Raw genomic sequence first — 56,671 nt, 5'->3', positions numbered from 1 at the left:
AGAGCCCGCGTACTGGTGGTCGACGATGACCCCGCGCTCGCCGAGATGCTCGGCATCGTGCTGCGCAGTGAGGGTTTCCTGCCCTCGTTCGTGGCGGACGGAGAGCGGGCGTTGGCCGCCTTTCGCGACAGTCGTCCCGATATCGTGCTGCTTGACCTGATGCTTCCCGGTATGAGCGGTATAGACGTCGCGCGGTCCATCCGGGCGGAGTCCGGCGTGCCCATCGTCATGCTGACCGCCAAGAGCGACACCGTGGACGTCGTGCTCGGCCTGGAGTCCGGCGCCGACGACTACGTGGTCAAGCCGTTCAAGCCCAAGGAGCTGGTGGCCCGGATGCGGGCCCGACTGCGCCGAGGCGAGGACGTGGCCCCGGAGATGCTCACCATCGGGCCGCCGGACAACCAGATCACCATCGACGTTCCGGCGCACACGGTGAGCCGCAACGACGAGGAGGTGAAGCTGACTCCGCTGGAGTTCGACCTGCTGGTCGCGCTCGCCCGCAAGCCACGTCAGGTCTTCACCCGCGAGGTGCTGCTCGAGCAGGTCTGGGGCTACCGGCACGCGGCCGACACCCGCCTGGTCAACGTGCACGTCCAGCGGTTGCGGGCCAAGATCGAGCCGGACCCGGAGCGACCGGAAATCATCCTCACCGTGCGGGGCGTGGGCTACAAGGCAGGGACCGGATAGCCTGGTCGCACTGTGTCGACCTCGCCGCCCCCACCCTCCCCGAGTACGGCTGCCCGCCGGCCCAGCGCCGGCGGGGAGCTCTGGCGTGCGGTGAGCGGTCGGGTCGCTCGTGCGGTGGGTCGGGCCCATCAGACCTGGCGCCGCTCGCTCCAGGTCCGGGTCGTGACCATCACGCTGGTCGCGTCCAGCCTGCTGGTCGGCGGGTTCGCGTTCCTGATCGCTGACAAGATCACCACCATCCTGCTCGACAGCGCTCGCAGCGATGTCCGACAGCGGGTGACCAGCGGTGCCAGCTACGCGGCCAAGCAGGTCTCCTTCTACCGGCAGCCGCAGGAGGCGCAACTCCAGGAGACCATCGACGGCACTGTCAACTACCTGGCCGGCGGCGACCCCCAGCAGACCAGCGGGGTGGTGGTGGCGATCACCGCCGACGACTACCCCAACGACATCCAGACCCGCACCTCCCCGTCTGCCAACGTCCAGTCGCTGATCAGCCCCGAGCTGCGCGCCGCGATCGCCGACGGCAAGGTGGCCAGCCAGATCCGCACCGGGCGACTCACCGGCGAGACCACCAAATACCTGGTCTACGGCTCGCCGGTGCCCACCAGCTTCGGCCAGATCGAGCTCTACTACCTGGTGCCGCTGGGCCGGCAGGACGTGACCGCCGCCGACGCCCGAGCCACGGTCGTGGCCACCGGAGTCGCGCTGGTGATCCTGCTCGGGTTGCTCGCGGCGTTGGTGACCCGGCTGGTGGTCAACCCGGTCCGGGTCGCCGCGCGGACCGCCCAGCGGCTCTCCGCGGGCCTGCTCGACCAGCGGATGGTGGTCAACGGCGAGGACGACCTGGCCCTGCTCGCCGCGTCGTTCAACCAGATGGCCACCAACCTGCAACGGCAGATCCTGCGGCTGGAGGAGATGTCCCGGTTGCAGCGCCGCTTCACCTCCGACGTCTCACATGAGCTGCGTACCCCGTTGACCACGGTTCGGATGGCCGCTGACCTGATCTTCGCCGAGCGCGACGAGTTCGACCCGGCGGTCGCCCGCAGCGCGGAGCTGCTCCAGGCCGAGTTGGACCGATTCGAGGAACTGCTGACCGACCTGCTGGAGATCAGCCGGTTCGACGCGGGCTTCGCCATGCTGGATTCCGAACCGACCGACCTGGTGCCGGTGGTGCACCGGGTGGTCGACCGGCTGGCTGGCCTGGCCGAGCGGGTGGGCGTACCCATCGAACTCGACCTGCCGGGCACGCCGGTGATCGCCGAGGTCGACCCGCGCCGGGTCGAGCGGGTGTTGCGCAACCTGGTCGGCAACGCCGTCGAGCACGGCGAGGCCCGCCCGGTGCTGATCACCCTCGGCATCGACGAGACCGCCGTGGCGATCACCGTCCGCGACCACGGTGTGGGGCTGAAGGTGGGCGAGGAGAAGTTGGTGTTCAACCGGTTCTGGCGGGCGGACCCGTCCCGGGCTCGGCAGACCGGGGGCACCGGCCTGGGCCTGTCGATCAGCCTGGAGGACGCTCGGCTGCACGGCGGCTGGCTGGAGGCGTGGGGTGCTCCAGGGCAGGGCGCGCAGTTCCGGCTCACCCTGCCGGCCCGTGCGGGCGATCGGCTGACCACCTCGCCGCTGCGGCTGGTGCCGGCCGACGCCGCCCTGCCGTTCGGCGGCCCCCGCGACGGTGGGCCACTGGCCATCGGGCCCGGCACCGGCGGGGCGTTGGCGATCGGCCCGGCTCCGGTTGGGGACGGCCAGCGGACGGAGGTGCGCTCGTGAGACGGCCGACTCTGCTCGGGGCGTTCGGCGTGATGGTGCTGCTGGGGGCCGGCTGTGGCATCCCGGCGGCGTCCGACGTGCGGGTGGACGGCAAGGGCGGCGCCGCGACCGAGGCCGGCGTGATCAGTCGGGGCAGTGAGCCACCGACGCGGACGGCCAGTGGCAGCGTCAACGAGGCGTTCGTCCGCAACTTCCTGTCCGCCGCCGCCGGCGAGCCGGATCGGGCGTACGAGCGGGTCAAGGCGTACATCGCCCCGGAGGACAAGAGCCGCCTACAGGACAAGAAGGGCAGCGAGGTCGCTCTGAACGTGGTCCGGCTGCGCGAGGCGGTCTACACCCTCAACAGAGACTCGACCACGACCGTGAAGATCGCCGTGCAGCAGATCGGCGTGCTGCGGGCCAACGGCACCCTGGCCCCACCGGTGTCGACCGAGACGGAGTACGAGTTCGGCCTGCGCAGCGCGTCCTTCAACGGCGGCGTCAACGACGAACGGGCCGGCTTGTACGTGATCAACCCGCCCAACGTGCTGCTGCTCAGCGACACCGCCCTTCAGCAGTACTACCAGAGCGAGACGATCTACTTCTGGAGTTCGGACCGCAGCCGCCTGGTGCCCGATCAGCGCTACCGGCCGCAGGCGGTGCCGGTCGAGCGGCAGGTCAACGAGGTGGTGAAGTGGCTGGTCGGCGGTCCCTCCGACTGGTTGCGCCCGGGAGTCGTCGGGCTTCCGGACCGCACCGAGCTGATCAACAACGCCACCGGCGGCAACGGTCGGTGGGAGGTCAACCTGGACATGTCCGGTGACGACCAGAGCGGGATCGATCAGTTGATCACGCAGATCGCCTGGTCGTTGGGCGACCTCACCGGTCAGCTGGAGTTGAAGGTCCGCAACAACGCGCAGCCCGTGGTGGACCTGGGCGAGCGACGAGACTCCCAGGTGCTCTATCCGTATGCCGCCAGCCCGCAGCGGTTCGGTGTGTACGACGGGGCGATCCACCCACTCGACTTCGACGGCGAGCCCAGCGGCACTGTGCCGTTGACACCCGAGGCCAACCGTAACGTCGTCTCCGCCGGCCTCGGGCTGGCCAAGGACCGCCGGATCCTCGCCGCGATGGTGGTCGCCGGCAGCGGCAAGAACCGGTACCGACTCGCCGTGGGCACCGGCGTCGACCCGGTCTCCGTGATCAGCCGCAGCGGCACCGAGTACTCCTCGATCGGCCGACCGGTCTGGCTGCGTACCGTCGACAACCGTCCCAGCCGCGGCCTGGTGGTGGCCGACGGGCAGCTCTACCGGTTCGACGAGGCGGCCCGGATGTATCCGGTGCCGCTCAACCTGCCGTCCGCCGCGGTCACCGCGGTGGCCGCCGCGCTGGACGGCCAGCGGGTGGCACTGATCGCTGGCGGCCGTCTCTACGTCGCCGCGGTCAACCTCGACGGCGGCGGGGCCTCCGTCGGCCCGCCCCGAGAGTTGGTCACCTCGCTGACCAACCCCACGGCGGTTGACTGGGGCGGGGAGGACCAGCTGGTGGTGGCGGGGTCGGTCGGCCAACCGGCGATCTACGAGATCAGTGTCGACGGCGCCCTGGAGACGCCGTTGAAGACCGACCTCGGTGCCAAGGTCAACCATCTGACCGCGTATCCGACCAACCGCAGTGTGCGGGCGTCCAGCGGGGCGTACATGTACGAGGCGAACGGGGTGGCCTACCGCAGCAGCCCGTTCGAACGGATCGAGCCCGACCGGGTACGCGACATCGCCCCGGTGCCGACCGGCGTGCGCCCGAGCAGCCCGTCCGCCCCGTTCTTCCTCTACTGACCCGGTGAGCGGGCTCTGGGCGGACCTCGCCGACCTGGTGCTGCCCGCCGACTGCGCCGGTTGTCGGGAGCGCCGACCCGGCCTGCGGCACGGGGTCTGCCCAGCCTGTGTCGCGGTGCTCGGCGAGCTGCGGCCCCGGGCGGTCCGCCCCACACCCGCCCCGCCGGGCCTGCCGTCCTGCGTCGCACTCGGCCCGTACGCGGGTCCGCTGCGTGAGGCTCTGCTGGCGTACAAGGAACACGGCCGACACGGGCTGGCTCGCCCGCTCGGCGCTCTGCTCGCCGAGGTCGTCGCGACGGCCGTTGGCGGGGCCCGTCCGCTGGCGTTGGTTCCGGTCCCGGACACCGCGGCGGCGGCCCGGTCCCGCTACGGGGACCACCTCGACCGGCTTGCCCGGCACTGCGCGGCCCGGCTGAACCGGAGCGGTTGGGCGGTGCGGGTGCACCGTCCGCTGCGGGCGTCGCCCCGGCCCGACTCGGTCACCCTTGACAGCGCCGGGCGCGCGGCGGCGGCCGAGGCGGCCTTCCAGCCCCGCTCGATCGGGCCGGGCCGGGGTCGTACCGGGGGCGCGACGCCGGTGGTGGTGCTGCTCGACGACATCGTCACCACCGGCGTGACCCTCGCCGCCGCGAGCCGGGTGCTGACCGCCACAGGATGGGCACCGAGTGTGGCGGCGGTGCTCGCGGCGACGGAGAAAAGACACCAGTCGTAACCGATAGTGTTTCCGTTTCACCCGTTGGTGTATGAGCTGCGAAAAATCCTGGGCCGTCTCGGCAACATGGGGTGACTGCCGGGCAAACAGGAGTTAGCGTTTCGCTGTCGGGGGTAGGAGGTCGTTCCAACCGCCCCTGGCGGTGAGAGGAGGCGTAGCCGTACCAACCGGTCGACGCCAGCGGGTCTCCCCACGGCGCGCGGCCGGGCAACCGGATCGAAGACCGTCCGAACAAGGGAGGTCACGTGGACATCGTGGTCAAGGGCCGAAACGTCGAAGTGCCGGACCATTACCGGGTACACGTAGCCGAGAAACTCGCGAAGATCGAACGCTACGACCACAAACTTATTCGCGTTGATGTCGAGCTGTTTCACGAGCGCAATCCGCGCCAGGCCGACCACTGCCAGCGGGTGGAGATCACCTGCGTTTCCCGAGGTCCGGTGATTCGGGCCGAAGCCTGCACGAACGACTTCTACAGCGCGCTTGACGCGGCCATCGCGAAGCTCGACACCCGGCTACGCCGCGCGGCCGACCGCCGCCGCGTACACCGTGGTCGGCACGCGCCGATCTCCGTCGCCGAGGCCACAGCGGGCCTTCCGGTCGCGGACCTGGTGCCCAGCGCGCTGAGCGCGCCGAGCGACGGCGCCCGCGCCGGCACCGCTGTCGCGGAGCGGGTCGAAGAGGAGCAGGACGACCAGCCGTGGCACATCGCCCGGGAGAAGGTGCACCCGGCCGAGCCGATGACCATCGACGACGCCTTGTTCGAGATGGAGCTGGTCGGCCACGACTTCTACCTCTTCCAGGACAAGGAGTCCGGCCGCCCCAGCGTCGTCTACCGGCGCCACGCGTATGACTACGGCATCATCTCCCTCGCCACCTGACCGGTAACCGATCCGTGTCGATCATGGAGTTGTGGTGGGGAACGCCCACCACAACTCCATGATCTGTCAACGCAGGTCGGCCGGGAGTAGCGCGAAGGTCAGGTCGTCCAGACGGGTGCCGGCCAGCCCGGGCAGCCGGCCACGCTGAAGGCCCTCGCGCTGAAAACCGACCCGCTCCAGCACCCGGTGCGACGCGGTGTTGTCCGGCACCGTGCCCGCCGACAGTCGGGCGATACCGGCCGGACCGAACGCCCAGTCCGCGAGCAGCCGGACCGCCCTCGTCGCGTACCCCCGGCCGCGCCAGTCCGGCAGCAACGCGTAGCCGACCGACGCCTCGCCGGCGGCCACGTCCGTGTACGACAAGCCGCAACTGCCCACGGGCTCGCCGCTCGCCACATCCAGAATCAGCAGCCGGGCGATCTCGCCGGTCAGCCAGCCGCTCTGCGCGAGACGACAACGCCGCTCGATCGCCTCGCGGGTCGGTGGCACCGGTGGCGCCTGGTTCGCCACCACCTCGGGTCGGCTGTGCAGTCGGTACATCAGCGCCGCGTCGTCCGGCCCGAGTGGGCGCAGCCCCACCACCTGGTCGGTGAGCACCCCGCCGGGCAGGTCGGGCAGCAGCCGGGTGGCCGGGCCGGACGGATCACCGGCGACGCGTACCCAGGCCAGCAGATCGTGCCGACCCGCGTCGCCGGACGCACCGGCGGACCGGCGCAGACCCTCGTAGCGGAAGCCGGCGGCCAGCGCGACCCGCTGGCTCGGACCGTTCTCCGGTTCGGTCAGCAGCTCCAGTCTGGCCGCCCCGGCGGCGAACGCGTGCTCGCTCAGCGCGCGGGTCGCCGCGGTCGCCAGCCCGCGACCGCGCGCCGCCGGTCGCATCCAGTAACCGATCTCCAGCTGACCCCGGGCGGGCACCGGGTTGTTCAGCCCCACCGCGCCGAGCAGCCGATCCGTCGCGGGGTCCGCGACGGCGTACGCAGCGCCGCCGCCGGTCCAGGCCGCCGGGGCGCCGACCTCGATCCACCAGCGGGCGTCGGTCCCGGTGTACGGGGTCGGCAGGTTCGACACGAAGCGTTGAGTCAGCGGGTCCGCGCAGCCGTCGACCACCTCGGCGCCGTCCTCCGCGCGGAACGGGCGCAGCCGCACCCCGTGCGCCTCGACGACCGGCCGCAGACTCATCCCAGATCCTTCGCGAGAAGTGCCCCGACCCACACGTCCACCCTCTCGCCCCGGTGCTGCACGCCGCCCCGGGCGATCCCCTCGATCAGGAAGCCCGCCTTCTCCGCCGCCCGGCGGGAGGCGGTGTTGCCCACGTTCGCCTTCCACTCGATCCGCGCCAGGCCCAGCGTGCTGAACCCCCAGGCGCTCAGTGCCACCAGCGCGGCCGGCAGGTGACCCCGGCCACGGGCCGCCGGGGCGGTCATGAAGCCCACGTCGGCCAGCAGCGGGTCGGCGGGGGAGAGCCGCAGGTCGAGCGTCCCCACGTAACGGTCGTCGGAGTCGGCGATCACGAAGCAGGCGGCGTCCCCCCGAGCCCAGGCGTCCTGACCGTAAGCCTGGTAGCCCTGCGCGTCGGCACGCTCGTACGGGTCCGGCACCGTCGTCCAGCGGATGCTCTCCGGGTCCCGGCAGGTCTGCACCACGGCGTCCAGGTCCATCTCCTCCATGGGCCGCAGACGCAGCTCGCCGGCCCCGGTCTCGGCGAACAGGACGGGCTGCGAGCGGCCGAAGACGGCGGCCCGCCGGGCGGCGAGGGTGCCCGGTCCGGCCGGACCGGTCGACCCGGCGGCCGGCACCTCGCCGGGCAGCAGCGAGCCGATCCAGCCGTCCGCGCTGCCGGGCAGCGCCGGGTTGGCCAGCCGCAACCTGCCGTCGACCCGGAAACCGGCCCGCAGTGCCACCAGCCGGGAGGCGTGGTTGCCCACCTCGGCCTGCCAGATGAGCCGGCGAAGCCCGAGGGTGTCGAAGGACCAGCGGGCCACCGCCCGGGTCGCCCGGACCATCACGCCCCGACCACGCGCCCAGGGTGCCGTCCAGTAGCCGACCTCGCCGGTGCCGTCCTTGTCGATCGAGATCAGCCCGCTGGAACCCAGCAGTTCCCCGGTGCTCGGATCGCAGACCGCGAATGGCGCCCCGGTGCCCTCGGCCCAGGCCTTCCGGCTCATCTCGGTGACAAATCCGTGGGCGTGTTCCGGCCGGTACGGGCGCGGTACGGTGGTCCAACGCTGAATGTCCGGGTCCTGGCAGGCTCGGTGCACGGCCTCGGCATCCGTCTCTCGCCAGGGCCGCAGCAGCACGCCGTCCTCGATGATCTCCACGAGCTCCACCCGTGCATCCTGCCGTAGCGTTCGCCGACGGCGTAACCGGATAACGTTTGGGGCGTGTGCAGGACGCGAGTTATGTCGGGTTCGGCGGGGTCGAGCACCGCCACCAGTGACCATCGCGCCGATGGAGCGCCTACGATGGTTCGAGACTGTCTAGGGGAGCGTTGATCCGTGTCGATTCTGGAAAAGGTCCTTAACGCGGGCGAGGGCCGCATGGTGCGCCGGCTCAAGGCCATCGCCGCCGCCGTCACCTCGATCGAGGACGACTACGTCAACCTCACCGACGAGGAGCTGGCCGGCATGACCGAGCAGTTCCGGGAGCGGCTCGACGAGGGCGAGACCCTCGACGACCTGCTGCCGGAGGCGTTCGCGGTGGCCCGCGAAGCGGCTGCCAGGGTGCTCGGCCAGCGCCCGTACGACGTCCAGGTGATGGGCGGCGCGGCGCTGCACTTCGGCAACATCGCCGAGATGAAGACCGGTGAGGGTAAGACGCTGACCTCGGTCATGGCCGTCTACCTCAACGCGCTCTCCGGCAAGGGCGTCCACGTGATCACGGTCAACGACTACCTCGCCCAGCGTGACGCGGCGTGGATGGGCCGGGTGCACGAGTTCCTCGGGCTGACCGTCGGCGTGGTCCTGCCCAACCGGCCGGCCACCGAGCACAAGGCCGCCTACGAGTGCGACATCACCTACGGCACCAACAACGAGTTCGGCTTCGACTACCTGCGCGACAACATGGCCTGGTCGAAAGACGAGCTGGTGCAGCGCGGGCACAACTTCGCGGTGGTCGACGAGGTCGACTCCATCCTGATCGACGAGGCCCGCACCCCGCTGATCATCTCCGGCCCGGCCGAGCATTCCGCCCGCTGGTACGGCGAGTTCGCCGGCGTGGTGGCCAGGCTCCAGCCCGGCACCGACGGCGAGGGCGACTACGAGGTCGACCACTCCAAGCGCACCATCGCGGTGACCGAGCGGGGTGTCGCCAAGGTCGAGGACCGGCTCGGCATCGACAACCTGTACGAGTCGGTGAACACCCCGCTGGTCGGCTACCTCAACAACGCCATCAAGGCCAAGGAGCTCTACAAGCGCGACAAGGACTACATCGTCAGCGACGGTGAGGTCCTGATCGTCGACGAGTTCACCGGTCGCATCCTGCACGGCCGTCGCTACAACGAGGGCATGCACCAGGCGATCGAGGCCAAGGAGGGGGTGGAGATCAAGCAGGAGAACCAGACCCTGGCCACCATCACCCTCCAGAACTACTTCCGCCTCTACGAGAAGCTGTCCGGGATGACCGGTACGGCGCAGACCGAGGCGAGCGAGTTCAACAAGGTCTACAAGGTCGGCGTCGTGACCATCCCGACCCACCGCCCGATGGTTCGCGAGGACCGGCCGGACGTCATCTACAAGACGGAGAAGGCCAAGTTCAACGCCGTCATCGAGGACATCGCCGAGCGGCACCAGATGGGCCAGCCGGTGCTGGTGGGCACCGTCTCGGTGGAAAACTCCGAGATCCTCTCCCAACTGCTGCGCCGCCGTGGCATCCCGCACAACGTGCTGAACGCCAAGTTCCACGCCCGGGAGGCCGAGATCGTCGCCCAGGCGGGGCGTAAGGGCGCCGTCACAGTGGCGACCAACATGGCCGGTCGCGGCACCGACATCCTGCTCGGCGGCAACGCCGAGTTCCTCGCCGCGAACGAGCTGCGCCAGCGCGGCCTCGACCCGGTGGAAAACGAGGAAGAGTACGCCAAGGCGATGGAGGAGGTCCTTCCCACCTGGAAGCAGGCCTGCGATGCCGAGGCGGACGAGGTCTCCGCAGCCGGCGGCCTCTACGTGCTGGGCACCGAGCGGCACGAGTCCCGGCGGATCGACAACCAGCTGCGTGGTCGCGCCGGCCGGCAGGGCGACCCGGGCGAGTCCCGTTTCTACCTGTCACTGCAGGACGAGCTGATGCGGCGCTTCCGGGCCGGAGCGGTCGAGGCGGTGATGGAGCGCTTCAACATCCCGGAGGACGTGCCCATCGAGTCGAAGATGGTCACCCGGCAGATCAAGAGCGCCCAGGCCCAGATCGAGGGCCAGAACGCCGAGATCCGCAAGAACGTGCTCAAGTACGACGAGGTGCTCAACAAGCAGCGCCAGGTCGTCTACGCCGAGCGGCTCCGGGTGCTCAACGGTGAAGACCTCTCCGACCAGGTTCGCAACATGATCGACGACACCGTCGAGGCGTACGTGCGGGGTGCCACCTCGGACGGCTACGGCGAAGACTGGGACCTTGAGCAGCTCTGGTCCAGCCTCAAGCAGCTCTACCCGGTCGGCGTGACGATCGAGGAGTTGGAAGAGGAAGCCGGTGGCTCCCGGGCCGGCATGGACAGCGACTTCCTGGTCGCCCGCCTCAAGGACGACGCCAACGCCGCGTACGACCGGCGTGAGGAGCAGCTCGGCACTGAGGGGGTGCGCCAGCTCGAGCGGATGGTGCTGCTCCAGGTCATCGACCGCAAGTGGCGCGAGCACCTCTACGAGATGGACTACCTCCAGGAGGGCATCAACCTCCGGGCGTACGCCCAGCGCGACCCGGTGGTGGAATACCAGCGCGAGGGCTTCGACATGTTCGCCACCATGATGGACGGCATCAAGGAGGAGACCGTCGGTTTCCTCTACAACGTCGACGTCCAGGTGACCGAACCGGAGCCGGAGGAGGGGGCCGACGAGGTCACCCTGCTCGACAAGCCGGTGGAGATCCGGGCCAAGGGCCTCAACCAGGCGCCGCGTCGGCAGGGGCTGCAATACTCCGCCCCCACCATCGACGGTGAGGCCAGCCCGGGCGCTGTCGCCGTGGAGCAGGCCGAGCAGCAGGCTCCGGCGCTCGGTGTGGGCCGACCGGCTCCGGGTGCTCCGGCGGCACCGGGGCGGAGCGCGCCGTCCGCGCCGCAGCGGCCGGCATCCGGGCTGCGTGGCCCGGCAGTGCCGTCGGCCGCCGCCCGTCGGCCGGCACCGAACCAGGCGGAGGCGAGCAACGGCCCGTCCCGCAACGCGCCGTGCCCGTGTGGCTCGGGCCGCAAGTACAAGCGCTGCCACGGCGCACCCAACGGCGGCAACTGACCAACGGCAGCTGCACCGACAGCGTCTGACCGACGGGTCCCGGCCGAGCAGGCCGGGGCCCGTCGGTGTCTTGTGAGCCTCGCCGGCGAGCGGGGCAGGTGGGGTCAGAGCACGTGCAGGGCAACGCAGAGCCAGCGGCCCCGGCGATGTTCGAGGCGCAGTGCCATCGCCCAACTTCGGCCGGCCGCGCCGGTGAGGACGGCTGCCGCCTCCACCGCGGCCTCCCGGGGCTCGCAGACCCGCAGGCGTAGCAACCGGACCAGTGGTCGGCCGGTGCGGCGGCGGGATGTCCCGGCCCGGCCGGATGCGCGGGCGAGTTCGGTCAGCAGGTCGCCCGCCCGGGCCGGGTCGAGCAGCGCTCGCACCTGGGCCGGCGAGCGGTAGCCGTTGACCACCTCCAGGCAGGAGCCGACGAAGCGGTGCGCGGCCCGGGTGGTTTCCGGTGCTGTCGACGGCGGCAACGACGCGACCGGGTTGGTGGCGATGGACCGGTTGGGCACCGGGCGCAGGGCTGCTCGCCGCTCCGGCGGCCGGACCGGGCTGGGCCGGGTGGAGGCGAACAGGTCGAGGGCGAGTTGACCGTCGGTCGCCACCGGCCAGTACGACCCGTCGGTCTCGTCCACGTATGGCGGGTCGAAGGGCGGAACGGGGCGCAGTCGAACGGGTGGTCGGGAAGGACCGGGTCGCGCTCCGCTCATCGTGGCCCCTTGATCTTGCGTTTGCCTTCGTTTGCCTCCGACACGCTCGATTCTGAGCGACAGAACGGCCTCGGTCAATGCTTCGTGGCCTCCGCGGCCCGACAAGGCGCATGATCCACTCGGGTTCCTTGAAATCGCGTGGTCCCAGCAGCCCTGACGCCCCGACTTCCGTGAAACCGAGTGGATCATGCTCCGGGGTCGGGCTGGAGAGCGAATCGGGCTTCTCCTACTCGGGGTCGCGGTCGACCAGCGGGTTGCTCTGCACCCAGTCTGCTGTCTCGTCATATTTGCGCGCTATGTACTCCTCCAGTCGAGCGCGCTCGACGCGCCACTGGCCGCGTCCGCCGATCTTTATCGCCGGCAGTTCTCCGCTGCGCACCATGTGGTAGACCTGCGAGTCCGACACGTTGAGCTCGGCGGCCACGTCGGAGAGCAGCAGGAACCTCGGCTCCACAGGAACTCCCGGGGTTGATGTCGTTTGGCTCAGTTTGCCACCGACAGCCCTCGCCGCCCAGCACCGCACCGGGTCGGTGGCGGACCAACCACGCGGGACACACCGGCTGGGAACTTCCTCCGGCCGGAGGCGGGGTGTATGACGGTCACGGCGTGCGGCATGATCGGCGCCCGTGCCGGCGTCCGCCGGTGGTGGACGACGCGGGGAGACGACAGGTGACCGACGAGCTTGTCCGGGTGTACGTGCCGGCGACGGTACCGATGCTGGCCCGGCTGCGTGCGGAAGGGCTGGCCGCCGACCAGGCGCACGCCGTGACTCCGGCCCTGCGCGAGTGGTACGCCGAGGGTGACGAGGAGGAGTTGGAGTACGTCGCCTTCACCCGGGCTGCCCAGGACGCCCTGCACCTGCTCCGGGCCGACCCGACCGCTCCCCGCCGTCGCGTGGTCATCTCGGTCGACCTGCCGGCGGCAGCGATCGGGCGTGGCGACGGTGAGTTGGGCTCCAGCGCTGTGACGTTGACCGACGCCGTGCCGGTGGGCGCCGTCGCGGCAATCCACGTGGACGGCGCGGATGCGGCCGAGGAGGTCGGCGCGGCGGTCGACGTCGTGGCCGAGGCGGCGGCTGGTGACCCTGATGCCCAGTTCACCGTCGACGGCGCAGAGGACCACGAGCTGGAGTGGTACGACGTGACGGAGCTGGACGAGCTGCTACGCGCTACCGACTGAGCCGGACGCCGCCCCCGGTAGCAGCCTGAGTCGGACATCCGGCCCGGGCTTAAGGGACGTCTCGGTCAGGGGTTGATCAGTTTCCAGTCGCCCTCGGAGATGACGTCAACGGAACCAGCGTCCCGGCCCGGCAACAAGGGCTGCGGTCAGGCGTCAGCGAGCCGGGTCAGCCTTCGCCGGGTCCGCGTCGGCCGCGTCGGCTGCGTCGAACGTCTCGGCCGGGTCGGCGTCGAACGCCTTGGCGTAGCCCGGCTTGTCGTCCGCCGGGTCGACCTGGTCCGTGACGGGGTCCGGGCGGTGGGTCGGTTCGTCGTCGTCGCCGTGGGCCGGGCTGAGCGTGCGGCCGAACGCGATGAGCGCGGTGAGCGCCCCCACGAAGAGCACCCAGATGCCGTTGTCCACCCGCGAGGTGCCCAGCGATGTCTGGGCTACCGCGTCCGCCTCACTGAGCGCGCTGGCAAGGTCGAGCAGCGACCGGCCGCCAACCCTGATGATCACTTCGGCGAGCAGCAGGAGGAGCCCCGGCCCGGCGCCGGCGAGCAGGTAGGCCGGCCAGCGCAGCGCCGGGGCCTCGGGATCGCGGCGGACGGCTCGACGCCGTGCCCAGGTCAGGTATCCGAAGGCCAGTAGCCCGGCGAGCAGCCCGGCGACGAGCGATTCGGTACGCGACACCCACTTGGCCGCGTTGATCAACGATTCCTGGCTGTCGCCGGAGCCGAAGAGGTCGAACAGCGGGTCCCGGGCGCGGCTGAACGCGACAACGAAGATCAGCGTGCCCAGCGCGGCGGTGATGACAGCTCCGACCGCCGGGGCGGTTCGCGCGCCGGCCAGCGCGCCCCCGATGATCGCCGCAGCCGCCGTGGTGCCGGCGATCACGTTGGTGGTGGACGTGTCGAAGTAGGTGAGGTTGATGGCCACCGCGGCAGCAAGCCCGACCAGCATTCCGCCGCCGATCGCCCCGGCGAAGCGAAGGGTGGCCCAGTCGCCGTAGCGGCGGGCCAGCAGGTTGCCACCGGCCAGTGCGACGGCCGCCCCGGCCACCAGCGCGGCCGAGATCACGCCGGGCAGGGCGAACGCGGAGAGGCTGATCGCGGTGACCCCGGCCGCCGCCGAGGTGATGGCCTCCCGGGTGGACCAGAGCATGGCGGCCAGCCAACCGAGCGCCAGCAGCGCGAGCACTGCGGCGCCGGGGGCGGGCAGCGGCCGACTGCCGGCGCTGGCCGCGTCGACCGCCGGCTCGTCCGACTCAGCGGCCGGGACGCGGCCGGGCTGCTTGGTCATCGTCTCCCCTTCGAGGCGGCAGGTCACCGACCATTCAGGGTACGCGGGCCCGCTGGGCTGGCTGTCGCCCCGGGACGGATCGAGAGCGGTCGGTAAGGGGAGGAGGGGTGGGGCGGTCCTTGGCGCAGGGCGGTGGCGGAGGTGGGTCGCGTGGCCCGTCGTGGGAGAATCAGGGGAGGTCCCGCCGCTGCTCGGCCTCCCGTGCGGCGTCCGGTGTCCGGCCATCCGGTCGGTGCCCGCGGGTCCGGTTTCGCCACTGCTGTCGAGATCGCCAGGAGCCTTGATGGATGCCGTGTTCTCCGTTCCCGAGCCGCGCAACGAGCCGGTTCGCAACTACGAGCCGGGCAGCCCCGACCGGGACCGGCTCCAGCGGCGGCTGACCGAACTCGCCGCCGAGCGCATCGACCTGCCGATGACCATCGGCGGTGAGCAGCGGATGGCCGGCGGTGACCCGATCAACGTGGTGCAGCCGCACAAGCACGCCCACGTGCTGGGGGTGACCGCGCACGCCACCCACGACGACGCGCGCGCCGCGACCAGGGCGGCAAAGGACGCCGCACCCATGTGGCGGGCGCTGCCCTTCGAGGAACGCGCCGCGATCTTCCTGCGCGCCGCCGAGCTGCTCGCCGGCCCCTGGCGGGACACGCTCAACGCCGCCACCATGCTCGGCCAGTCGAAGACCGCGATCCAGGCTGAGATCGACGCGGCGTGCGAGTTCATCGACTTCCTGCGGTTCAACGTGCACTTCGCGCGTCGCCTGCTCGAGGAGCAGCCGGCGTCCTCGCCCGGCGTCTGGAACCGCTTCGACCACCGCCCGCTGGAGGGCTTCGTCTACGCGGTCACCCCGTTCAACTTCACCGCCATCGCCGGCAACCTGCCGTCGGCGCCGGCCCTGCTGGGCAACACGGTGGTCTGGAAGCCGGGGCCGACCCAGCAGTTCGCCGCGCACTTCACCATGCGGCTGTTCGAGGCCGCCGGCCTGCCGCCCGGCGTGATCAACATGGTCACCGGCCGGGGCGAGGAGGTCTCGGATGTCGTGCTCGCCGACCCGGATCTGGCCGGCATCCACTTCACCGGTTCGACGAAGGTGTTCCAGCAGTTGTGGCGGACGGTGGGAGACAACATCTCCCGTTACCGGGGCTACCCGCGCCTGGTCGGCGAGACCGGCGGCAAGGACTTCGTCGTCGCGCACACCAGCGCAGACGTTGACGCGTTGCACACCGCGCTGATCCGTGGCGCGTACGAGTACCAGGGCCAGAAGTGCTCGGCGGCCTCGCGGGCGTACGTGCCGCGCTCGATCTGGGAGGGTGGGCTGCGGGACCGGCTGGCCGCCACCGCCGACTCGCTGACCTACGGTGACGTGGCCGACTTCGGCAACTTCGGCGGCGCGGTGATCGACGACAAGGCGTTCGCCCGGCACACCGCCGCGCTGGAGCTGATCGCCGGTGACGACAGTTGCCGGGTGCTGGCCGGTGGCACCGCCGACGACTCGGTCGGCTACTTCGTGCGACCGACGCTCTTCGAGTGCGGCGACGCCGCCCACGAGACCTTCACCACCGAGTACTTCGGGCCGATCCTGGGCGTGCACGTGTTCGACGACGCCCGCTTCGACGACGTGGTCGCGCAGGCGGAGTCGATCGCCCCGTACGCGCTGACCGGCTCGGTGTTCGCCACCGACCGCCGGGTCGTCGAGTCGGTCGGCGAGCGCATGCGGTACGCGGCCGGCAACTTCTACATCAACGACAAGCCGACCGGCGCGGTGGTCGGGCAGCAGCCCTTCGGCGGCGCCCGTGCCAGCGGCACCAACGACAAGGCCGGCTCCTGGCTGAACCTGGTCCGCTGGGTCTCCCCGCGGACGATCAAGGAGACCTTCGTTCCGCCGACCGACCACACGTACCCGCACATGGGCTGACCGGCGACGACCCGCCGGCGGCGCGTGGGCGCCGCCGGCGGACGCCCGGAATGTGGCAATCCATCGATAGTCCTCAGCGGACAGTCTGCCGCCGACAGTGCACTTAGGAAGTCCTGTCGGGTGGCAAACCGGCAAATCCTGGACGCCGGGTGCGCAAAGTGGCAGCGTAGTGGCCATGGCGGATTCCGGAGTCAACCCTACGGCGGCGGCCCTGCTCGGCCTCCTCCACGAGGGCCCGATGACAGGCGGTCAGTTGATGGCCGCCGCTGAGCGCCGTCTGGCGCCGTACTGGTCGATGACCCGCAGTCAGGTGTACCGCGAGTTGCCGGTGCTGGCTGAGCGGGGTTACGTGCGGCTCGGCAAGCCGGGCCCGCGGATGAGCCAGCCCTACGCACTCACCGCCAGCGGAAAACGGACGTTTTCCCGCTGGCTCGCGGAGAACCCGGGGCGGGACACCATCCGCAACCCGATAGCGCTCCGGATGGCCTTCGGCAACCTGCACTCGGCCAGCCAGCTGAAGGGCCTGTACGCCTCGGCCAACGAATACCACACCGAGGCCCTCGCCCAGGTCCGGGAGCAGGTGAAGAACGCCAAACGGGACGGCGAGACGTACGACGCCAGCGCGCTGGAGTTCGCCGTCGCCTACCACCGGGCGGCCCTGTCGTGGTTGAAGTCCGCCCCCGTCGGGTGACGGTCAGCGGGTTCGTGCATAGGGAACGAGCTGCTCCGCTCCCGGCACAGTACGCTTGTCTGTCGTGACCGCTGCCGATTACGCCGAACAGCTCAAGGAACTCGACGCGACCCTGCGAAACATCGAGGCCGTCCTCAACCTCGACCGGCTCCACGAGGACAAGGCCCGCCTGGAGCAGGAGGCATCCGCCCCCGACCTGTGGGACGACCAGGCCAAGGCCCAGCAGGTGACCTCGCAGCTGTCGTACGTCAACGGCGAGATCAGCAAGCTGGGCAGCCTGCGTTCCGGCCTCGACGACGCCCAGGTGCTGTTGGAGCTGGCCGAGGCCGAGGCCGACCCGGGTGTGCTGACCGAGGTCGAGTCGGAGATCACCGGGTTGACCAAGGCCATCCAGGAGATGGAGGTCCGTACCCTGCTCTCCGGCGAGTACGACTCCCGGGAGGCGCTGGTCGCCATCCGGGCCGGTGCGGGTGGCGTGGATGCCGCGGACTTCGCCGAGATGCTGCTGCGGATGTACCTGCGCTGGGCGGAGCGGCACGGCTACCCCACCGAGGTCTACGAGACCTCGTACGCCGAGGAGGCGGGCCTGAAGTCGGCCACCTTCGCGGTCAAGGTGCCGTACGCGTACGGCACGCTCAGCGTCGAGTCGGGCACGCACCGGCTGGTCCGGATCAGCCCGTTCGACAACCAGGGTCGTCGGCAGACCAGCTTCGCGGGCGTCGAGGTTCTGCCGGTCACCGAGCAGACCGACCACATCGACATCCCGGAGAACGAGGTTCGGGTCGATGTCTACCGCTCCTCCGGGCCTGGTGGGCAGAGCGTCAACACGACCGACTCGGCGGTGCGCCTGACGCACATCCCGACCGGCATCGTGGTGACCTGCCAGAACGAGAAGTCCCAGCTGCAGAACAAGGCCTCCGCGCTGCGGGTGCTCCAGGCCCGGCTCCTGGAGCGCAAGCGCCAGGAGGAGGAAGAGAAGATGGCCGGCCTCAAGAGCGGCAGCACGAGCTCGTGGGGCGACCAGATGCGCTCCTACGTCCTGCACCCGTATCAGATGGTGAAGGATCTCCGAACCGAGCAGGAGACCGGCAATCCGAGCGGGGTCTTCGACGGCGACCTCGACGATTTCATCGAGGCCGGCATCCGTTGGCGCAAGCAGCGGCAGCTCGCCAACGACGGTGCGTGACGGCGCGCGGGCGGAGCGCGTCGTCGATCTCCAGGTAGGAGCCTGATTCGACGACTCGTGCCGGATCGGCGGGGCGTGGGGCTTGGCTCAGTTGTTACACCGCGTAGACTCACCACCCGTGATTCAGCTTGAGCAAGTGACGAAGACGTACCCGAAGGCGTCCCGGCCTTCGCTCGACAACGTGTCCGTCTCGATCGAGAAGGGCGAGTTCGTCTTCTTCATCGGTCCATCCGGCTCCGGCAAGTCCACGATCATCAAAATGCTGCTGCACGAGGTGGCCCCCAACAAGGGGCGCGTCGTCGTCAACGGCAAGGACGTCACGTCGATGCGTTCCTGGAAGCGACCCCACTTCCGGCGCTCGATCGGCTGCGTCTTCCAGGACTTCCGGCTGCTGCCCAACCGCACCGCCTACGAGAACGTGGCGTTCGCCCTCGAGGTGATCGGCAAGACGAAGGCGGTTGCCCGCCGGGTCGTGCCGGAGGTGCTGGAGTTGGTCGGGCTCGGTGGCAAGGAGCACCGCTACCCGCACGAGCTCTCCGGTGGTGAGCAGCAGCGGGTCGCCGTCGCCCGGGCGTTCGTGAACCGTCCGCTGATCCTGCTGGCGGACGAGCCCACCGGAAACCTGGACCCGGACACCTCGATTGAGATCATGCGCCTGCTGGACCGGATCAACCGCACCGGCACGACCGTCGTGATGGTCACCCACGACTCCAACATCGTGAACCAGATGCGCCGCCGCGTCGTTGAGATTGAGAGCGGTCGCATCGTGCGTGACCAGGCCCGCGGCGTCTACGGGTGAGCCGGCGCTCCACCCCTGCGCAGCCTGACGACGAACACCTCATGCCGGAGACCCGGAGGAAATCCCGATGCGCGTGAAATACGTCCTGTCCGAGGTACTGGTCGGACTGTGGCGCAACGTGACCATGTCCATCGCGATGATCATCACGATGGCGGTCTCGCTGACCATGCTCGGCGCCAGCGGTCTCATGTACCGCCAGGTCGACGACATGAAGGACCTCTACTACAAGAACATCGAAGTCTCGATCTTCTTGACCCAGGAGGTGACCGAGCAGGAGCGCACCGACCTCCAGACCAAGCTCGACAGCGACCCCCTGGTCAAGGACGTCCTCTACGTCAACAAGGACGAGGCGTACAAGCGCTTCAAGGAGATGTACCAGGACGCGCCGGACCTGGTGAACGCGGTCAAGCCGGACCAGCTTCCCGAGGCGTTCCGGCTCAAACTGAACAACCCGGAGCAGTACAAGGACGTCTACGAGCAGTACAAGGACACCGCGGGCGTCGAGGAGATCATCGACCAGAGTCGACTGCTCGACAAGATCTTCAACATCCTCACCTCGATCCAGAACATCGCCCTGGCTGCCGCCATCGTGATGGCGATCGCCGCCCTGCTGCTGGTCGCGAACACCATTCAGGTGGCCGCGTACAGCAAGCGGCGTGAGGTGGCGGTCATGAAGCTGGTTGGCGCGTCCAACTGGTTCATCCAGGCGCCGTTCGTGCTGGAGGCCGTGGTGGCCGGCCTGATCGGTTCACTGCTCGGTCTGGTGGCCCTGGTCGCGGCGAAGTATCTGCTCTTCGACGGGTCGTTGAGCGCGTTGCAGGGTCTGCTCTCGCCGATCACCTGGGGCGACATCCTGTTCATCTTCCCGCTGATGGCCGGCGTCGGTGGTCTGGTCAGCGCGGGCACCGCCTGGATCACCCTGCGCTTCTACCTGCGGGTCTAGGCACCGTACGGGTCGTCCCGTCGCCTCCCGAGGACCCTCCCGCAGCCGGAAATAAACGGCGCGGGAGGGTCCTTGTCATTCGGGTAGCATGATCGGTTGTCCGGCCGGGGTGAGCCCGGCCGCGGACGCCAGGAGAGGGGGTGGCACCGATGCCACGGGAAAAGGGGCGCAAGGTGGTCGCCTCCAACAAGAAGGCGCGTCACGACTACGCCATCTTCGACACGTACGAGGCGGGCATGGCGCTGACCGGCACCGAGGTCAAGTCGCTTCGGGCCGGAAGAGCGTCACTTGTCGACGCGTTCGCGCAGGAACGTGACGGCGAGTTGTTCCTGCACGCGATGCACATCCCGGAGTACACCCAGGGCACCTGGACCAACCATGAGCCCCGGCGTACCCGCAAGCTGCTGCTGAACCGGGGGGAGATCGACAAGCTCCTCGGCAGGACCCGCGAGGGCGGTTTCACCATCGTCCCGTTGCAGGTCTACTTCTCGGACGGCTGGGCCAAGGTCGAGATCGCCCTGGCCAAGGGCAAGAAGTCGTACGACAAGCGCCAGGACCTCGCCAAGCGGGACGCGGACCGGGAGATCGCCCGGGTGTCCGGTCGACGCGGCAAGGGGATGGACGACTAGTTCATCCCGTTTGTCCGGGTCGGCGTGCCGGCCCGGGGCTCGGGATGAAAGCTGTTGCGGCAGGCGTTAGTCTTGTCAGTGCCGCCACATCGGCGGCCTGTCGAGGGGGTGACTGGTTTCGACTTCGTACGCAGCGACAGGGGAAGCGAGCCGAGGAAGCCGACGTCGTCTCGAGAATCGGTCGTCGGAAACTTATAAGCGCCAAGCAAAATCGCGCTGACTTCGCTCTCGCCGCCTGAGGCGAGTAGCTAAGTCTGTCGGCCTGGGAACGCCTTCGTCCCAGTAGCCGGCATCAGCTAGGAGGCTGGCCAATCGGACCCGGTCGCGGGGTCCGTGCGGCGAGATTAATCAGCGACTGGGCCCGTCACACCAACTTGCTCGCGTGAGCGGTGGGGCCGAGTAGAGGCACAGCGAGCTGCGCTCGGAGAAGCCCTGACAAACCGGCGAAGGACCCGGGTTCGATTCCCGGCACCTCCACCACCTCGAACGAAGCGCCCCGGCCCACCAGCCGGGGCGCTTCGTTGTTCGCGGGGTCTTACGCTGCCCCCTGTGACCAACCAGGAGCTGCGCCTGTCGGTCGGCGCGTCGCCCGGCCAGCGTGTCGTGGCGGTGGTGTTCGGCGTGCTGCTCACGGCCGTCGGCGCGGCGTTCGTGGCGCTGCCTCTCGTCGCCGACGGGCTGTTGCGCCGACTGACCGGGCCGGGTGACGCGTTTGCCTCCTATGAGGAGGCCCGCGACCTGCCGCCGGGGCTGCTGCCGCCCGGGCTACGCGACTCCGCCGACCCGAACCAGTCCGGCTCCAGCCCGTTCATCGGCCTGTGCGGCCTGCCCTTCGTCCTGCTCGGCCTCTACCTGGTGCTGCGGGTGCTCCGCACGGCCGCCTGGCTGGACGGCAGCCGGGCGCGCGTACGCGGTGCGCTGCGCACCAGCACCGTCGACCTCGCCACCGCCCGGATCGAGGCCGGCGCTGTGTCGTACCGCGAGGCGGACGACGACGGTCCGGCCGGCGGACCTCAGACGCGGGCCATCCTCGCGACCGCCCCGGGGAGCGCCCGGGGGGTCACCATCCCACTGCGCGGCATGGGGCTGCCCGTCCTGCCACCGTCCGAGCTGCGAGCGCTGGCCGAGGCGATCACCACGGGTCGACCGGGCGACGAGCGGGCCGGTGACGCGCGCGCCGTGGCCGACCGCCTGCGCCGGCTGGCGGAGCGCACGTCGGCCGACTGAGCCGGGTCGTACTCCCCAGCAGGCCTGTGCGGCGCTGGAGGCCGCATCAACGGGGCTGGTGGGGTCACTGGGGTCAACGGGGCAGATGAGACGGCTCAGGGCCCTGGACAGGGCGGTCCGGGCAGCCTCACCATCGCGGTATGGGGTAGCAGCGCCGCAGCGCGGGAGGTGCCATGGTCACCGGTCCGGTCCAGCAGCCGTCAGTCGTCGCCCGACCGCGCGTCGCGCATCCGGCGGGGCTCCCCGCCGATCCACATTCCATCGGTCTACCCGGCGCCCCGCGCCCGGCCGGCCTCGCCGGTGACGTGCACGCCCTCGGCCGGGCAGTCGCCGTCGCCAGCACCGACCCGTGCTGGCGCGAGGAGGTTCTCCTTCGGCTGCGTCCGGTGCGCACGGGCTTCGCCGAGCACGTCCGGGTGACCGAAGGTCCCACCGGCCTCTACCGGGAGTTGCTCACCCAGTCGCCGCGGCTGGACCACGGGGTGCGGCTGCTGACCCGGGAACACGTGGCGATCGTCGCCGCGATCCTGGCGGTTCAGCAGATCGCCGAGCGGCCCGAGACGCGCCCCGATGAGTTGCGACACCGGGCCGGGCACCTGCTGCGGCGGTTGGCCCGGCATCGGCGGCGCGGCGCCGACCTGCTCTGGGAGGCGTACCAGACGGATCTGGGAGGCGAGACCTGAGCTCAGGTGGGGAACCGGCCGGTCGGCGGAGGCGTCGAACCGTACATGAATCGGCCTGCCCTGCTGCTCGTACTCCCGTTGCTGCTGATGGCCGGCTGTGCCGCGACCGACGCCGGTCCGGCCGGCGGCCCGCCCAACCCGACGCACGGGGCGGAGGCCTTCGACCAGCGCGCCGCTGAGGTCGCCGAGGCGTGGCGGCCCGGCCCCGACTGGCGCACCGGCTACGTGCCGTTGGAGGGGCCGACACTGCTCACCGGTGACCCGGGCTTCACCCCCGAGACCGAGGCGGCCTTCCGGGCCGGGTGGTACCGCGAGCAGGTCGGAATACCGCCCACCCGGGTCGGCGGCGAGATCCAATTCCCGGACGGACGGTTGACGCTGCCGTTGGTCAGCGCCGCCGAGGCGTACCGGCAGCTCGACCAGGGTGACCCACTGCCCTGCCCGGGGCGGCCGAAGCGGCCCGGACGGCCCACCCCCGGCGGCCCCACCGTCGAACCAGGGCCCGACGGATGGGCCACGAGCAGCACGCAGACCGCCTGCCTCCCGCTCACCGTCACCGCTGTCACGTTGGGCGCCGTGCCGGTGCGCACGAGTCGGGGCGTGGCGCAGGTCCCGGCCTGGCTGTTCACCATCAAGGAGTTGGCCACCCCCGTGGTCCGGCTCGCCGTCGCGCCCACGGCGGTCACCCCCGTCCCCGAGCCGACCGCTCCGGCCCGGCCGCTGCCGGACGGGTTGGTGGCGGCCCAGGACCTGGCCGCCGTCGACGACGCCCGGCTGACGGTGCGCCTCGGCGTCGGCGCGTGCGACACCGGGATCACGCCGTTGGTGTGGGAACGGCCGGACGTCGTGGTGGTCGGTGGCGGTGTCACCCGGGCCACCGGCGAATGCATCGCAATGCTGAAACTGGAGCCGGTCACCGTAACCCTCGCGACGCCGCTGGGCAGCCGCCCGGTGCTGGACGTCTTCACCGGCGCCCCGCTGGCGATCGCACCGCGCTGATCCGGTTCACAGGATGCTGGGCACGTCGGTGCTGATCGGCACCGGCAACACGGTGGGCCGGTCGGCGCGCAGCCCGGCGGAGAGCGCCGCGCCGAACTGATCGGGGGTCTCCACCACCTGCGTGGCACAGCCGTAGCCGGCCGCGATCGCCGTGACGTCCAACCCCGGCAGGTCCAGGCCGGGCACCCCGGGAGTGTGCTTCAGCTCGGCGAACGCCTTGAGGATCGCGTACTGCTGGTTGACCGGCACGACGACCACCACCGGCAGTGCCAGGCGCGCGGCCGTCCAGAGCGCCTGTACCGAATAGTGGAAGGAGCCGTCGCCGATCACCGCCACCACCGGGCGACCGCGCCCGGTGTCCCGCTCGGCCAGCGCGATGCCGATCGCTGCCGGCAGGCCGTAGCCGAGGCCGCCGCTGGCCATCGTGAAGTACGACGCCGGGCGGGTGACCCGAAGCTGACGACGTAGCGCGGACAGGTTGGATGGTGACTCCTGGACCAGCACGCCGTCGGTCGGCCAGTGTGCGGCCAGCGCGGCGAACAGGGCGTCGGCGCTCAGCGGGGTGCCGACCTCCGGCGGGGGCAGTGCGTCCCGTCGGGTGGGTGCCGGCCGGTCGCTCGGCGGCACCCCTTCGACCAGCGCGGCCAGGGCCAGCCCCGGGTCGCTGAGCAGGCTGTCACCGACCGGGGCTCGGGCGGCCTCGTCGGGGTCGTCGGTGATGTGCAGCAGGCGGGCGCCGTCGGGCAGGTGCCCGCCCGGCACGTACGGGTAGTAGCGGAACACCGGGGCGCCGACAACCAGCACCGTGTCGTGTCCGCGCAGCGCCTCGGCGAGCGGACCGATCGCGTACGGCAGCACGCCGCGGAAGTGCTGGTGGTCCTCGGGGAACACCGCCCGCTCGGGGGCGGGAGCAGACCAGACCGGCGCGGCCAGCCGCTCCGCCAGGGCGACGGCTGTCGGCCAGCTAGCGGAGCGGTCCACTCCCGGCCCGTACACGAGCACCGGGTTGCGGCTGCCGGCCAGCACCCTGACGAACTCCGCCAACCGCTGCGGGTCCGGCGCGAACCGGGTGGCCACCGTTCGCGGCGCGGGCGGCGGATCGGCTGGCTGGGCCCAGTCGTCCATCGGCAGGGAGAGGAAGACCGGCCCGGCCGGTGGCTGCACCGCCGTCGCGTACGCCCGCAGCATCGCCGCGGGGATGTCCTGCGCACGGGCCGGCTCGTAGGCCCACTTCACGTAGGGCTGCGGAAGCTCGGTGGATCGGCGGCTGGTCAGCCGGGGTTCCAGGAGCAGCATCTCCCGGGTCTGCTGGCCGGCGGTGACGATCAGCGGGGTCTTGTTGTGCCAGGCGGTGACCAGGTTGCCCATGCCGTTGCCGGTGCCCGGTGCGGTGTGCAGGTTGACGTGGGCGGGCACTCCGCTGGCCTGGGCGTAGCCGTCGGCCATCGCGACGGCCGTCGCCTCGTGCAGCGCGTGGACGTAGTGGAAGTCGGCGGGGAAGTCCTGGAGGAACGGCTCCTCGGTGGAACCGGGGTTGCCGAAGACAGTGGTCATACCGAGGGTGCGGAGCACGTCGTACGTCGCGTCCCGGACACTTGCCATCGCACCCGCCTCCGTGTCGCGGGCAGGGGCAACCGCGGTCGCCCTCCCGATCAGCCGAATCTATCGGGATGTGACGGACCTTTCGGGCGTTTCTCGGCCGTCGGTGGTCCCGATCGGTCGATCACCGGGAGCTCCGCCGTCGGGTGCGGCGGCCCTTCGTCTTAACTGTCCGATCACCCGCCGGTCAGACCTTAGCCAGCACCCAGCACGCAGGCTATGGTGCCAGGCATGGCGTTGACAGCGCGGCTGAACCCGATGCGGCGGGCGGATCCGGTCGATGACCGGCGCCCGGCGCGGGCTCACGGTTGACGGGTGTGTGGCATGCAGGGAGAGGGCCAGGCGATCGGCGGACGAGCGATGGAGTCGATGACCGGGCGGCTGCTGGTCGCGACTCCGGCGCTCAAGGACCCGAACTTCGACCGTACGGTGGTGCTGCTGGTGGCCCACGAACCGGGCGGCTCGCTCGGTGTGGTGCTGAACCGGGCCACCGAGGTGCCGGTGGCCGAGGTGCTCGGTGACTGGAGCGACCTCGCCCGCCACCCGGCGGTGCTCTTCGAGGGTGGCCCGGTGCAGCCCGACTCGGCCATCTGCCTCGCCCGGATGCGACACCCGATGCGCCGGGTGAAGGGCTTCCACCAGGTTTCCGGGGCGGTCGGCACCATCGACCTCTCGGTCGACCCGGAGCGGCTGCGGGAGAGCATCGGCGGCATCCGGGTCTTCGCCGGCTACTCCGGCTGGGGCAGCGGCCAGTTGGAGCAGGAGATCGCCGACGGGTCCTGGTTCGTGCTGGACGGGCTACCCGGGGACGCCTTCGTCGACCGGCCCGACGACCTGTGGCCGATGGTGCTGCGTCGGCAGGGCGGGATGATGGCAGCCGTCGCACACTTCCCGCCGGACGTGGCGCTCAACTGACCCGGCCCGGCGGGGGACCCCGCGAGATGACCATGCGGGCCCGTCTGTGTATAGTTTCCCAGTGCCCGGGCGACCGGGACAACAGCAAGGGGCCGTGGCGCAGCTGGTAGCGCACCACACTGGCAGTGTGGGGGTCAGGGGTTCGAGTCCCCTCGGCTCCACCCTTGAAAACGCCCTGGTCGGGATAATCCGACCAGGGCGTTTTGCTGTTGTCGACGGCTCCGCCGCAGCGTGGTGCCACCCCAACGCCCGCGGCCTGTGGTGCCCAACTGGGTGGGAACCTACGCTGACAGCAACTGATGCGTCAGGAGGTGGCCTTTGCTGGCTGGAGCGTTCATCTCGGTGGTCTACGCGTTCCTCGGATGGCTCGTCGCATTCGCCGCCAGAGCGTCAGTGCGGCCGTCGGTTGACAGGTACCGCAGCCCCGGGGTGCGGACCCCGGCGACCATGCGATCGACCGAGCACTGGTACGCGGCGCATCGTCGGGTCGAGCGCCCCTTCTATCGGACCGGGATGCTGTTGGCGGTCGTGTCCCCGCTGCCGGTCATCCTCGGCGCCGCATTCGGCGATCCGCCGGTGATCGCGGCGGTCCTGGTGCTCGCCGTGCTGGTCGTGCCCTACCTGCTCTACCTGGGCTACGTCGGTAACCGTGCTGCGCTCGCGGTGGACGGCGAGTCGTGAGTTTGCGTGCACCCGGACCCTGGCAGCCGCTGCGCCGCCGAAGCCCTCGCTACCGGACGATCGGTGACCACTCCCGCTGGCTGGTGATCGTCACTCCGGGGGTCCGGTAGTAGGGGTCCTCGGCGACGACCGCCGCGAACGCCTCGGCGTCCGGGACGTCGAAGATCAGCAGTGCTCCGGAGTCGTCGGCGAACGGCCCGGCCATGACCAGCCGGCCCTCCTGGTGCAGGGCCTGGAGACGCTCCCGGTGCGCCGGTCGGGCGGCGAGCCGGTCGGGTTCGTCGCCGAAGGTCAGCTCCAAGATGAACACCGGTTCCTCCTCATCGGGGCGATCTTTCGAAGCACCCTAGTCGATCCGGCGTGCCACCACCGTTCAGTCGTGGACGTGGTGGTCAGGGATCGACGATGATGTCGATCGCCGCGCTCACCTGCCGCTCCAGCTCGTCGAGGTCGTCGAGGGTCGGGGCGTCGATCAGGAACGTCACAGCGCGGTCACCGGATTCGCGCAGCTCACCGAGGCGTGCCCCGCGTTCCTTGAGCACGATGACGTGCCGCAGGGCGGGCGGGTCGTCGGCTTCGCCCGGTGCGATGACCGGCCACGGTTGCCCCTCCGGCACCCACTGCGGCTCCACGCCCGGCCAGCGCAGCTTCACGTCCTGCAACGTTCCCCTCGGCTGGGGCAGGTAGACCTGGCGGGCGTAGCGCCGGGGTGGGGGATGCGCCGCCGGCTCGTCGAGCGCCACCTCCATGATCGTCTGCTCCAGCGCCCGACCGGTCGCCAGGTGGTAGAGCGGCATGATGCCATCGCCGGGAGTACGGGCGGCGACCTCCATCAGGACCGGCCGGCCGTCCCGGTCGAGGCGGAGTTCGGTGTGCACGATGCCGGCGACCAGACCGAGCCTGCCCACGATGTCGCGGTTGGCGGCGAGCAGCCTGTCGTGCTCCGCACCGGGAGGCGCGGGCACAGTGTGGGCCATTTCGACGAACCAGTCCGAGCCGTCCTCGGTGGTGCGCTTCCGGGTCGCCGACTCGAAGACGATCCGACCGTGTTGGACGACCGCCTCCACCGAGTACTCGGCGCCGGTGACGTACTCCTCGATCAGCAGGGTCTCCGCCGCCGGGTACCCGGTGAGCAGCGTGGGCAGGGTTTCGGGGTCGCGTACCGCCTGGACCCCGGAACTCGACCGTCGACCCGAGGGCTTCAGCACCACCGGGAACCGCACCGAGCCTACGTCGAGCCCGGTGCGCCCCTCGGGTGGCACGACGACCAGCCGGGGGCTCCACTGCGGCAGGTAGAACCGTTGCAGGTACTTGTTGCGACACACCCGGGCCGCGCGTACGCCCGGCCCGGGCAGGCCGAGCGCATCCGCCACGATCCCGGTCTGCTCGACGAGCATCTCGCCCGCGGCGTAGACCCCGACGATGTCGTACTCCTGCTGCCAGCGCTGGACGTGGGCGACCACACCTGAGGTGAAACTGCCCTCGATGCCGACCTCGCCGGTGACGAAGGCCGCGTCCGTGAGGTACGTCCCGGGACCCTCGCCCCGGGCCATGGCGGCCGTCGTGTCGGCCCGCCACTGTTCCGAGGTGATCAGCAGGATCCGCAGCCCTCGACCGGCGAGGTCGGCGAGGAAGCCCCAGTTGCGGGCGATGACCCGGTAGCCGCCGAGCAGCAGGAAGGCGCGGGCCTCACTCATAGCCGTACTGCTCCAGGATGTCGCCGAACAGCTCGGTGAAACGGGCCTCGTTGCGCTTGGTGAACCGCTCCCGCCACGTGCCTGTGGTGCCCCGGAAGAAACTCCAGGAACTCTGGTCGTAGACCTTGCCGGCGACCTCCTCGGCGTCCGCTGTGGACCCGACGTGCTTCAGCAACCGGTCCACTGCCTCGAGTTGGCGTTGCCGGGACCCGCCGCCGCGCTCCCCGACCAGATCCTCGTAGCTGACCTTGCACACGTCGGGGTGACGGAGCAGCCACAACCCCCTCTCGAACTGGTCGCGGCCGAGGAAGGACGTGTCGCGCATCGCGTAGTCGAGCTTCTCCTCCCAGGTCGGCAGGGAGGTCAGGATGCGGTGGAAGATGTCGAACTCGTAGAAGTTGCCGTACCCCTCGCGGGTCCGCCCCTCCAGGAAGTTGACCATCGACACCAGGGCGTCGCGCGGGTCGCGGTAGTTGTAGACCAGCGGCGGGGTGGCGGTCTCCACCCACTCGGCGAAGAAGGAGCCGTCCACCTTGCTGATGTCCAGCTCGTGAAAGATCCAGCAGAGCCCGGCCGGGGTGTCCGCGAACCGGGAGTACGGCAGGTGCGGGTTGGTGATCACCGAGTCGGCGAAGTCGAAGCGGGTCTGCCCGTACCGGTTGACGACGTGCTGGCCCAGTCTGCGTTGCCAGTGCCAGCCAAGGGCGGACCAGGCTTCCTGGGCGCGGAGCTGGTACTCCTCAGTGCCCTCCAACTCCAGCAGCTCGTCGTAGTCGGACTTCGACAGCGTGAGCGCAGCGATCTGACGTTGCTGCGCGGCGGTGAATTCCGGGGTGTTGCGGGGGGTCGGCCGGGGCACCCCGGCCATCTTGTACCCCAGGTTGGTCATCAGACCCTGCATGAGGTGGGTGCCGGTCTTCTGCAGCGAGATCACCATGGCACGAGGGGCCAGCGGCATGTCGGTCTCCCGGTGGTAGTGCGTCGGATGCGACGCGGAGTGAAGGGGAATCAGCGGACGTAGGCAGCCAGGTGGCCGGTGGTGCGCTCGTTGAGGAAGCGCAGGAGCCTGGCGAACGACTCCCGCCGTCGCTCATCGGGCGTCCACAGCCACAACTCCCGTTTGGCGACCCGGGCGCCTCGGCGGAACTTCGGAGCGAACGCCTCGAACCCGAGGCGGTACCGGGGCACGCCGGCCCGGATGCAGGACTCGACAGGCTGCCCGAACACCAGGTGGTGGTAGGCGACGCTGGTACCGGTGACGTCGTAGTCGCTGCCGTAGCCGAGGGTGCAGCAGCCGTGCCGGCCGTACATCTGCACTGTGCAGGCGAGAACTTCGGCGTCGGACCGGCCCGCCACGGCCACCCGGATCGCCCCGGGGAGCACCGCCGCCAGGTACGCGCGGGCCGCCCGGAGCTGGGGCCGGTTGGGTGTCGCGCCGTTGCGCTCGCCGGTGCGGGCCTCAAGGTCCACGATCCGGTCGACGTGCTCGGCCAGCGGCACCTCGCGGACCTGGAGCCCGGCCCGGGTCACCTCGCGCTCGGCCAGTCGGTAGTTGCGGCGTGTCTCGGCGTTCTGCCCGTCAAGGAACGCCTGGTAGGTGGGGTAGCCGCCGAGGTGCAACGCGGAAGCGGCGGTGACCGAGCCCCGGACGAAGCCGGCGGCCTCCAGCAGGCCACGCAGCAGCTCGTCGTCGGTGGCCACGTACGGCAGGACCACAGCTCCCGCGTGACCCTGTCGGACCAGGTCCTGGAGGGTCGCGACGACCTCCCGGCCGGCCTGCCGTTGGCGGGTGATGTCGACGTCGGGGGCGGTGAACAGGGGACTGCGGTCGTAGGTGCGGACGACGAGCGGCTCTCCGACGGTGGTGGTCAGCCAGTCGGCGAGATCGCCCGACCCGGGTGCGTCCGGGCCGAGCGCGCCGAGCAGGGCCCGGTGCTCGGCACGGATCGCTGTCGCGTCGTCGTCCGGGGTGAGCCGGAGGAACTGCTCCTCGGTGAGGAGTTTCCACGGGTGGCTGAACAGGCTCGTCCCGGCCACTGCGGTGACCGCGTGGATCGCGGCCACCGGCCCCCGGTCGTCGTCGGCGGTGACCAGTAGCGCGTTGCCTGGCTCCAGCCGTTCGCGGAACAGCAGGTAGCCGTGGGCCGCGTCGGGTTCGGCGTCGGCGGCCAGCCGGGCCCAGGTCTCCTCGTCGACGGCGCCGATGCCGTCGGTCACGTCAGTCGCCATGCTGGATGGACCGTTCCTTCCGAGTCGTCGTGTCCGCGAGGGCCCGCACCTCGGAGATCTGGGCCGCGGTGCGCAGCGGAGAGGCGTACAGCAGCAGCGAGGAGACGGTGAGCGAGACGGCCACCACCCACACCGCCGTGGTCGTCCCGGCCAGGTCGGTCAACACCCCGCCGATCAGCGCCCCGACCGGCAGCGAACCGAAGGCCGCGATGCGGTAGCTCGCTGTCACAGCGCCGAGCAGGACGGGAGGGGGGACCTGCTGCCGTACGGTGACCGCCAGGACGTTGTAGACCGCCAGAGCCGCCCCGTTGATCACGAAACCCGCGCCGAGCAGCACTGTCGCCGTGCCGGCCGCGGCGAGCCCGGGCACCAGCAGCAACCCGAGCGCGGCGACCGTGATCGCGACGGTGAGCGCCCGACCGAGGTGCAGGCGGGCACCGACCCGCCCGGCGACGAGCGAGCCGACCAGGGCCCCGACGCTGCCGAGCCCGATGACCAGGCCGATCAGGCCACCGGAGAGCCCGAGGGTACGCACGCCGTACACCAGGAAGACCGTCGCGAAGGCCTGCTCGTGCAGGTTGAAGAGGGCCGACTGCACGCACAGGTCCCGGATCGGTCGGCTCCGCCAGACGTAGGCCAGCCCGGCCCGGATCGTCGGCGCGTCGCCCCGGTCGGTCGCCGGCCGCAGCACTCGAGCAGGGAGGGCCGCCATCGCCATCGCCGCCGCGCAGAACAGTGCCCCGGTGACCACCGCGGCCCAGGAGGCGCCGGCGGACTGCACGATGAATCCCGCCGCCGCCGGCCCGGCCATCTGGGTCACCGACGTGGTGGCCTGCAACAGACCGTTGCCGGCGACCAGCCGGTCGCCGTCCAGCAACCGGGGCGCGGTGACCTGGGACCCGATGTCGTGCAGCACCGCCGCCGAGCCGATCAGGAACGCGCCCACCAACAGCGCCGGGAAGAACAGCCGGTCGGTGGCGGCCAGGGCCCCGATGCCGAACAGCACGACGCCGCGTGCCGCGTTGCCGGTGACCAGGATCCAGCGCAGCGAGGTACGGGCGGTCCAGGTGCCCACCAGCAGGGAGAACGCCAGCACCGGCACGAACTGGGCCGCGCCGACCAACCCCACCTGGGTGCCGGTGCCGGCCAGCAACGTCACCACCAGCAGGGGCAACCCGAAGGCGGTGATCTGGTGTGCCGACCGGGCGGCCAGGTCGCCCAGCCAGAGGGTACGGAACGCCGGCTCCCGCAGCGGGGGGCGCGGTGGCGCTGTGGCGTTCGTACCCTCCGGCGGGCGCCGGATGTCAGCTGACACCGGTGCCGGTGACGCTCGCTGACGCGTCCGATGAGGTGACTCTGCGGTACAGCGCGTTCTCACTCCAGACGAGGTCGACCTGGCCCCACTCCATCGCCGACATCACGTCGGGGAAGAAGCTGCGGCCGTTGTAGTTCGCGCTGGTGTTGCAGAGCACCGGGATTCCGCTCCACTTGTGGTACTCGCGAAGGACTGCCGCGAGCATCGGGTTGTCCTCGGCGCTGACCGTCTGCAAGCGGGCGGTGCCGTCGAGGTGGATCGCCGCCGGGATCCGGTCCACCCAGTCGGGGCGCACCCGGTGGTCGAAGAGCATGTACGGGTCAGGGGTGCCGGGGTCGAAGACCGTCGGCGCCTGATCGGTCAGGCAGATCGGTGCGACCGGCCGGAAGCTCTCCCGACGCTTCATCCGGTTGAGCTCGTCCTTCATCGCCGGGTCCACCGCCGGGGCGAGGATGCTGCGCGCCCCTAGTGCGCGGGGGCCCAGCTCGGCGCGGCCGTGCAGGACCACCACCGGCTTACCGGTGCGGTGCAGCAGCCGGGCCAGTTCCTCCGGTCGGCATGGCGCCACCGTCCAGCCCGCCGGAACGTGCGAGTTGTGCACGAGGTCGGGGCCGGCGAAGACGTTCCACGAGATCGGCGCCAGCCGTTGCTCCCCGCTGACCAGGATGGCGCCGGTGCCGACGGCCGAACCCGAGTCGTCCGGGAAGGGCGGCACCCACATCTCGCGGATGGCCTTGTGCGCCCGCATGGCGCTGTTCCATTTGATGTTCAGGGCGCAGCCCCCGGCGAAGCAGAGGTTCCAGGGACCGTCGCCCTTCCAGGACTCGGCCTTGGCCACCAGTCGCTCGACGAGCAACTCCTCGATGAACTCGTGCACGCTGGCGAGCACGTCGTCGTCGGAGACGCCCAGTTGGTCGGTGCGCCGACGGACGTCGTCCAGATAGGCGTGGACGTAGGCGTGCGAGGGCTCGCCGGTGCTGCCGCAGCCGATGATCTCCTCTCGGTACTTGCGGACGGCCGGGCTGTTGGCCTCGAAGTGCTTGTGGAACAGCTCCCCGAGGACCTGCTTGATCGGCTCCCGGGCGGTGCCGAGGGCGATGTAGGCCATCAGCTTCCCGGCCACCGAGAGGTCGTCGACGTTGCGGGACAGCTTGTCGCGGCGGTACGGCCCGAAGTGCTGCGAGGCCATCGAGTAGAAGTGCCCGATCAGCGGGAAGACCTCGCCGCCGGGCTCGATGCGGCCGTCCTTGTCCACCGAGTAGAGCCGGGGGAAGCAACCGCCGTCCCAGACCAGGACGAGGCTCGGCTCGCCCCGTCGCGCGAAGGGGCTGGTGCTGTACGCGGCGGCGAGGTGGCTCGCCACGTGCACGTGACTGACGTATGGCACTGTGGCGTCGCCGATGGGCAACTCGCCACTGTGACCCGGCTGTGCCGGATTCGGCACCCGCTCGGTCTCCCGGTAGGGCGCGAGGCGGACGTCGACCGGGCTGCCGTTGTTGAGCCGGTGGGCCTGCCCGTGGACGGCGCCGTCCCAGCCGTCCAGTGCCCACTGGTCGACGTCGGAGGTCTTGTACCCGAAGTCGCCCAGGATCCGGGCGATCAGCGTGAGATCGTCCACGTCGCTGTATCGACGGTTGTTCTCCAGCTTCTGCGCCTCGACGTTGAACTCCAACACGTCGTCGTGGAAGAGGGCGACGCCTCCGCTCTGAGTGAGCTTTACTCCGCACGTAATACGCATAGATGCTTCCCCCCATTTTTGGTGACCCAAAATTCCTATCGATGTTCTGTCGGCAAGTCAACCCCCGATCCTTGCCGACACCGATCAGCGAGCCCCCGAGCTGCACCAAGGGGAGTGGCGTTGCTCTATGGAGATGGTTGCCCACGTCGGGCCAGGAAGGGGTTGCCGAGAGCCTTCTCCGAGATGCCGCAATGCCCATAGGTCTGATGGGATATGGATTTTCCGTCATCTGAAATTCCCGCGTTACGAGTTGGTAACTCAGCGCTGTCGGCTGCCAGGGTTGGTGTCGAGCCCGATCGCCGAAGCGGTGTCTCGGGCAGCATATGAGCAGCTCAGCTCGGCTGTGACGGGCATGGGGGATTAATGAGTGGCGATGAGGCCAATTGGCGTCTATCTTCGACCGGGGGTGCCGCGCGGTCCGGGAGTCCTCCGGCGGACGAAGCGGATCTTGAGCGATGGATACGAGATATCCTGCAATCGACGCACCCACTCCGAATCGGTTCGGAACTGCGTCGCGCCGAACGCGTCGCGAGTGCCAGATTCTCTGACCCGACAATTGCCCAAGCGGTCCACAGGGCTGTTGCAGCGACAATGAACAGGCGTGATTGAGTCACCGTCACAGGGCACCCGAGCCCCGCGGTTGCGGGTCAGGAAAAGCGCTCCCGGAAAAGGGCTTGCCCTTCTCATTGTCCGAGCCCGGCAGTCATGCCCGGGCACGCAAAACGCCCCGACCGGAAGGCCCGGTCAGGGCGTTGGCGACTAGATGTCCGGTAAGGGCTGGGTCAGCCCTGACGGCTCTTCCACTGCGGGTTGGCGCGGTTCACCACGACCACGCGGCCGCGACGGCGGACCACCACCGAACCCGGCTTCTGCTTCAGCGCACGCAACGAGCTACGTACCTTCATGTCTGCCTCCTCGGTGCTAGCGGTTCCGAGTATCGAAACGCCGCACCCACCCGCGGGATTCCCGGCCGGTCAGCGTCGAACCTTTGCCGTCTCCCGGCCGTACCAGTGGGCGGAGGTCATCCTCATGCCCGTACGCCGGCTCCTCGCCACGGTGCTGGTCGCTGCCGCGACAGTGCCAGTGGCCGCCACGCCCGCCGCCGCCCACGGCGCTCCGACCGACCCGATCAGTCGCGCGGCGGCCTGCGGCCCCGAGGGACGGTACGCGGCCACGAGCGCCTGCCGGGCGGCGATCCAGGCGGGCGCGGCAGTTCGCGAATGGGACAACGTTCGCGTTTCCACGATCAACGGGCGAGATCGGGAACGGATCCCGGACGGTGAGCTGTGCAGCGGCGGACTGTCCGCGTACCGGGGACTGGACCTGCCCCGCACCGACTGGCCCAGCACCACGCTGACCAGCGGCGCGACGTTCACCTTCCGGTACCGGACCACCATCGAGCACCGGGGCACCTTCCGGCTCTACGTCACCACGCCGGCCTACGATCCCCGCAAGAAACTGACCTGGGCGGATCTGGAATCGCGCCCGTTTCTGACGCTGACCGACCCGCCGGTGCGGGCCGGGGCGTACCAGTTGGCGGGTCGGCTGCCGGCGGGCCGCAGCGGCCGACACCTGATCTACACGATCTGGCAGAACTCCAACACCCCGGACACCTACTACTCCTGCTCGGACGTGGTGTTCCGGGGTGCCAAGGCCACTCCCGCCCCGGCGAGGGCCGGCGCGACGAAGAGCGCGGCGGCTGCCCCGCGTACCGCAGCGAGTGGGCCGTCCGCCACCGAGACGGCGGTGGCGGCGGCGGCCGACCCGGGCGTGCCGGTGGCGTCGGTGAGCAACCTCGGCGGTCGGTGGCCGGTGCTGGCCGGTGCCGCCGGCGTGCTGGTCCTGGCGCTGCTGCTGATCGGTGCCGGACGGCGACGTCGCAGCGCCGCCGCACCCGTGGGCCGGCAGTGCGAGGTGCGCAACCACCGGGCCGGGCGGCGCCGGATCTGGTGATCCGAGCCGCCCGGGACCCGACGGCGTTCAGCCCAGGTGGCGCTCGATCTCGGCCAACTCGTCGGCGGTGAAGTCGAGGTTGTCCAGCGCGGCGATGTTCGTCTCCAACTGCTCGACGCTGCTCGCCCCGATGATCAGGCTGGTCATCCGCGGGTCACGCAGCGCCCAGGCCAACGCGAGCTGAGCGAGGGACTGACCGCGCCGCTCGGCGACCGCGCCGAGCCCACGGATGGTGGCCATCTTCTCCTCGCTGAGATCGCTCTCGTTGAGGAAGACGCTGGTGCGAACCCGCGAGTCGGCCGGGATGCCGCCCAGGTAACGGTCGGTCAACAGGCCCTGCGCCAACGGGCTGTACGCGATGCAGCCCGCACCCACCTGCTCCAGCGTGTCGAGCAGGCCGTCGGACTCGGTCCAGCGGTTGAGCATCGAGTACGACGGCTGGTTGATCAGCAGCGGCGTACCCAGCTCGCGCAGGATCGCGGCGGCCCGCGTGGTCTGCTCCGAGTTGTAGTTCGAGATGCCGACGTAGAGCGCCTTGCCGGAGCGGACGATGGCGTCGAGCGCCCCCATCGTCTCCTCAAGGGGGGTGTCCGGGTCGAACCGGTGCGAGTAGAAGATGTCGACGTAGTCCAGTCCCATCCGGCCCAGCGACTGGTCCAGCGACGAGATCAGGTTCTTGCGCGAGCCCCACTCGCCGTACGGGCCGGGCCACATCAGGTACCCGGCCTTGCTGGAGATGACCAACTCGTCCCGGTACGGCTTCAGGTCGGTGGCGAGCATCCGGCCGAAGTTCTCCTCCGCCGAACCGGGCGGCGGGCCGTAGTTGTTGGCCAGGTCGAAGTGGGTGACACCCAGGTCGAAGGCGCGGCGGACGATGTCGCGCTGCCGTTCGAACGGGCGGTCCGGGCCGAAGTTGTGCCACAGCCCGAGTGAGACGGCCGGCAGCCGCAGGCCACTGCGTCCGCTGCGCCGGTAGGTCATGGTGTCGTAGCGGTCATCCGCGGCGAGGTAGGTCACGATCATGAGCCTAGCTCCGGCTCACCGTGATGCGGATCGGGCGTGGAAACCGGGACATCGGGGTAGTTTCGACGCCATGCGTTTCATTGCGCTCGACACCCCCAAACCGCTGTCGAAGATCGGCTTGGGCACCTGGCAGTTCGGCTCCCGGGAATGGGGGTACGGCCCGGACTTCGAGCGGCAGGCGGCGCAGATCGTCCGGCGGGCCATCGAGCTGGGCGTGACGGTCTTCGACAGCGCGGAGATCTACGGCTTCGGACGCAGCGAACGCATCCTCGGCGCGGCCCTCGGCGACGACCGGCCGAAGGTCGTGATCGCCAGCAAGATCCTGCCGGTGCTGCCGGTGGCCGCCGTGGTGCAGCAGCGGGCGGTCGCCTCGGCGGCCCGGCTCGGCGTCACCAGCATCGACCTCTACCAGGTGCACCAACCCAACCCGCTAGTCGCCGACCACACCACGATGCGCGGCATGCGGACCCTGCAGGATGTCGGGCTGGTCGGCGAGGTCGGCGTGAGCAACTACGGGCTGCGCCGCTGGCAGGTCGCCGAAGCGGCGCTCGGCCGGCGGGTGCTCAGCAACCAGGTCCGCTACAGCATGCTGGACCGCGCGCCCGAGCAGGACCTGCTGCCGTACGCGCGGCAGGCCGGTCGGGTGGTCATCGCGTACAGCCCGCTGGCGCAGGGCTTCCTCTCCGGCCGCTACGACGCCAAGAACCCGCCGAACGGTGCGGTCCGGCGCGCCAACCCGTACTTCCTGCCGGAGAACCTGGAGCGCGGCGCGGCCCTGATCGACACAGTGCGCCAGGTCGCCGACGCCCACGACGCCACAGCCAGCCAGATCGCGCTGGCCTACCTGCTGCGCCACCCGAACGTGCTCGCCATCCCCGGGGCATCCGGCGTCGAGCAGATGGAACGCAACGCCGCCGCCGCCGACATCGACCTCGCCGACGACGAGTACACGGCGCTGGCCGAGGCAGCGAAACGCTTCCGCCCGATCACCGGACTCGCCGCGATGCCGGCGATGCTGCGTGCCCGGTTCGGCACACCAACCAGAAAGTGAGCACAGTGGACGACATCACCGCGCTGATCCTGGACGACCACGCCGCCTTCCGGCGTGGCTTCGCCCGCCTCGACGACGCCCGCGACGAGCAGGAGATGCTCGCAATCTGGGACGCCCTCGCCCTGCACCTGGACATCCACGCCGAGGCGGAAGAGGCGATCCTCTACCCGCACCTGGTCAAGCACGGCGACGACGGCGAGGACGAGACCGCCGACGCGATCGGCGACCACAACAAGATCCGCGACGCCATCGCCGAGGCGAAGCTGCACCCGGTCGGCTCGGACCAGTGGTGGGAGGCGGTCGGCACCGCCCGCCGGGAGAACAGCGAACACCTGGCCGAGGAAGAGGACGAGGCGCTGCCCGACTTTCGCCGGCACGCCAGCGCCGAACTCCGCGCCGAGCTGGGCCAACGCTGGCTGACCTTCTACGGCGAGCACAAGAACGGCCGCAACCTGCCCTTCCGCGACAAGGACCCGCAGCAGTACGTGGCCGACCACCGCTGACATCTCCCCGACGCGGGGGAGTCGGCGGAACCCGTCCGGGCAGCAGAATGGCGAGGTGAACCTCCGAGCGGCGCTGGCCCCGCTGGTCGCCGGCACCACCTGGCGACGCGGCGTGTTCCTGCTGCTCGGCGGCGTGCTGGCGCTGCCGTACGGGCTGCTCGCGGTGACCTTCGGCCAACTGCTCGCCGACTCGGAGATCCCGCGCCCACTGGTCTACGTCCTGCTGCTCATCGCGGTGCTGATCGCCGTCGTCCCGTTGCTGCTGGACGGCAGCCGGGCCCTGGAGATCGCCGCCGTGCGGAGGTTGCTCGGCGTCGACCTGCCCGAGCCCGAGCTGGGGCATCGCGGCGACCGGGAAACCCGGCTGCGCAGCGCGCTCTGGATCGCCACCCACCTCATCGTCGGCGCTGTGGTGATGATCGCGCTGTTCAGTGCCCTGCCGATGGCGCTGGCCTTCATCGCCCAACAGTTCGGCGTCGGCACCGAGCTGACCAGCCAGGAACGGTTCGGGCCGTTGGACGGGCGGGACAGCGGCTGGCTGACAGTGGCCGGGGTGCTCCTGCTGGTCGGCCTCGGCTACGTCGTCGCCGGGCTCGGCGCGCTCGCCGGTCTGATGGCACCGGTGCTGCTCGGCCCGGCCCAGGCGGAGCGGATCGCCGCCCTGGAGGCGCGGGCCACCCGGCTCGCCGAACGCAACCGACTGGCCCGGGAACTGCACGACTCGATCGGCCACGCGCTGACAGTGGCCACGCTCCAGGCCGGGGCCGCCCGCGAGGTCCTCGACACCGACCCCGAGTTCGTCCGACGGGCACTCACCGCAATCGAGGACGTCGGGCGGACCGCGATGGATGACCTCGACCACGTGCTCGGGCTGCTCCGGGAGAACGGACGCGACAGGCCCGTGGTGGCGCCGCAGCGTACCCTCGCCGACCTGGACCGGCTGGTCAACGACGCCCGCGCGGCCGGCCTGGCCGTGCACGCGCAACGCGCCGGCGACCCGGCCCGGGTGCCAGCGGTGGTCTCCCGGGAGGGCTACCGCATCGTCCAGGAAGGACTGACCAACGCCGCCCGGCACGGCCACGGGCCGGTGACGGTACGCCTGGACCTGCGCAGTGACGCGCTGGAGCTGGAGCTGGTCAACGCGGTGCGCCACCCCGAACGGGGCCAGCGGGGGCGGGGCGGCCGAGGCCTGGACGGCATGCGGGAGCGGGTGCTGCTGCTCGGCGGCCGGCTCACAGTGGGCCCGGACGGCGACCGGTGGTTGATCCGGGCCCGCCTGCCCTACGAGGAGACGACGACATGACCACCGGGGTGCTGATCGTCGACGACGACGAACTGATCCGGATCGGGCTGCGGGCGATCATCGACGCCCAACCCGACCTGCGCGTGCTCGCCGAGGCCGCGGACGGCGCGGAGGTGCCGCCGCTGGTCGCCCGGCACCGGCCCGACGTGGTGCTGATGGACGTGCGGATGCCCGGCATCGACGGCATCCAGGCCACCCGGCACCTGCTGGCAACCTCCGCCGACCCGCCCCGGGTGCTGGTGGTCACCACGTTCGCCAACGACGAGTACGTCTACGAGGCGCTGCGCGCCGGCGCCTCAGGGTTCCTGCTCAAACGGGCCCGGCCCGCCGAGGTGGTGGAGGCGGTCCGGGTGGTCGCGGCCGGCGAGTCGCTGCTCTTCCCGGCCGCGATCCGCCAACTGGTCGGGGCGTACGGGCCGGCGGGCGGCGACCGGTTGAGCGCCGCCCGGCTCACCGAACGGGAGGCCGAGGTGCTGCGGCTGATGACCACCGGCCGGTCCAACCCGGAGATCGCCGCGCACCTGGTGGTGGGGGTGGAGACGGTGAAGACGCACGTCGGCAACGTGCTGGCCAAGCTGGGGGTCCGCGACCGTACACAGGCGGTCATCGCCGCCTACGAGTCCGGCTTCGTCACCCCGTCCGGCTGATCGTTCCCTCGACCGGGGGAGCGGGTTCACCGCTGGCCGGGAGGGAATCGGGCGGTCATCAGTCGAGGCTCAGAGCATGACAACGATCACTGCTTCCCGACCCCGTACCGCCTCCCGCTGGCCCGATCGGTTCGCCCCACTGGCCGCCGGTTGGCTCGGCCTGTGGGGAGTGCTCGCCCTGATCGGCACGCTCACCGGTGCCGGCTACCCGTTCGGCCCGAACGACCCCCACGGCGGCGACGTCAGCCTGCTGCGCCTGGTACCGGTGGAGGTGGCCACCCCGCTCTTCGCCGGCGTGCTGCTCACCGCCGCGGTGGCGGCCCTGGCCATGAGCCGCCCGGCGGCGCGCCCACCCGGCCCGCTGCGGGCGCTGCTCGCCGGCTACGGCTGGGCTGTCGCGTTCGTGCTCGTCCTGGTCGTGCCCGATGTCCGAGTGCTGATCGTTCTCGGTTACCTGCCGATACTGATCGTCGGGGCGCCGTTCGGCTGGCCACCGGGAGACTACTCCGACGTCTTCAACTGGGCGCTGTTCGGCCGGTTCGCGGCGCTGGCCGGCGGACTGCTGCTGGTCGGAGCGGTGCTCGCCTGGCAGCGGCGTACCGCCGGGGCCTGCGTCGGCTGCGGCCGCGCCGACACCGGCCAGCGATGGACCACCCCGGCCGCCGCCACCCGCTGGGGCCGGTGGGCCGCCGGCATCGCCGCGGCCATCCCGATCACGTACGCGCTGACCCGGTTCGCCTGGGCGGCCGGCATCCCGCTCGGCATCTCCCGCGAGTTCCTGACCGAGATGCAGGACACCGGGCTGGTCTGGGCCGGTTTCGGGCTGGCCGCCTTCGCCACCGTCGGCGCGATCCTCACCCTGGGCCTGGTGCAACGCTGGGGTGAGCGGTTCCCGCACTGGATGCTCGGGCTCGCCGGGCGGCGGGTGCCGGTGAAGCTGGCCGTGGTGCCGGCCACCCTGGTCGCCATCTCCGTGACCGCGGCCTCGCTGGGGCTGCTCAGCAACCCGAAGTTCTGGGAACTCACCGGCGGGCTCAGCATTACCGGGTCGCCGATGCTGCTCTGGCCGGTGTGGGGCGTGGCGCTCGGCGCGGCCACCTACGCGTACCACCTGCGCCGCCGTGGCACCTGCCGGCGATGTGATCGGGGCTGAGGGTGGGAGTGGGGGTGCCCCTGATGCCCGGGGCGCCCCTGCGAATGTGAGCTAGCGTGGGTCGGGTGACTGCGCCTACCCCGGTAATCCCGGTTCCACCGGCCGACCTGCCCGGCACGCTCGGCGCGCTACGGGCGGCCGGTCACCAGTACCGCACCGTCAAGCAGGAACTCCGCGACAACCTCCTCGCCCGGATGCGCTCCGGCGAGACCCGTTTCCCCGGCATCGTCGGCTACGACGACACGGTGCTGCCCGAGGTCGAGCGGGCCCTGCTCGCCGGGCACGACATGGTGCTGCTCGGCGAGCGCGGCCAGGGCAAGACCCGGCTGATCCGCTCCCTGGGCGCGTTGCTCGACGAGTGGACCCCCGTACTCCCCGGCTCGGTGCTCAACGAGCACCCGATGCACCCGCTCACCCCGGCGTCCCGCGCCCAGGTCGCCGAGGCGGGCGACGACCTGCCGATCGGCTGGCTGCACCGCTCGATGCGGTACGGCGAGAAGTTGGCCACCCCGGACACCAGCGTCGGCGACCTGATCGGTGACGTCGACCCGATCCGGATCGCCCAGGGCCGTACCCTCGGCGACCCGGAGACCATCCACTTCGGGTTGGTGCCGCGCACCAACCGGGGCATCTTCGCCGTGAACGAGCTGCCCGACCTGGCCGAGCGCATCCAGGTGGCACTGCTCAACGTGCTGGAGGAGCGGGACATCCAGGTTCGCGGCTACCAGCTGCGCCTGCCGCTGGATCTGCTCCTGGTGGCCAGCGCCAACCCGGAGGACTACACCAACCGGGGCCGGATCATCACCCCCCTCAAGGACCGGTTCGGCGCGGAGATCCGCACCCACTACCCGGTCGACCTGGAGCTGGAGCTGGCGCTGATCCGCCAGGAGGCTGACCTGGTCGCCGAGGTGCCTGAGCACGTGCTGGAGGTGCTGGCCCGCTTCGCCCGCGCCGTCCGGGAGTCGCCGTCGGTGGACCCGCGCTCCGGCGTCTCCGCCCGATTCGCCATCGCCGCCGCCGAGACGGTCGCCGGTGCCGCGCTGCGTCGCGCCGGTCTGCTCGCCGCCTCCGACACCCCGGAGGGACGCCCCGAGGCCGCCGTTGCCCGCGTCGGCGACGCGGTGTCGGTGACCAGCACCCTGCGCGGCAAGGTCGAGTTCGAGAGCGGCGAGGAGGGCCGGGAGACCGAGATCCTCGCGCACCTGCTGCGTACCGCGACCGCCGAGACGTTCCGGGCCCACCTGGCCGGGCTTGACCTGTCCGGGTTCACCGCCCTGGTCGAGGACGGCGCCGCGATCGAGACCGGCGAGTTGGTCAGCGCCGCCGAGCTGCTGCGCCAGGTCGGCACCGTACCCGGGTTGGCAAAGGTCCTGGACCGGCTCGACCTGGGCGACGCGCCCACCTCCGAGGCCGCCGCCGCCGCCGTCGAGTTCGTGCTGGAAGGGTTGCACCTGACCCGCCGGCTCGGCAAGGACGTCACCGACTCGGGGCGCACCGTCTACGGCGGCCGGGGCTGACAGTGGCCGGCAACCGGTTCCGTTACGGGCAGTGGAACGGCGGGCCCGACCCGCTCGCACCCCCGTACGACGTGCGTGAGGCGGTGGACGCGGTCGGCGCCGAGGTGCTGGCCGGCGGCAGCCTGCGGGAGGCGCTGCGTGACCTGCTGCGCCGTGGCCCGCAGGGACGGGGTGGCCTGGACGACCTGGCCGCCCGGGCTCGGCGGCTGCGCCGGGAGGCGCTGCGCAGGGGCGACCTGGACGGGGCGGTGACCCGGGCCCAGGCCCTGCTCGACCAGGCACTCGCCGCCGAGCGGGACGAGCTGCGGGGTCGCGACGACGACGCCGCGCGGTTCGCCGAGGCAGTGCTGGACAATCTGCCGCGCTCGACGGCGCGGGCGGTGGAGGAGCTGTCCGGCTACCAGTGGGCCAGCGACGACGCCCGCCGCTCGTACCAGCAGATCCTCGACCAACTCCGCGACGACGTGCTCGGCCAGCGCTTCGCCGGACTGAGCGAGGCGGTGCGCGCCTCCGCCGACCCGGCCGCCCAGCAGCGGCTCGCCGAGATGATGGGCGACCTGAACGACCTGCTCGCCCGGCACGGTCGCGCGGAGGACACCACCGACGCCTTCGCCGAGTTCATGCGCCGACATGGCGACTTCTTCCCGGAGAAACCGGAGAACGTCGACGAGTTGATCGACGTGCTGGCCCGTCGGGCGGCGGCCGGTGAGCGGCTGATGAACTCGCTCTCCGAGCGGCAGCGCGCCGAGCTGGCCGGCCTCATGCAGCAGTCGCTCGGCGACCGCCTCGCGGGGGAGTTGTCGGCGCTCGACGCGAACCTGCGCGCGCTGCGGCCCGATCTGCGCTGGGGGCGCGGCGAGCGGGTTCGTGGCGACCAGCCGCTGGACTACGCCGACGCGGCCGGCGCGCTGGGTGAGATCGGCGACCTGGACGACCTGCTGGACCAGCTTGACCAGGAACACCCGGGGGCGACCCTCGACGACGTGGACGTCGACGCGGTGGCGCGCACGCTGGGCCGGGACGCGGCCGACGACGTTCGCCGGCTGCGCGATCTGGAGCGGGAGCTGCGCCGCCAGGGTTGGGTCAGCCGGGACGCGGAAGGGCTCACGCTGAGCCCGAAGGCGCTGCGCCGGCTCGGCGGGACCGCGCTGCGGCAGGTCTTCGCGGAGCTGACCGCCGGGCCGCGCGGGCAGCACGACCTGCGCTCGGCCGGTGCGGCAGGCGAGGTCAGTGGCGCGTCCAGGCCCTGGCAGTACGGCGATGAGCAACCGTTGGACGTGGTCCGGACGTTGACCCGGGCGGTCAGTCGGGCCGGGCCGACGGTCCCGGTGCAGCTCGCGGTGGACGACTTCGAGGTGGTGGAGACCGAGAGGCGTGCCTCGGCCGCTGTGGTGCTCTGCGTCGACCTGTCGTACTCGATGATCTCTCAGGGTCGTTGGGGGCCGATGAAGCAGACGGCGCTGGCGTTGGCACACCTGATGGAGACGCGCTTCCCACAGGACGCCCTGCAGATAGTGGGCTTCGGCCGGGAGGCGATGACGCTCACCCAGCAGGAGTTGGCGGCCGTGGAGCCGGACATGGAGCAGGGCACCAACCTCCAGCACGCGCTGCGGTTGGCGGGCCGGCACCTGCGGCGACACCCGGACGCCGAACCGATCGTGCTGGTGGTCACCGACGGCGAGCCGACCGCGCACCTGGACCCGGACGACGGGGAGGCGCTGTTCCACTGGCCGCCGCTGCCGGAGACGATCGAGGCGACGGTCCGCGAGGTGGACCGTCTGAGCCGTTACGGTGCCACGCTCAATCTCTTCATGCTCGGCGACGACCCGGGTCTGCGGCGCTTCGTCGACGCGGTGGCCCGCCGCAGCCGGGGTCGCATGTTCACGCCGGACACCGACGACCTGGGCGAGTACGTGGTCAGCGACTACCTCCGCTCCCGCCAATCCCGCCGCTAACTCCCGCCGCTGCGGGTTGACTGGGGGGATGGAGAGCGGGGGATTGCGGCGGGCTTACGGTGCCCTGTTCGCGGAGGTCGACGCTGGCGGGTTCGGTCCGGCTCCGGAGGGGCAGCTCAGTGCCGAGCAGATCGTCGCGCATCTGGTCGCCAACGATGAGCTGATGATCCAGGCCACCGAGGCGTTGCTGGCCGGGTCGCCGTTCGCCTACTACGAGTTGGCGGAGGACATGCACCGCCCGCAGCTCGACGCGCTCGCCGCCGAGCACTGTGGTCTGCGTGGCCTGACCGCGCTGCTGCACGGCACCAGCGACCGGTTGTGCGGGCTGGTCGACCAGCTCGGCCTGGCAGCGGAGACCCCGGTCGAGACGCACCTACGCGAGGGCTTCGACCTCATCGTCGACGAGCCGCTGCCCTGGTCCCGCACCCTGGACCTGCACACGAGGGTGCACCTGCCCAAACACCAGTCCCAACTGCACCGGCTCCGGTCCTGAGCGCCAAAGACACTCGGCCCAAATGGCCCCGAGAAGCCGTCGGCCGGCCGGCGTTGCGGCGTCGCGCGGAGTGTCGGGGGTGTTGCCATATTGAGCGTGATGTCTGTGAGTCATCACGATGACTCACAGACATCAGGCTCGTTGACCTACCCGACCTCGCCCCAAGCTCTCCGTCGATCTTGCACACACTGTCCCGGCAAAAGCGGCATAATTGGGTGTTTAGGCGACAGTAAATGCAAGATCGCGGGTGCGCGGGTGCGCGGGTGCGCGGGTGCGCGGGTGCGCGGGCGCGCGGGTGCGCGGGTGGGTCAGGTTTTGATGGGCTCGGGGCGGGGGTGGAAGGTGCGGCGGTAGGTGGACGGGGCCACGCCGATGCGTTGGTGGAGTTGCTGGCGTAGGGCGGCGGTGGTGCCGAACCCGCAGCGGTGGGCGATCTGGTCGACTGTGAGGTCGGTCGTCTCCAGCAGCAGTCTCGCGTGGTCGGTGCGCTGTTGCAGCAGCCACTGCGCCGGGCTCAGGCCGGTCTCCGACCGGAAGCGTCGGGTGAAGGTGCGCACGCTCATCCGTGCCTGCTCGGCCAGGTCGCGCAGCGCGATCGGCTCGTGCAGCCGTTGCCGCGCCCACTCCCGGGCTCCCGCCGTGCTGGTGTCGGTCGCCTTCGGCACCGGCTGCTCGATGTACTGCGCCTGACCGCCGTCGCGCCACGGTGGCACCACACAGCGGCGGGCCGCCCTGTTGGCCACCTCGCTGCCGTGATCGAGGCGGATGACGTGCAGGCAGAGGTCGATGCCGGCGGCGACTCCGGCCGAGGTGAGCACCCGGTCGTCGGCGATGAAGAGCACGCCCGGATCGAGGTCCACCCGGTCGTGCAGGCGGCGGAACCGCTCGGCGTACGCCCAGTGGGTGGTCGCCCGCCGCCCGTCGAGGAGCCCGGCGGCGGCGAGCACGAACGCTCCGGTGCAGATCGACATGATCCGGGCGCCCCGCTCGTACGCCGCGCGCAGCGCCCCGGTCACCTCCGGGTCGGCGATGCCCGTTGTCAACGCGGTCCCGTCGTGGATGCCCGGGACGATCACCGTTTCCGCTGTGTCGAGCAGCTCCAGACCGTGGTCGGGGACCACCTGGAAGCCGGCGGTGCTGCGTACCGGCTGCCCGCCCGGGGTGCACACCCGGACGTCGTAGAAGGGTGTCCCGTCGGCGGCCCGGGCTGTGCTGAAGACCTGGGACGGGGTGCCGAGGTCCAGGCCGACGACCTGGTGCAGCGCGAGTACGGCGATCCGGTGCGGGCGAGCGCTCATGGCCCGATTATTGCGCATGATGGCTTTCCGGCCACTCGTCGAGGTGGGTGGCCCGGCTCAGACTTGTCAGGTGACCAAGAACCGCCGTCTGCATCCCGCCTGGCTGGTCGCCGCCGTCGCCTTCGTGGCGTTGGTCGGCGCGGCCGGCTTCCGCGCCACCCCGTCGGTGCTGCTGCACCCGCTGCACGAGGAGTTCGGCTGGCCCCTGGCCACGATCTCCGCGGCCGTCTCGGTCAACCTGCTGCTCTACGGGCTCACCGCGCCGTTCGCCGCCGCTCTGATGGACCGGTTCGGCATTCGCCGAGTGGTCTCGGTCGCGCTGCTGCTGGTCGCCGCGGGCAGCGGGTTGACGGTCTTCATGACCGCCAGCTGGCAGCTCCTACTCTGCTGGGGTGTGCTGGTGGGGCTGGGCACCGGCTCGATGGCGCTGGCGTTCGTGGCCACCGTCACCGGCCGTTGGTTCGTCCACCGACGGGGCCTGGTCACCGGAGTGCTGACCGCGGGCGGGGCGGCCGGGCAACTGGTGTTCCTGCCACTGATCGCCATCCTGGTGCGCGACCACGGCTGGCGTACCGCCGCGCTCGTTGTGGCAGGGGCGGCGCTGGCTGTCGTACCCCTTGTGGTGTGGCTGCTGCGCGAGCACCCGGCGGATCTCGGCCTGCCCGCCTACGGGGCGACCGAGGTCGTCGCGCCCCCGCCGCCGACCGGCGGCGCGGCGACCCGGGCGCTCGGCGCGCTGGCCACCGCGGCCCGGACCCGACCGTTCTGGCTACTGGCCGGCGGCTTCGCGATCTGCGGCGCGACCACCAACGGCCTGGTCGGTACGCACTTCGTGCCGGCCGCGCACGACCACGGCATGGCTCAGACCACAGCGGCCGGGTTGCTCGCCCTGGTGGGGCTCTTCGACATCGTCGGCACGATCGCCTCCGGCTGGCTCACCGACCGGGTGGACAGCCGGTTGCTGCTCGGCGTGTACTACGCGCTGCGCGGGTTGTCCCTGCTGGTGCTGCCGAGCCTCTTCTCCGGCACCGCCGAGCCGAGCATGCTGGTGTTCATCGTCTTCTACGGCCTGGACTGGGTGGCCACCGTGCCGCCGACGGTGGCGCTGTGCCGGGAGTACTTCGGTAGCGCCGGGGCTGTGGTGTTCGGTTGGGTGTTCGCCGCGCACCAGCTCGGCGCTGCGGTCGCCGCGACCGGCGCGGGCCTGGTCCGGGACCGGCTGGGCGACTACGCGATGGCCTGGTACGTGGCGGGTGTGCTGTCGATCGGCGCCGCCGGACTGTCGTTGCTGCTGCGCCGCCGACCGGGCCGAGGAGTACCGGAGGCCGTGCTGGTCGCCGCGACCGCGCCCAGGGCGTGGAGCTTCCGCGGCTGAAACGCGACGCGTCGGCCGGTCAGCTCACTGCCCACTGCTGGGCCGGCCGGCCGTCGCACTGTCGCTGCCGGATGTCATCGCCGGCCTCGACGGCGTCGTCGTCGGCCTGGGCGCACTTGTTGCTGTGCGCGGCGATGAGCAGCACCGCGCTGGTGCCGGTACCGCCGAACCGCCACTGCTGGTTGGCTCCACCGTGGCAGGGGAACTGGAGCAACCGCGCGCCGTCGTCCCGACTGCCACCCTCGACGTCGAGGCACTGCCCGTACGCGGCGTTGGTCACCGTCAGCACGCCCGCGCCGGCCGGGCTGACCACCCACTGCTGCTCCGGAGCGCCGGTGCACACGGCCAACTCGGCCTTGGCCTCCTTGCCGTCACCGTCGAGCCCCAGGCAGAGGCCCGAGGCGGCGCGCAGCACCCGGGGCCCGGTGGGCGGGGCGGCCGGCGTGCTGGTCGACGGGGTCGGTGACGGCTCGGTCGGTGCGGCCGGGCTCGGCTCGCCGGCCGGCGCGCTGGGCTGCGGTGCGCTGGACGGCGTACCGACCGACGCCGGCACCGACGGCTCGTCGTCACCGCCGAGCAGCCCGGTGGCGAAGACGACCCCCAGGAGTACGCCGACGGCCCCGACCGCCACCGCGACCCGCAGCAACGGATCGGCCAGCGGCCCGGAGCGCGGTGCCCGGTGGCCGCCGTAGACGGTGCCGGCGGGGTCGGGGCGTTCCTCGGGCGCGGACATACGCGCCATCCTCACCCACGACGTCGCGCCGGAGCCAGTTCGGCGGTCAGTCGACGACCCGGACGTCCTTCCAGAACGCCACCCGGTCACGCACCATCTCGGCGTCCGGCTTGGGCTCCGGGTAATACCAGACCGCGTCCTTGCTGGTGCTGCCGTCGTGTTCGAGGGAGTAGTAGGAGGCGGTGCCCTTCCACGGGCAGACGGTGTGCGTGGCGGACTCGCGGATCAGGTCCTCGCGCAGGGCGGAGCGGGGAAAGTAGTGGTTGCCCTCCACCAGCACGGTGTCGTCGCTCTCGGCGACGACCAGGTCGTTCCACACGGCTTTTGGCATGTCCCAACAGTAGGCCGCGCCGCCGCCCCGGCAGCGTTCAGCGGGTGGGCTGCGCGTCGGTGACGTCGGCCACTGTGGCGTCGAGGGCGGCTATCGCGGCGTCGGCGTCGAGCGCGATGGCGAGACCGCGCTCGCCAGCACCGAGGGTGATCCCCCGGCCGCGCAGTCGCTCGTCGGCGACCACCGGCCAGGCGGTGCTCGCGCCGAACGGGGTGATGGTGCCGCGTTCGTAGCCGGTGGCGGCCAGGGCGCCGGCCGCGTCCGGCATGGAGAGCCGGTGCACACCGAGCAGAGCGCGCAGCTTGGGCCAGGAGATGACCCGGTTGCCGGGGGTGAGCACGAACAGGTGATCGTTTTCACCGCGCCGGACCACGATCGTCTTGACCACGTCGGGGACGGCCACGCCCCGGGCGGCGGCGGCCTCCGCGAGACTGCCGACCGCACCGTGGCTGACCAGCCGATACGGCAGTTGGGCGGCGTCCAGGGCGGTGATCGCTGGCGATGGCATGCCCGCCACGGTAGCCGTCGGGCCTGCCACCGGACGGGAAACTGCCACGGCCGACATCCCACGGTTTCCAAACGGCGAGCGTAAGGTGATCACATGCGCGCTGAGCGTGTGGATCAACCGATTGACCATGATCAAGCGGTGGACACGCTGCGGCGGTCGTACGCCGCGGTGCCCACGGGCGAGCCTGTCCGGCTGGCCAAACGCACCTCCAACCTGTTCCGTCCCCGGTCCGCTCCCCGGACTCCGGGGCTCGACGTGAGTGGCCTGAACGGCGTGCTGTCGGTCGACCCGGCTGGCCGTACCGCCGACGTGCAGGGCATGTGCACCTACGAGGACCTGGTCGACGCGACGCTGCCGCACGGCCTGATGCCGCTCGTGGTGCCGCAGTTGCGCACCATCACGCTCGGTGGCGCGGTGACCGGCCTCGGGATCGAGTCGACCTCGTTCCGCAACGGCCTGCCGCACGAGTCCGTCCAGGAGTTGGACGTGCTCACCGGCTCCGGCGAGATCATCACCGCCCGGCCCGACGGCGAGCACGCCGACCTGTTCACCGCGTTCCCCAACTCGCTGGGCAGCCTCGGTTATGCCACCCGGCTGCGCATCGAGCTGCAACCGGTCGGCCGGTACGTGGCGTTGCGCAACGTCCGGTTCACCCAACTGGAGGCGTTGACCGACGCGATAGCGGAGGTGACCGCCACCCGGTCCTGGGCCGGCGAACCGGTGGACGCGATGGACGGGGTGATGTTCAGCCCTGGCGAGGCGTACCTGGTCTTCGCCACGTTCACCGACGTGGCCGACCCGCCCAGCGACTACACCGGTCAGGCGATCTACTACAGGTCGCTGCGCCAGCGCACCCGCGACGTGCTCACCGCGTACGACTATCTGTGGCGCTGGGACACCGACTGGTTCTGGTGCTCGTCGGCGTTCGGTGCGCAGCACCCTGTCGTACGCAGGCTCTGGCCGGCGCGTTACCGGCGCAGCGACTTCTACCACCGACTGGTCCGGCTGGAGCATCGCCATCAGGTGGCGGCCCGGATCGACCGGCTGCGCGGGCAACCGGCCCGGGAGCGGGTCGTGCAGGACGTGGAGATCCCGCTGGACCGTACTGCCGACTTCCTGCGTTGGTTCGCCGGCGCAGTGGGAATGAACCCGGTGTGGCTGTGTCCGTTGCGACTGCGTGAGCCGGCGGGGCCCGGTTCGGCGCGGTCCTGGCCGCTGTATCCGCTGCGGCCCGGTCAGGACTACGTCAACATCGGGTTCTGGGGGAGCGTGCCGATCGCGCCGGGCGCCGCCGACGGCGACGTCAACCGCACGATCGAACGCAGGGTGTCGGAGTCGGGCGGGCACAAGTCGCTCTACTCCGACGCGTACTACGACCGGGACGCCTTCGATCGCCTCTACGGCGGCGACACGTGGCGCGCGGTGAAAGACCGCTACGACCCGGACCACCGGCTGACGGGACTGTACGAAAAGGCGGTAGCACGAGCATGAGCCTGACCGACAGAGATCAGGGGGCGGCGAGCGTTCCCGCCACCCCGCCGGCGGGGGGCCGGCACACGGGTCCGACAGTCGCGGATGTCGTCCGCGCTGTCACCACTGGGCCGTTGCCGGTGCGGATCACCGGGTACGACGGCAGCGCCGTCGGCCCGTCCGATGCCGGCATCACCCTGGCGATCCAATCCGAGCGTGGGCTGTCGTACCTGCTCACCGCACCCGGTGACCTGGGCATGGCCCGGGCGTACGTCAGTGGTGACCTGGCGTTGCAGGGCGTGCACCCGGGTGATCCGTACGAGGCGTTGCGGGTGCTCAAGGACGAGCTGCGGTTACGCCCACCGTCGCTGGCCGAGGGGCTGGCGCTGGTTCGTGGGCTGGGCTGGGAGCGGCTGATGCCGCCACCGGCGCCGCCGCAGGAGGCGCAGCCCCGCTGGAAGCGGGTGATGAACGGGCTGCGGCACTCGCGGGTGCGTGACAGCACCGCCATCTCGCACCACTACGACGTCTCCAACGCCTTCTACGAGAAGGTGCTCGGCCCGTCGATGACGTACACCTGCGCGGTTTTCCGGTCTCCCGACGACACGCTGGAGCAGGCCCAGGCGGCGAAGTACGACCTGGTCGCCGGCAAGCTGGCCCTGAAGAAGGGGATGCGGCTGCTGGATGTCGGGTGCGGCTGGGGTGGCATGGTGCGCCACGCCGCCCGCGAGTACGGCGTCAAGGCCCTCGGGGTGACCCTGTCGAAGGCGCAGGCGCAGTGGGCGCAGGCCGCGATCGAGCGGGAGGGGTTGACCGAGCTGGCGGAGGTGCGATACCTCGACTACCGGGACGCGCCGGCCGAGCAGTTCGACGCCATCTCCTCGATCGGGTTGACCGAGCACATCGGGGTGCGCAACTACCCTGCCTACTTCGGGGCGCTGCGTAGCCGGCTGCGGCAGGGCGGGCGGCTGCTCAACCACTGCATCACCCGGGCGGACAATCGCGCGCCGCACCGCTCGGGCGCGTTCATCGACCGGTATGTCTTCCCGGACGGTGAGCTGGCCGGTCCGGGCCGGTTGATCAGTGAGGTGCACGACGCCGGGTTCGAGGTGCACCACGAGGAGAACCTGCGTCAGCACTACGCGCTGACGCTGGCCGCCTGGTGTCGCAACCTGGTTGAGCACTGGGACTACTGCGTCTCGGAGGTGGGCGCGGGCACCGCTCGGGTGTGGGGGCTCTACATGGCCGGGTCGCGGATGGCGTTCGAGCGCAACGGCATTCAACTGCACCAGGTGTTGGCCACCCACAACGGCCCGAACGGCGTGAGTGGCTACCCGTTGCGACCGGACTGGTTGCCCTGATCACCTGCTGACCGCCGCCTGAAGCCGCGCCGAAAAAGTCGGCGCGGCTTCAGGCGAAGCGATTGACAAAGAAGTTTTGTACGTACAAACTGATTTTGCCATGAGAGATGTCCTGTACCTGGAACAGATCGAGCAGGCCGAAGTCCTGCTCAAGCCGCAGCGCGTCGAAGTGCTGCGGCAACTGGCCGAGCCGCGCACCTGCACCGAGGTCGCGGCCCGACTCGACCAGACGCCACAGCGCGTCTACTACCACGTCAAGCAGCTCGTCGCGGCCGGCCTCGTCGAGCTGGTGAACGAACGCAAGGTCCGCGGCATCACCGAAGGCATCTACCAGGCCGCAGCCCGGTCCTACTGGCTCTCCCCGCGACTCGTCGGCCGGATCGGCCTGCGCCGGGCCCGCGACGAACTGAGCCTGGGCTACCTGCTCGACCTGATGGAGGAGGTCCAGGCCGACATCGCCGGCCTGGACCGGGCGGCGCCCGAGCTGCCCTCGATCGGGGTCTCCGGCGAGATCCGGGTGCCGGCAGAGCTTCGACAGCAGTTCCTGCACGACCTGCAAACCGCACTTCAGGACCTGTTCACCCGCTACGGCGGCAGCGAAGGAGATGCCTTCAAGCTGGCCGTCGCCTGCTATCCGAAAGGGAACGACAATGAGTGAGCCGATGAAGGTCAAGGCCCGTCTCTCCGCGCCCGTCGGGCGCGTCCGCCAGGCCCTGACCGACCCGGCCGAGCTGCGTCTCTGGCTGGCCGAGCACGCCGAGGTCGAGCTGCCCCAGCGGTACGAGTTCTGGGGTCGCTACACGCCCGAGGGCGACGCCCCGCACCAGCGGCTGCTGCACGCCGACGACGACACGCTGCGCTTCGGCTGGCTGCTCGACGGCGTGGAGACCACCACCGAGTTCCAGCTCACCGCCGAGGGCACCGACAGCACGGTGCTGACGCTGATCCAGAGCCACTTCGACTTCGCCGAGGCGATGAGCGGCTCCACCATCCGCGGTGTGCTCCAGACGTTCTGGGCGCTGTCCATCGCCAACCTGGCCGCCCACCTGGAGGGCAAGCCACTGCTGCCCCGCACCGACTTCACCTCCGCCGACCTGCGCGGCGAGCTGGTCATCGCCGCCCCCGCCGACAAGGTGTGGGAGTCGCTGACCGACTCCGAGCAGGCCAGCGCCTGGTTCGGCTACCCGATCGGCATCGAGCCCTGGGTCGGCGGCCGGTACGCCATGGGCGGTTTCGAGACCGGTTACGCGGCCAAGGTCGTCGACCTGGAGCCCGGCCGCCGGATGTCCGTCGACTGGGGGCCGACCGGCGTGACGAGCTGGGAGCTGGCCGAGTCCGGTGGCCGGACCACGCTGACCTTCGTGCAGAGCGGCTTCGACGAGGCCAACCCCCCGTACGGGGCGTGGAGCGGGTCGGTTGCCGGGCTGTTCGAGCTGCGTCGCTTCCACGAGGTGCCGAACTGGCAGCCGATCTGGCTCTCCGAGGAGATCCCCGGCCTGGAGCCCGCAACGTCCAGCTGACGCCTTGATCACCTCGCCTTGATCACCTCGCCTTGATCGTGCTCGATCAGGGATGTAGTGGCCTCGTTCACCCAGGAGGCCACTACATCCTGGATCGAGCACGATCTTGTGCATGCGGGCCCGATCGTCGGAGATCCGGTGGCGGGATCTGGTGACTTTTCGCTGTCGAGTGGGTACTGGCGGGCGATGTTCTTCATCTTTGGTCTGCGTACCAAGGTCGACCGGTCCGGTGTCGTGCAGCAGGTCTGCCGCCACTGCGGCAACCAGGCCGCGCAGGTGATCACCCGCCGCTCGACGAAATTCACACTCTTCTTCATCCCCCTCATTCCGATCCGCACCCGGTACGCGCAGCAGTGCACGTTCTGCGGGGCGGAGTACGAGATTGCCAAGTCCGACGTCGAGCGCCTCCCGGTCGGCTGATCCGACGATGGAACGCTTCCTCTGCTGGCTGATCGGCCGGCCGACGCCCTCCGCCGACGTGGCAGTGCACACCGTCGCCCGCCCGCCCTGCACCCCTGGCCGACGCAGACGCCGCCGCGCACGCCGTCCGGTGGCCGGCACCGCGCTGCCCCGTTCACCCTGGAACCGATCCGCGGGCCGCTGACCAGAGGCGCGAGCCGCAGCGGGGGTGCACGTTCGGCCCTGGCGGCGTTTCTGAGCGCTGGTTAGGCTTTCGGGGTTTGCCGTGGACCGGCGCCGCCGAGGGTGCACGCACGACGAAAGAGCCGGAGCGACCGTGTCCCGACAGGACGGAAAGCAGGCTGCGGGGACGCTCAACCCCGTCGGCGTGTTCGTCGCGGCTGCTGTCATCCTGCTGGAGGCGGGCTGGCTGGTCGCCGCGTTGCCCGGCGCGGCACTGGTCAGCGACATCGGCGCGATGCTTGTCGCCGGTTGGGCGACGCTCGCGTGCGTCGGGGTGGCCCGTCGACATCCGGCGCCGCTGCGCCGGTTCTGGGTGCTGCTCGCCCTCACCATGGCGCTCGCCGCGACCGGTCGGGCGATCTGGACCGTGCAGCGGCTCGTCGGCGGCGACCTGCCGCACACGCCGGCGGTCGGGGTGGTCTTCACCGCCGGCATCCTCACCGGCACTGCCGCGCTGCTCAGCTCGCCGTCCGCACCGAGGACCACCGTCGGGCGGGCGCGTACGTTGCTGGACGGGGTGATCGTCGCCCTGGCCCTGGTGCCGATCGGTTGGGTGCTGGTCTTCCGTGGGGTCGCCGCCGCCGAGCTGGCCGACCCGGCGCGCACGCTGGGGCTGCTCTTCCCGATGTTCGACCTGATGCAGCTCACCATCCTGGTCGCGGTCTCCGGGCCGGCCCGGCCGATGTGGCGGCCGATGACAGTCCTGGCGGCGAGCCTCACCCTGCGGGTCGTCGCCGACGTCGTCTACGTGTCGCTCGTCGCCCGCGCCGACTACACGGCCGGTCACCCGATCGACCTGTGCTGGCCGTTGAGCTACCTGCTGATCGGCCTGGCCACCCGGAACCCGCCGCCACCGGACTGCGACGGCACCGACGACACCGCCGAGTCGCCGCTGCCGCCCTGGTGGCGGGTGGCGTTGCCGTACCTGCCGGTGGGTGGGGCGATCATCGCTGTGGTGCTGGCCCGCCGGCCCACCGGGCAGACCCCGCAGCTGGTGTTCGTGACCATGATGGTGTTGCTGGCCGCCCTCGCCGTCCGGCAGGGGCTGGCGGCCAACGAGAACCTCCGGTTGGTGGCCCGGCTGCGCCGGCTCGCGTACGGCGACCAGCTCACCGGGCTGCCCAACCGGCTGTTGTTCAACCGGCGGCTGCGCCTGGCGCTGCGCCACGGGCGGCCGGTGGCGGTGCTGCTGCTCGACCTGGACGGGTTCAAGCAGGTGAACGACAGGTTCGGGCACGCCACCGGTGACACCCTGCTGACCGGGCTCGCGGCCCGGATGCACACCGCCGTGAACGGCGACGGCACCATCGCCCGGCTCGGCGGTGACGAGTTCGCCGTGCTGGTCGACGGCGACCGGCCGGTGTCACCCGAACGGCTCGCCGAGCGGCTGCTGGACGCGTTGCGGCCCTCCGACGACGAGGAGGACGTCGGGGTGCACCCGTCGGCGAGCATCGGCATCGCCGAGTACGGCCCCCAGCACGCCTCGCACAGCGACCTGCTGCGTGACGCCGACATCGCCATGTACGCGGCCAAGGCGGCCGGGAAGTCCGCGTACCGCACGTGCACGGCGGCGTTGCGCGAGTCGGCTGTCTCCCGCGCCGAGTTGATCGCCGACCTGCGTCGCGCTGTCGACGAGGACCAGCTGCACCTGGAGTTCCAACCCATCGTCGACCTGACCACCGGCGCGGTACGCAGCGCCGAGGCGTTGGTGCGCTGGCGGCACCCCCGGCTGGGGATGTTGCCACCGGCGAAGTTCCTGCCGTTGGCCGAGGAGACCGGGCTGATCCTGCCGATCGACCGGTGGGTGATCCACGAGGCGTGCCGGGCCGCCGCGACCTGGCGGGGGCGAGCGCCGGACGCGACAGTCGCTGTGAACATCGCCGCCGCGCACCTGCGCCGCCCGGACCTGATCGCCACTGTCACCGCGGCGACCAGCGCCGCCGGGCTGGCACCACGGGCGTTGACACTGGAGTTGACCGAGTCGGCGCTGATCGAGGGCACCGAGGCGGTGCTGGAGCGGCTGCACCAACTCCGGGAGTTGGGCATCCGGATCGCCATCGACGACTTCGGCACCGGCTACTCGTCGCTGAGCTACCTGCACCGCATCCCGGCCACCGAGTTGAAGATCGACAGGTCGTTCGTGGCCCGGC

General features: G+C 70.9%; 52 protein-coding genes, 1 tRNA gene and 1 other RNA gene (2 of these 54 only partly in view). 36 read left to right on the top strand and 18 right to left on the bottom strand.

Annotated elements, in window-relative coordinates; translation table 11 throughout:
* The 5 genes from mtrA to hpf form a co-directional block, all read left to right on the top strand.
* On the top strand, positions 1–687 hold the 3' portion of the coding sequence (gene mtrA / locus MED01_RS00790; RefSeq protein WP_030331519.1) for an MtrAB system response regulator MtrA. The gene continues 3 nt to the left of window position 1, outside the view; the window shows 687 of its 690 coding nt (coding positions 4–690); the start codon falls outside the window, past its left edge; its stop codon occupies positions 685–687.
* A gap of 12 nt (positions 688–699) precedes the next feature.
* Positions 700–2,457, top strand: coding sequence for an MtrAB system histidine kinase MtrB (gene mtrB / locus MED01_RS00785; RefSeq protein WP_238666596.1), 1,758 nt, complete (start codon positions 700–702; stop codon positions 2,455–2,457).
* Positions 2,458–2,489: 32 nt separating this feature from the next.
* The gene (locus tag MED01_RS00780; protein WP_238666749.1) at positions 2,490–4,268 is read left to right on the top strand and encodes an LpqB family beta-propeller domain-containing protein; all 1,779 of its coding nucleotides are present in this window, start codon (positions 2,490–2,492) and stop codon (positions 4,266–4,268) included.
* Between the two features lie 4 nt (positions 4,269–4,272).
* A complete protein-coding gene (locus MED01_RS00775; RefSeq protein ID WP_238666595.1) occupies positions 4,273–4,980 on the top strand; it encodes a ComF family protein in 708 nt (235 codons plus the stop codon).
* A gap of 245 nt (positions 4,981–5,225) precedes the next feature.
* The gene (gene hpf / locus MED01_RS00770) at positions 5,226–5,861 is read left to right on the top strand and encodes a ribosome hibernation-promoting factor, HPF/YfiA family (protein ID WP_210784508.1); all 636 of its coding nucleotides are present in this window, start codon (positions 5,226–5,228) and stop codon (positions 5,859–5,861) included.
* 66 nt (positions 5,862–5,927) lie between these two features.
* Here the strand turns inward: hpf and MED01_RS00765 are convergent, their stop codons facing one another.
* Complete coding sequence (locus MED01_RS00765) at positions 5,928–7,040, bottom strand: GNAT family N-acetyltransferase (RefSeq protein WP_238666594.1); 1,113 nt, start codon at positions 7,038–7,040, stop codon at positions 5,928–5,930.
* A complete protein-coding gene (locus tag MED01_RS00760) occupies positions 7,037–8,188 on the bottom strand; it encodes a GNAT family N-acetyltransferase (RefSeq protein ID WP_238666593.1) in 1,152 nt (383 codons plus the stop codon). Before MED01_RS00760 ends, MED01_RS00765 begins: the two co-directional genes overlap by 4 nt.
* A 168-nt stretch (positions 8,189–8,356) precedes the next feature.
* Between MED01_RS00760 and secA the strand changes: the two genes are divergently transcribed.
* Complete coding sequence (gene secA, locus MED01_RS00755) at positions 8,357–11,284, top strand: preprotein translocase subunit SecA (protein WP_238666592.1); 2,928 nt, start codon at positions 8,357–8,359, stop codon at positions 11,282–11,284.
* Between the two features lie 104 nt (positions 11,285–11,388).
* Here secA and MED01_RS00750 read toward each other — a convergent pair whose 3' ends face one another.
* Together MED01_RS00750 and MED01_RS00745 are read right to left on the bottom strand one after the other, a co-directional pair.
* Complete coding sequence (locus tag MED01_RS00750; protein ID WP_238666591.1) at positions 11,389–11,982, bottom strand: Rv3235 family protein; 594 nt, start codon at positions 11,980–11,982, stop codon at positions 11,389–11,391.
* 226 nt (positions 11,983–12,208) lie between these two features.
* Complete coding sequence (locus MED01_RS00745; protein ID WP_030490852.1) at positions 12,209–12,436, bottom strand: helix-turn-helix domain-containing protein; 228 nt, start codon at positions 12,434–12,436, stop codon at positions 12,209–12,211.
* A gap of 215 nt (positions 12,437–12,651) precedes the next feature.
* Here MED01_RS00745 and MED01_RS00740 point away from each other — a divergent pair, with 215 nt between their 5' ends.
* A complete protein-coding gene (locus MED01_RS00740) occupies positions 12,652–13,161 on the top strand; it encodes a DUF6912 family protein (protein WP_238666590.1) in 510 nt (169 codons plus the stop codon).
* Positions 13,162–13,314: 153 nt separating this feature from the next.
* Here the strand turns inward: MED01_RS00740 and MED01_RS00735 are convergent, their stop codons facing one another.
* Positions 13,315–14,442, bottom strand: coding sequence for a hypothetical protein (locus MED01_RS00735; RefSeq protein WP_238666589.1), 1,128 nt, complete (start codon positions 14,440–14,442; stop codon positions 13,315–13,317).
* A gap of 283 nt (positions 14,443–14,725) precedes the next feature.
* Between MED01_RS00735 and pruA the strand changes: the two genes are divergently transcribed.
* The 10 genes from pruA to MED01_RS00685 all read left to right on the top strand — a co-directional run bounded on the left by pruA (position 14,726) and on the right by MED01_RS00685 (position 23,511).
* Positions 14,726–16,354, top strand: a complete 1,629-nt coding sequence (gene pruA / locus MED01_RS00730) for an L-glutamate gamma-semialdehyde dehydrogenase (RefSeq protein WP_238666588.1) — start codon at positions 14,726–14,728, stop codon at positions 16,352–16,354.
* Positions 16,355–16,529: 175 nt separating this feature from the next.
* Positions 16,530–17,045: a PadR family transcriptional regulator gene (locus tag MED01_RS00725; protein WP_238666587.1), complete on the top strand. Its 516-nt coding sequence runs from the start codon at positions 16,530–16,532 to the stop codon at positions 17,043–17,045.
* A 64-nt stretch (positions 17,046–17,109) separates the two neighbouring features.
* Complete coding sequence (gene prfB, locus MED01_RS00720) at positions 17,110–18,231, top strand: peptide chain release factor 2 (protein WP_238666586.1); 1,122 nt, start codon at positions 17,110–17,112, stop codon at positions 18,229–18,231.
* Between the two features lie 118 nt (positions 18,232–18,349).
* A complete protein-coding gene (gene ftsE / locus MED01_RS00715) occupies positions 18,350–19,030 on the top strand; it encodes a cell division ATP-binding protein FtsE (protein WP_030331491.1) in 681 nt (226 codons plus the stop codon).
* A gap of 67 nt (positions 19,031–19,097) precedes the next feature.
* On the top strand, positions 19,098–19,973 hold the full coding sequence (ftsX, locus tag MED01_RS00710) for a permease-like cell division protein FtsX (protein WP_238666585.1): 876 nt from the start codon (positions 19,098–19,100) through the stop codon (positions 19,971–19,973).
* Between the two features lie 149 nt (positions 19,974–20,122).
* Entirely contained in the window at positions 20,123–20,602 is a 480-nt protein-coding gene (gene smpB / locus MED01_RS00705; protein ID WP_124854050.1) for an SsrA-binding protein SmpB, read from the top strand.
* A gap of 104 nt (positions 20,603–20,706) precedes the next feature.
* Positions 20,707–21,082: a transfer-messenger RNA gene (gene ssrA, locus MED01_RS00700) on the top strand.
* 69 nt (positions 21,083–21,151) lie between these two features.
* The gene (locus MED01_RS00695) at positions 21,152–21,829 is read left to right on the top strand and encodes a hypothetical protein (protein WP_238666584.1); all 678 of its coding nucleotides are present in this window, start codon (positions 21,152–21,154) and stop codon (positions 21,827–21,829) included.
* A gap of 173 nt (positions 21,830–22,002) precedes the next feature.
* Positions 22,003–22,512, top strand: coding sequence for a hypothetical protein (locus MED01_RS00690; protein WP_238666583.1), 510 nt, complete (start codon positions 22,003–22,005; stop codon positions 22,510–22,512).
* 45 nt (positions 22,513–22,557) lie between these two features.
* A complete protein-coding gene (locus MED01_RS00685) occupies positions 22,558–23,511 on the top strand; it encodes a hypothetical protein (RefSeq protein WP_238666582.1) in 954 nt (317 codons plus the stop codon).
* 6 nt (positions 23,512–23,517) lie between these two features.
* Here the strand turns inward: MED01_RS00685 and mdlC are convergent, their stop codons facing one another.
* A complete protein-coding gene (mdlC, locus tag MED01_RS00680) occupies positions 23,518–25,113 on the bottom strand; it encodes a benzoylformate decarboxylase (RefSeq protein ID WP_238666581.1) in 1,596 nt (531 codons plus the stop codon).
* A gap of 321 nt (positions 25,114–25,434) precedes the next feature.
* Here mdlC and MED01_RS00675 point away from each other — a divergent pair, with 321 nt between their 5' ends.
* The 3 genes from MED01_RS00675 to MED01_RS00665 all read left to right on the top strand — a co-directional run bounded on the left by MED01_RS00675 (position 25,435) and on the right by MED01_RS00665 (position 26,706).
* Positions 25,435–26,025: a YqgE/AlgH family protein gene (locus MED01_RS00675; protein WP_238666580.1), complete on the top strand. Its 591-nt coding sequence runs from the start codon at positions 25,435–25,437 to the stop codon at positions 26,023–26,025.
* Between the two features lie 88 nt (positions 26,026–26,113).
* A tRNA-Ala gene (locus MED01_RS00670) sits at positions 26,114–26,186 on the top strand.
* A gap of 157 nt (positions 26,187–26,343) precedes the next feature.
* Positions 26,344–26,706 (top strand): SdpI family protein, encoded by a 363-nt coding sequence (locus MED01_RS00665; RefSeq protein ID WP_238666579.1) that lies wholly within the window; start codon positions 26,344–26,346, stop codon positions 26,704–26,706.
* A gap of 49 nt (positions 26,707–26,755) precedes the next feature.
* Here the strand turns inward: MED01_RS00665 and MED01_RS00660 are convergent, their stop codons facing one another.
* The 7 genes from MED01_RS00660 to MED01_RS00630 all read right to left on the bottom strand — a co-directional run bounded on the left by MED01_RS00660 (position 26,756) and on the right by MED01_RS00630 (position 34,590).
* Positions 26,756–27,016 carry a YciI family protein gene (locus MED01_RS00660; RefSeq protein WP_238666578.1) on the bottom strand — a complete coding sequence of 87 codons (261 nt, stop codon included), beginning with the start codon at positions 27,014–27,016 and terminating at the stop codon, positions 26,756–26,758.
* 82 nt (positions 27,017–27,098) lie between these two features.
* Positions 27,099–28,403, bottom strand: a complete 1,305-nt coding sequence (locus MED01_RS00655) for an ATP-grasp domain-containing protein (protein WP_238666577.1) — start codon at positions 28,401–28,403, stop codon at positions 27,099–27,101.
* Positions 28,396–29,361, bottom strand: coding sequence for a sulfotransferase family protein (locus tag MED01_RS00650; RefSeq protein ID WP_238666576.1), 966 nt, complete (start codon positions 29,359–29,361; stop codon positions 28,396–28,398). The genes MED01_RS00655 and MED01_RS00650 overlap by 8 nt, the downstream gene beginning before the upstream one ends.
* A gap of 50 nt (positions 29,362–29,411) precedes the next feature.
* Positions 29,412–30,632: a peptidogalycan biosysnthesis protein gene (locus MED01_RS00645; RefSeq protein WP_238666575.1), complete on the bottom strand. Its 1,221-nt coding sequence runs from the start codon at positions 30,630–30,632 to the stop codon at positions 29,412–29,414.
* Positions 30,622–31,947: an MFS transporter gene (locus MED01_RS00640; RefSeq protein ID WP_238666574.1), complete on the bottom strand. Its 1,326-nt coding sequence runs from the start codon at positions 31,945–31,947 to the stop codon at positions 30,622–30,624. Before MED01_RS00640 ends, MED01_RS00645 begins: the two co-directional genes overlap by 11 nt.
* Positions 31,937–33,685: a carbamoyltransferase N-terminal domain-containing protein gene (locus tag MED01_RS00635; RefSeq protein ID WP_238666573.1), complete on the bottom strand. Its 1,749-nt coding sequence runs from the start codon at positions 33,683–33,685 to the stop codon at positions 31,937–31,939. The genes MED01_RS00640 and MED01_RS00635 overlap by 11 nt, the downstream gene beginning before the upstream one ends.
* 782 nt (positions 33,686–34,467) lie before the next feature.
* Positions 34,468–34,590 (bottom strand): 50S ribosomal protein L36, encoded by a 123-nt coding sequence (locus tag MED01_RS00630; RefSeq protein WP_030490864.1) that lies wholly within the window; start codon positions 34,588–34,590, stop codon positions 34,468–34,470.
* A gap of 124 nt (positions 34,591–34,714) precedes the next feature.
* Between MED01_RS00630 and MED01_RS00625 the strand changes: the two genes are divergently transcribed.
* A complete protein-coding gene (locus MED01_RS00625; protein ID WP_238666572.1) occupies positions 34,715–35,638 on the top strand; it encodes a lytic polysaccharide monooxygenase auxiliary activity family 9 protein in 924 nt (307 codons plus the stop codon).
* Positions 35,639–35,665: 27 nt separating this feature from the next.
* Here MED01_RS00625 and mgrA read toward each other — a convergent pair whose 3' ends face one another.
* Complete coding sequence (gene mgrA, locus MED01_RS00620; protein ID WP_091393918.1) at positions 35,666–36,661, bottom strand: L-glyceraldehyde 3-phosphate reductase; 996 nt, start codon at positions 36,659–36,661, stop codon at positions 35,666–35,668.
* 70 nt (positions 36,662–36,731) lie between these two features.
* Here mgrA and MED01_RS00615 point away from each other — a divergent pair, with 70 nt between their 5' ends.
* The 8 genes from MED01_RS00615 to MED01_RS00580 all read left to right on the top strand — a co-directional run bounded on the left by MED01_RS00615 (position 36,732) and on the right by MED01_RS00580 (position 45,283).
* Positions 36,732–37,712: an aldo/keto reductase gene (locus tag MED01_RS00615; RefSeq protein ID WP_238666571.1), complete on the top strand. Its 981-nt coding sequence runs from the start codon at positions 36,732–36,734 to the stop codon at positions 37,710–37,712.
* Positions 37,709–38,215 carry a hemerythrin domain-containing protein gene (locus MED01_RS00610; protein WP_238666570.1) on the top strand — a complete coding sequence of 169 codons (507 nt, stop codon included), beginning with the start codon at positions 37,709–37,711 and terminating at the stop codon, positions 38,213–38,215. Before MED01_RS00615 ends, MED01_RS00610 begins: the two co-directional genes overlap by 4 nt.
* A 55-nt stretch (positions 38,216–38,270) precedes the next feature.
* Entirely contained in the window at positions 38,271–39,518 is a 1,248-nt protein-coding gene (locus tag MED01_RS00605) for a sensor histidine kinase (RefSeq protein WP_238666569.1), read from the top strand.
* Positions 39,515–40,165 carry a response regulator transcription factor gene (locus MED01_RS00600; RefSeq protein WP_238666568.1) on the top strand — a complete coding sequence of 217 codons (651 nt, stop codon included), beginning with the start codon at positions 39,515–39,517 and terminating at the stop codon, positions 40,163–40,165. Before MED01_RS00605 ends, MED01_RS00600 begins: the two co-directional genes overlap by 4 nt.
* Positions 40,166–40,241: 76 nt before the next feature.
* Positions 40,242–41,318, top strand: a complete 1,077-nt coding sequence (locus tag MED01_RS00595) for a hypothetical protein (protein WP_238666567.1) — start codon at positions 40,242–40,244, stop codon at positions 41,316–41,318.
* 56 nt (positions 41,319–41,374) lie between these two features.
* On the top strand, positions 41,375–42,835 hold the full coding sequence (locus tag MED01_RS00590; protein WP_238666566.1) for a magnesium chelatase ATPase subunit I: 1,461 nt from the start codon (positions 41,375–41,377) through the stop codon (positions 42,833–42,835).
* A gap of 2 nt (positions 42,836–42,837) precedes the next feature.
* On the top strand, positions 42,838–44,790 hold the full coding sequence (locus tag MED01_RS00585; protein WP_238666565.1) for a vWA domain-containing protein: 1,953 nt from the start codon (positions 42,838–42,840) through the stop codon (positions 44,788–44,790).
* A 28-nt stretch (positions 44,791–44,818) separates the two neighbouring features.
* On the top strand, positions 44,819–45,283 hold the full coding sequence (locus MED01_RS00580) for a hypothetical protein (RefSeq protein WP_238666564.1): 465 nt from the start codon (positions 44,819–44,821) through the stop codon (positions 45,281–45,283).
* Between the two features lie 308 nt (positions 45,284–45,591).
* Here MED01_RS00580 and MED01_RS00575 read toward each other — a convergent pair whose 3' ends face one another.
* The gene (locus tag MED01_RS00575) at positions 45,592–46,599 is read right to left on the bottom strand and encodes a GlxA family transcriptional regulator (protein WP_238666563.1); all 1,008 of its coding nucleotides are present in this window, start codon (positions 46,597–46,599) and stop codon (positions 45,592–45,594) included.
* 1 nt (position 46,600) lies between these two features.
* On the opposite strand from MED01_RS00575, the gene MED01_RS00570 reads away from it, so the two are divergent.
* A complete protein-coding gene (locus MED01_RS00570) occupies positions 46,601–47,956 on the top strand; it encodes an MFS transporter (protein ID WP_274525052.1) in 1,356 nt (451 codons plus the stop codon).
* Between the two features lie 19 nt (positions 47,957–47,975).
* On the opposite strand, the gene MED01_RS00565 is transcribed toward MED01_RS00570, so the two are convergent.
* Genes MED01_RS00565 through MED01_RS00555 form a run of 3 tightly spaced genes read right to left on the bottom strand, consistent with a single transcriptional unit; the run spans position 47,976 to position 49,528 of the window.
* Positions 47,976–48,689 (bottom strand): RICIN domain-containing protein, encoded by a 714-nt coding sequence (locus tag MED01_RS00565; protein ID WP_238666561.1) that lies wholly within the window; start codon positions 48,687–48,689, stop codon positions 47,976–47,978.
* A 46-nt stretch (positions 48,690–48,735) separates the two neighbouring features.
* Positions 48,736–49,020, bottom strand: a complete 285-nt coding sequence (locus tag MED01_RS00560; protein WP_238666560.1) for a DUF427 domain-containing protein — start codon at positions 49,018–49,020, stop codon at positions 48,736–48,738.
* Positions 49,021–49,057: 37 nt separating this feature from the next.
* Complete coding sequence (locus MED01_RS00555; protein WP_238666559.1) at positions 49,058–49,528, bottom strand: aminoacyl-tRNA deacylase; 471 nt, start codon at positions 49,526–49,528, stop codon at positions 49,058–49,060.
* 93 nt (positions 49,529–49,621) lie between these two features.
* Here MED01_RS00555 and MED01_RS00550 point away from each other — a divergent pair, with 93 nt between their 5' ends.
* The 6 genes from MED01_RS00550 to MED01_RS00525 all read left to right on the top strand — a co-directional run.
* Positions 49,622–51,019: an FAD-binding oxidoreductase gene (locus tag MED01_RS00550; protein WP_238666558.1), complete on the top strand. Its 1,398-nt coding sequence runs from the start codon at positions 49,622–49,624 to the stop codon at positions 51,017–51,019.
* On the top strand, positions 51,016–52,359 hold the full coding sequence (locus tag MED01_RS00545) for a class I SAM-dependent methyltransferase (RefSeq protein WP_238666557.1): 1,344 nt from the start codon (positions 51,016–51,018) through the stop codon (positions 52,357–52,359). The genes MED01_RS00550 and MED01_RS00545 overlap by 4 nt, the downstream gene beginning before the upstream one ends.
* Before the next feature lie 100 nt (positions 52,360–52,459).
* On the top strand, positions 52,460–53,017 hold the full coding sequence (locus MED01_RS00540) for a winged helix-turn-helix domain-containing protein (protein WP_238666556.1): 558 nt from the start codon (positions 52,460–52,462) through the stop codon (positions 53,015–53,017).
* Positions 53,010–53,879: an SRPBCC family protein gene (locus tag MED01_RS00535; protein ID WP_238666555.1), complete on the top strand. Its 870-nt coding sequence runs from the start codon at positions 53,010–53,012 to the stop codon at positions 53,877–53,879. The genes MED01_RS00540 and MED01_RS00535 overlap by 8 nt, the downstream gene beginning before the upstream one ends.
* A gap of 57 nt (positions 53,880–53,936) precedes the next feature.
* Complete coding sequence (locus MED01_RS35995) at positions 53,937–54,299, top strand: zinc-ribbon domain-containing protein (RefSeq protein WP_238666554.1); 363 nt, start codon at positions 53,937–53,939, stop codon at positions 54,297–54,299.
* 316 nt (positions 54,300–54,615) lie between these two features.
* Positions 54,616–56,671 carry the 5' portion of a putative bifunctional diguanylate cyclase/phosphodiesterase gene (locus MED01_RS00525; protein WP_238666553.1) on the top strand. The gene runs 200 nt beyond the window's last position, so the window shows 2,056 of its 2,256 coding nt (coding positions 1–2,056); its start codon is at positions 54,616–54,618; its stop codon lies beyond the right edge, outside the window.

Source organism: Micromonospora alfalfae, from assembly GCF_022230925.1.
Taxonomy (GTDB): domain Bacteria; phylum Actinomycetota; class Actinomycetes; order Mycobacteriales; family Micromonosporaceae; genus Micromonospora; species Micromonospora alfalfae.
This window is presented reverse-complemented; position numbering and strand designations above follow the sequence as displayed.

Excerpts from the sequence above, each read along its gene's own strand:
- MED01_RS00780 (WP_238666749.1), top strand. The coding sequence starts at position 2,490 with ATGGTGCTGCTGGGGGCCGGCTGTGGCATCCCGGCGGCGTCCGACGTG.
- MED01_RS00765 (WP_238666594.1), bottom strand. The coding sequence starts at position 7,040 with ATGAGTCTGCGGCCGGTCGTCGAGGCGCACGGGGTGCGGCTGCGCCCG.
- MED01_RS00750 (WP_238666591.1), bottom strand. The coding sequence starts at position 11,982 with ATGAGCGGAGCGCGACCCGGTCCTTCCCGACCACCCGTTCGACTGCGC.
- MED01_RS00735 (WP_238666589.1), bottom strand. The coding sequence starts at position 14,442 with ATGACCAAGCAGCCCGGCCGCGTCCCGGCCGCTGAGTCGGACGAGCCG.
- pruA (WP_238666588.1), top strand. The coding sequence starts at position 14,726 with ATGGATGCCGTGTTCTCCGTTCCCGAGCCGCGCAACGAGCCGGTTCGC.
- MED01_RS00725 (WP_238666587.1), top strand. The coding sequence starts at position 16,530 with ATGGCGGATTCCGGAGTCAACCCTACGGCGGCGGCCCTGCTCGGCCTC.
- ftsX (WP_238666585.1), top strand. The coding sequence starts at position 19,098 with ATGCGCGTGAAATACGTCCTGTCCGAGGTACTGGTCGGACTGTGGCGC.
- smpB (WP_124854050.1), top strand. The coding sequence starts at position 20,123 with ATGCCACGGGAAAAGGGGCGCAAGGTGGTCGCCTCCAACAAGAAGGCG.
- MED01_RS00690 (WP_238666583.1), top strand. The coding sequence starts at position 22,003 with ATGGTCACCGGTCCGGTCCAGCAGCCGTCAGTCGTCGCCCGACCGCGC.
- MED01_RS00685 (WP_238666582.1), top strand. The coding sequence starts at position 22,558 with ATGAATCGGCCTGCCCTGCTGCTCGTACTCCCGTTGCTGCTGATGGCC.
- mdlC (WP_238666581.1), bottom strand. The coding sequence starts at position 25,113 with ATGGCAAGTGTCCGGGACGCGACGTACGACGTGCTCCGCACCCTCGGT.
- MED01_RS00675 (WP_238666580.1), top strand. The coding sequence starts at position 25,435 with ATGCAGGGAGAGGGCCAGGCGATCGGCGGACGAGCGATGGAGTCGATG.
- MED01_RS00655 (WP_238666577.1), bottom strand. The coding sequence starts at position 28,403 with ATGAGTGAGGCCCGCGCCTTCCTGCTGCTCGGCGGCTACCGGGTCATC.
- MED01_RS00650 (WP_238666576.1), bottom strand. The coding sequence starts at position 29,361 with ATGCCGCTGGCCCCTCGTGCCATGGTGATCTCGCTGCAGAAGACCGGC.
- MED01_RS00645 (WP_238666575.1), bottom strand. The coding sequence starts at position 30,632 with ATGGCGACTGACGTGACCGACGGCATCGGCGCCGTCGACGAGGAGACC.
- MED01_RS00635 (WP_238666573.1), bottom strand. The coding sequence starts at position 33,685 with ATGCGTATTACGTGCGGAGTAAAGCTCACTCAGAGCGGAGGCGTCGCC.
- MED01_RS00630 (WP_030490864.1), bottom strand. The coding sequence starts at position 34,590 with ATGAAGGTACGTAGCTCGTTGCGTGCGCTGAAGCAGAAGCCGGGTTCG.
- MED01_RS00625 (WP_238666572.1), top strand. The coding sequence starts at position 34,715 with ATGCCCGTACGCCGGCTCCTCGCCACGGTGCTGGTCGCTGCCGCGACA.
- mgrA (WP_091393918.1), bottom strand. The coding sequence starts at position 36,661 with ATGATCGTGACCTACCTCGCCGCGGATGACCGCTACGACACCATGACC.
- MED01_RS00615 (WP_238666571.1), top strand. The coding sequence starts at position 36,732 with ATGCGTTTCATTGCGCTCGACACCCCCAAACCGCTGTCGAAGATCGGC.
- MED01_RS00600 (WP_238666568.1), top strand. The coding sequence starts at position 39,515 with ATGACCACCGGGGTGCTGATCGTCGACGACGACGAACTGATCCGGATC.
- MED01_RS00595 (WP_238666567.1), top strand. The coding sequence starts at position 40,242 with ATGACAACGATCACTGCTTCCCGACCCCGTACCGCCTCCCGCTGGCCC.
- MED01_RS00580 (WP_238666564.1), top strand. The coding sequence starts at position 44,819 with ATGGAGAGCGGGGGATTGCGGCGGGCTTACGGTGCCCTGTTCGCGGAG.
- MED01_RS00575 (WP_238666563.1), bottom strand. The coding sequence starts at position 46,599 with ATGCGCAATAATCGGGCCATGAGCGCTCGCCCGCACCGGATCGCCGTA.
- MED01_RS00570 (WP_274525052.1), top strand. The coding sequence starts at position 46,601 with ATGGCTTTCCGGCCACTCGTCGAGGTGGGTGGCCCGGCTCAGACTTGT.
- MED01_RS00565 (WP_238666561.1), bottom strand. The coding sequence starts at position 48,689 with ATGTCCGCGCCCGAGGAACGCCCCGACCCCGCCGGCACCGTCTACGGC.
- MED01_RS00560 (WP_238666560.1), bottom strand. The coding sequence starts at position 49,020 with ATGCCAAAAGCCGTGTGGAACGACCTGGTCGTCGCCGAGAGCGACGAC.
- MED01_RS00555 (WP_238666559.1), bottom strand. The coding sequence starts at position 49,528 with ATGCCATCGCCAGCGATCACCGCCCTGGACGCCGCCCAACTGCCGTAT.
- MED01_RS00550 (WP_238666558.1), top strand. The coding sequence starts at position 49,622 with ATGCGCGCTGAGCGTGTGGATCAACCGATTGACCATGATCAAGCGGTG.
- MED01_RS00545 (WP_238666557.1), top strand. The coding sequence starts at position 51,016 with ATGAGCCTGACCGACAGAGATCAGGGGGCGGCGAGCGTTCCCGCCACC.
- MED01_RS00540 (WP_238666556.1), top strand. The coding sequence starts at position 52,460 with ATGAGAGATGTCCTGTACCTGGAACAGATCGAGCAGGCCGAAGTCCTG.
- MED01_RS00535 (WP_238666555.1), top strand. The coding sequence starts at position 53,010 with ATGAGTGAGCCGATGAAGGTCAAGGCCCGTCTCTCCGCGCCCGTCGGG.